Below are 42531 nucleotides of genomic sequence, written 5' to 3' on the forward strand. Positions count from 1 at the left end.
CGGGGGAATACCCCGCTTAACCGCTGAAGGCCGGGGAGTGCCGTAATGGCGAGAACCGGCTGAAGGCGGGAATAGCCGGGCCTTGAGCCCGGTCCACCCGACTCCCGGGGCCCATGAAAAGGGGGTGGGGAACGAGCCCCCACGACCGTACCGAGAACCGACACAGGTGTTCCTGGGTGAGAAGCCCAAGGCGGCTCGGGTGACCCCGGGCCAGGGAACTCGGCAAATTGGCCCCGTAACTTCGGGAGAAGGGGTGCCCGCGGCTCTGGTGGTTACCCACTGGAGCCGTGGGTCGCAGTGGCAAGGGGGACCTGACTGTTTAACAAAAACATAGGTCCCCGCTAGCCCGTAAGGGTGTGTACGGGGGCTGAATCCTGGCCACTGGCGGTACGTGAAACCCGGGTTCAACCGGGCGAAGCGCCGCTGAAGGCCGGGGGTAACTCTGACCCTCTTAAGGTAGCCAAATGCCTTGCCGGGTAAGTTCCGGCGTGCATGAATGGATCAACGAGGTCCCCACTGTCCCGGCCCGGGGCCCGGCGAACCCACCTCCGGGTGCAGAGTCCTGGGACCCCCGACGGGGCGAGAAGACCCTGTGGAGCTTTACTGCAGCCCGTCGTTGGGGTGCGGGAGGGGGTGCATAGTGTAGGTGGGAGCGATGAAGCGCGGTCTCCGGGCCGCGCGGATGCGCCAATGAAACACCACCCACTCCCTCCCGCACCCCTAACCCCGGGTAACACCCGGGGGACAGCGGCGGGTGGGCAGTTCGGCTGGGGCGGCACACCCCTGAAAGGATATCAGGGGTGCCCAAAGCTCGGCTCAGGCGGGTCAGAACTCCGCCGTAGAGGGTAAGGCCAAATGCCGGGCTGACTGCGCCTTGAACGCAAGGGGCGCAGGGGGGAAACCCGGGCCTAGCGAACGCTCGTGCCCCCACCAGTGGGGGCCGGGCATGACAGAAAAGTTACCCCAGGAGTAACCGGCTCGTCGCGGGTGAGAGTTCCCATCGACCCCGCGGTTTGGTACCCAGACGTCGTCTCTTCCCATCCTGGGGGTGCAGCAGCCCCCAAGGGTGGGGCTGCCCGCCCATTAAAGGGGAACGTGAGATGGGTTCAGACCGTCGTGAGACAGGTCGGACTCTACCTGTCGGGGGTGCTGGCCGCCTGAGGGGAAGGTGCCCTCAGTACGAGAGGAACGGGGCGCCGCGGCCTCTAGTCTACCGGTTGCCTACAGGGCAGAGCCGGGCAGCCACGCCGTAGGGGATAACCGCTGAAGGCATCTAAGCGGGAAGCCCTCCCCGAAAAGAGGCGGCCGCTCGGTGCCCGGTGGGGAAACCCGCCGGGTGCCGGGTGAGGGTCCCCGTAGAAGACGGGGTTGATGGGGTGGGGGTGTAACCCCCGAGGGTTTTCCCGAGGGGGGAGCCCGCCACTCCCAATCGCCCCAGGTGCGGGTGGTGGGGTCTAATGGGTGGGTGCCTGGGTGTGGTTGGGGTTGGGTTGTGTTTTGGTTGTTGTCGGTTCTTTATTGTGGAATCCTAGGTTACTTCCTTTATTATGGTGATTACGTGGTTGTCGCCCCGCCCTTTGCCTTATGCCGTGTCCTGCTTATTCGTGGATTGCCATGGGTAACGCTTTTATAGCTTGTTTTTCCAGGCTTTACCGTGGTTGAGGTTAGGAAGTTGACGGTTACTAGGGCGCCCGTTGACCCACGTGAGTTGGGTCTCGATGCCCTGCCCTACGTTGGTGTTATTGGTGGTAGTGGGCTTTATGAGGCTGGCTTCTTCAGTGATTACTTCGAGGTTCAGCTTCACACGCCCTATGGATTGCCAAGCGATAACGTCGTGATTGGTAGGGTTGGTAATGAGTGGGTTGCCTTCCTGCCTAGGCATGGCCGTGGCCATAGGTACCCACCGCATAGGATTCCGTATAGGGCCAATGCGTGGGCTTTGTGGGCCCTTGGTGTTAGGGCTGTGATTAGTGTTAGTGCCGTGGGTAGCCTTAGGCAGGACTTCGCGCCCGGCGACTTCGTGATTCCCGACCAGTTCTTCGATGCGACGAAGGGTAGGGAGTACACGTTCTTTGATGGGCCGAGAACCTGCCACATACAGATTGGTCTTGAGCCTTTAACCAAGTCATTAATCAATTGCTCTATGAGGAGGCTAGTAGGTTAATAGGACTCACCTCGGTGGTTGTTACGTGTGTATTGAGGGCCCGAGGTTTAGCACAAAGGCCGAGTCCAGGGTTTGGAGGGATGTCTATGGCTGCGACATTATCGGTATGACACTCGTGCCCGAGATAAACCTGGTCCGCGAGCTAGGCATGTGCTACTCACTGCTTGCCCTGGTCACGGACTACGACATCTGGGTCCCGCATCAACCCGTTACGGCGGAGCTCGTGGAGAGGGTCATGAGCGAGAAGCTTGAGCTCGCCCGCAAGGTCCTGCTCAACGTGATACCCAGGATACCCAGGGACGTACACCTCAAGTGCGAGGAGGCGTTGAAGAATGCCTGCGTCTGATGGCCATGGTGGTTAGGCAATTCGGCGGTAGGTTCCCCGCCACCTCCCTGGACGAGCTCGAGGCCCTATTTAGGGCCTCAAGCGTTGAGTTGGGTAGGAGGTTTGGGGCCCGTAGGGTCGGCGATAAGTACCTACTCCCAACCCATGCCGTTCCCTGGTTCACCCTGGTGGACCTAGGCCGTGAATACCCAATAAACGGGTTCATGATCAGGGGGGTCGGCGTTGAGGGACCCATTGACAGGCCCTGGTTCGACTTAGTCCTCGGCTTCCTAACCGGTGACTACGTGGTTGGGGTCTCCGTGGTTGGGCGCAGGACCATTGGCTGTAGGTCACGCCCCCTCAACCCACCACTCGATCTTTGGGACCTACCCAGGGGCCTTGACTTCCCGAGGCCCATTGCAGTCACGAGGGAGGTCAACGGCGGCGTGGTCGACGTCTCAGCCCCATGGACTGCCTCAGGGGGCTTGGGCTTAGCCTGGCTCCTCGACCCGCTACCTCCTCGTCTACGTGGGCTCATCAGTGTTGGTGATAGGGTCTTCATTGACCTCAGAAACTCCTCACTTTCCTCACCGTGACCGCGCCTTTCCTGGACGCAAAAGATATAAATACATGTGTTGTTTAGTTACTCGGTCCATGAGTGGGGAGGGTCAGGGAGACATAGTTGATGAGTTGCTATCGTCGGTGCTTGGCGGTGAGAGTAGTGCTGAGGCGGAGATTGCGAAGGAGCAGGCGTTGGTTAGGGTTAGGGTTGAGAGGAGGAAGAGGCACCTGGTCACTGTAATTGAGTTTGATAGCTCGGATGTTAAGGCAATAGACATTAATGGCATTGCTAAGGAGCTTAAGCGTAGGCTCGCGGCCGGCGGAACCGTTAGGGAGAACTCAATCGAGGTTCAGGGTGACCAGAGGCAGAGGGTTAAGAAGTTGCTCGTTGAGATGGGGTTTAGGGAGGAGAATATCCTGGTTGATGAGACCATAGTGGAGACCTAGCGATGATTAGGAGGGATGAGAGGTTAATCAAGTACCTAAGGGATGAACTACCCAGCCTAATTAACGAGGTGGTTAGTGGGGATGGCGACTCAGTACTGGGTGGGTTATCGAGCTCTGCATAGAGGCCCTAAACAGGTCCTGCGGCGCCTCGGCGTTGAGTGCGGTGGTGATGAGTTGGTCAATGCCTGGAGGGTCATGGAGAGGGTTATTGAGTTGAGTGGTGAGTTTGCCCTGGCCAGGTACATGGCGATTGTGGTTGGCTCTGGCTTCATATCATCGAGTGCGAGCCCCATTATTACCGACATGCTCAGTAGGGACCTACTAACCTGCATTGAGAAGGTTAGGGTCATAATACTGAGGATGGTTGAGGAGGGCAGGCCCTGGAGGGAGATTTACGGGGTTGGGTGATTAGTTTTTTTAAAGGGTTTATTAAAATCGAAACCGCATGTTTAGGGTTTTGACCCTCGAGGACTACATCAGGATACCACCCAGCAGGTTTGGGGAGCCCCTGGAGAGGGTTGCCTTCGAGGTCCTGTGGGGTGAGTACGTGGGTAGGGTTGAGAGGGACGTCGGCGTCTACGTGGCGATATTCGACGTTGAGGTCAGCAAGAGGGGCGTGATAATATTTGGTGATGGGGCCACCTACAACAGGGTTCGGTTCAAGGCCCTCGTCTACACGCCATTGATCAACGAGGTCGTCGAGGGCGAGGTTGTTAGGACTGAGGACTTCGGCGCCTTCGTGAGGGTTGGGCCAATCGACGCCCTAATCCACAGGACCCAGATGATGGAGGATAACGTGGTCCTCTACGACAAGCAGAGCGGTGCATTCGTCGGCGAACGCAGTAGGCGTAGGCTTGGTAGGGGCGACGTAGTTAGGGCTAGGGTCGTCGGCGTCAGCTACGTGACGGCGGGCAACAGGGACGTGGTCAGGGTAAGCCTAACCCTTAGGCAGCCAATGCTCGGTAAGCTCGAGTGGATTGAGGAGGAGTTGAGCGGCTCAAGGAAGGGCGCCCAGAAGGCCCAGCAGAAGCAGTGACGTGGTTAGTTAGGATTCCCGCAAGCCCTAAGTAACCCAATTAGGCTAGGGTTAGCACCGCTGTTTCCACGGCGCCAGTCATTAGTAGGGCCATTGTTGAGTAGGTAATGCTCATGGTCAGTACCTGGGCGGCCACGAAGGCTATGATGGGTATTGAGGCCGCGGTGATTATGAGCACCGTGTTCGCGAGGTTCAGTATTGCCAACGCCTGGGAACCACCCAGGTAATCCCTAACCTCCAGCTGAAACACTATGGCTGACATCACGGTGGAGGCGAGGGGGGACACGGCCAGGGCTAGGACGGGCGGTATGGCCGATGGGTGGTGAAGGACCGTGAGTATCGCCACAATGGGCACGGCTAGGGCGTAGTACGTAGTGAGCACCATGGGTATCTTCGCGAGCATCCTCCTAATCGGCGTTACAGGCATTGTGAGTATTATGGGTAGTGCCGAGTACTCTGCGTTGTACATCATGACCGGTAGGAATGAGGTTATGTAGGCGAGGGGCGCGGCGTAAGCCATAACCCCAATGGCGAGTTCGAACTGCGTTAGGTAGTTCATCGAGGTCGCCAGGGATACGTATAGGAACACGGCCATCAACGACCCACCAACGACCAAGCCCAGGGAGCCCCTGGCACTTATTAACTGCCTCATGTAGTACCTGACCAAGCCCGTGAATACGCCCCTAAACCTGAAACCCCTGAATGGCTTGTTGGCGGTGATTAGGGACTCGGGGCCGCCCGGTATCCTTGGTCTCAATAGCCTGGGCCCAGCGTTAATCAGTAGGTATGCATCTATTGCGAGGAGCATTATTGTGGTTATTACAGAGTTAATCAATGCTGTTTGGTGGTTTGTGATGAATGGGTCGCTGATCAACGGTACGTACTGAGCAATACCTGGGCTAATTATTGCGGGGTCCTCACTTAGCATTAGGAGCGTCAGTGCTATTACCCAGGGTATTGAGTTTGTGACGACGATCAAGGACCTGGTCAGGAACGCGCTCACCGAACCCCTTCTCCCAACCACGGTGTCCAGGGCCACTATACCCATTAATGGACCCACCAGGCCCAGGAGCAATGCCTGCGCCGTGATTAGTACCGGCGCTGGCGTGTGTATTATTGCCGATACAATGATGGCTGTGATTATTGAGGATGCCAATGCACATCCACAGCCCTTACAATGGCTACTGTTGAGATGAGCCTTATGAGGTCCTCATTAAGGCCCAGGGTCCTGAGTAGGTCGCCAATTGTTGGGTAGCCCATTACCGAGGTTACTATTGGCGATAGTAACATGTAGATTAGTAGTATCATGAAGTACATGGTTAAGTACTCATAGGGTGGGGATTGGTACATACCCACCGGTGTTCTCCAGTGCGTGATTAGGCCAATAATGAGTGGTGCGGCTAGGTAGGAGGCGATCATTAACGAGGCCACCGCCTTAATAATCCCATACCCACTGATGATCCTCTCAACCCTGAGGGGCCTAGCCCCAGTCCTCCTGACCTGGGTTATTGCCTGGGCAATCAACTCCCTATAGACAAGGCCGCCGAGCTCCCAGGGATTCATGGTCACAGACCCTCCAGTAAGCCCCTAATCTCATCCTCAGCCTAATGGCCCTTAGGAAGGCATCCTCAAGGCTACCCGCGTTGACCGCGTTCATGATCTCCGCGGGCGTTCCCTCCATGACGAGCCTACCGGCATTTATTATGCCAATCCTCGTGCAGACCCTCTCGGCAACCTCCATTATGTGGGTCGTAAAGAGTATGGAACCACCAGCTCGAGGTGCCTCTGCATCAACTCCTTAACAACCCTGACGGACCTGGCGTCCAGGTAGTTGAAGGTTCATCCATGAGCAGTAGCCTCGGCCTATGCATTAGGGCAGCCACTATGGCAACCTTCTGCCTATTACCGGCGGAGAGCGACATTATAGGCCTATCAATGAACTCCTCAAGGCCAAGGCCCTCACCAAGGCCTCCACGTACCTGGGTCCCTAACTCCCCTAACCGAGCCCACGAACTCCAGGAAGTCCCTGGGGCTGAGCGTCTCGAGGATGAGTGGTGTCTCCAGGACCGCGCCGACCATGTTCATGACCTCGGGCCTCGGCGGCCCCATGCCAAGTACGTCTATGGCCCCCTCATACCTCACGAGGCCGAGCACAGCCCTTATCGTCGTGGTCTTACCGGCGCCGTTAGGCCCGAGGAGGCAGTAGGTCTCCCCCGGCCTTACGCAGGCACTTAGTCCATCAACGGCGACCTTACTTCCATACCTTACGGTTAATTTTTCAATCCTCAAAGCGCAATCCATTCAATTAAGCGCCCAACAACCAAGTATTTATTGCTTTACTGCGTTATTACGCCCATTGGTTGTGGGTAATGACTAAAACCCTCAGCCAGTAATTAGTAATGGCCCATGCTTAGTTACAAGCTCTATGTGCGTAGTTACTACGAGGCATTGGGCACCAGGTACCTGGAGCTCTACCTTAGGGATAGCGTGCTTGGTTACGTAAGGGCTGTGGAGACACTGAGGGTGAGGGCTGCGAGGATCCTGGACATCGGCTGTGGGATTGGCGTTGGGGCCGGCCTGCTGTCTGGCTTGGCTAGGCAGTACGTGTGCCTCGACATTGCCTGCGGCGTGCTTAGGTACGCCAATCACCTGCCGAACGTTGACGTGGTCTGCGCAGACGCGGCGTTACTGCCCATTAGGCCCGGCTCCATTGATTATGCCTGGCGATAAACGTCGTTAATGCCGACACCGATGGGGAGCAGGTGCTTAGGGAGGCCCTGGGCCTAGGCGCCCGCATCTACGCCGAGTCGCCTAGGGCCGTGGATAATGAGTTAATTAGTCGCCTATTGCGTGGGTAGGTTTTTAACTCGGGCCTAACATTAATGCTGGTTAATGGGTTCTGGGGATGTTATTAAGGAGTTGAGGGATAGGGAGGAGGAGGCTAGGAGGATTAGGAGGGCTGAGGCTGATTGGGGGTACATAAACTCACTGCCCCCCAGGGTTAAGTTAGCGGTCATTCACTATATAGAGACTGGGGATATTTACGTGTCGGCTAGGATAGCCGGTATGAGTGTTGAGGAGTTTAATGAGGTTAGGATTAGGGCGAGGTCCCAAATGTCAACTGACGCCATTGCCGACACGTCATTCATAATAGACTGGGTCAGGTACTCAGGTAGGGACCTGCTATTTAGAATATTCAACACCGTGTGGATTCCCGAGCCCGTGCTTAATGAGGTTAGGTCTGAAAACTCCCTTTCCTGGATAACGAGTAGGTTGGCTGAGGGTAGGCTCGCGTTATTCCCTGAATTAAGCAATTATAGGGATGAGGCCCTTAGGCTCATGGAATTGAGCAGTAGGTACCCAGTTAGGAGGCTCGATTACCCGGAGGCCTACTGCATTGCTGTGGCCAGTGATAGGGGTTACGTAGTTCTTTCAGAGAATGGCGGTGCCTACGCGTCGCAGTTCCTATATGCTAGGGCGAGGGTTTGGAGGGCCTTTGAGGTTCTGGCGGAACTACTTAGGCTGGGTTTGATCGATAGGGGTGAGTTTTATAAGTATGAGCGTGAGACCCTGCATAGGTTCCCAAGGAGGGACATGGAGAGGCTTGGGCTATGAGCGACATCATAAGGGAGCTTGAGGAGCGTGAGAGGGAGTTGAGAGAAATGAGGAGGAGGGAGGCTGATTGGGATTTCATTAATTCACTACCGCCCAGGGTTAGGAGTGCCGTGGTACTATTCATAGAGACTGGTGACCTAAGCTCGCCCAGAGGCTGTCGGGCCTTGGCCTTGAGGACTTCGTGGACATCCTCAGGAGGGCCAGGGTTTGGATCACCTAAGGCTATTTAAGGCAACCCAGTGGGGTGTAGAACCGTGAAGAGGGTTAGGTTGAGGTTTGCTGGTGGCGTTGAGGTTGACTTCGTTGATAGGGATCTTGCCCTTAGGCGTGTTGAGGATTGGGCTGGGCGTGGGATGGGCGTGGTTCACGTGGTTTACGGCCCTGAGGGCTGTGGTAAGACTGCCTGGTTAAGGCAATCAGCGGAGTTGCTCAGAGAATTGGGCTTTGACGTTGTTTACGTTAATCCCATTGATAGGGAGGTCCTCGCCGAGTTTAGTGTTAAGGAGTTGAGGGAGGAGTTCATGAGGCTTGTTAGGGAGGCCATTAGCCAAAACGCCCTTGGTAGGTTGGCTTGGTTGGCCTTCGACATGGCTAAGGAGTTGATTAAGGCAACAAGAGGCAAAATAGCCGTAATAGTCGACGACGCCTTCCAAATACTCGGCGTAAAGGAATCAGCAATATACGTAAAAGCCTACTAAACCTAATCGAATACCCACCAGAAAGCTACGAAAGGATAGTCACCATAGCAGCCACGAGTGAGGGCGTTAGCCTGAGGGAGATCGGACGCCACAGGTGGGCCTATATAGACGTCATGTGGAATATGCCCAGGGGTGGTTTTGAACAATTGTACGGGCAAATACCTGGTGATAAGCCACTATTCGAGGATGTGTGGAAGATAACGGGTGGGAATCCAAAGGCGTTGGGTCAGTTATATGAGACTAATTGGAGCATTGACGATGTGGTTAACAGGATTACTAATGAGAGAGTAATCACTCCGCGCTTCATCAGTAGGTGGCGTGGGTGGCTTGAGGAGGCTGTGAGGGACCCGGACGCCCTATGGAGCCCGGACGCGCCGGAGGAGTTAATTAATGAGTTGGTTGAGAAGAACCTAATAATTTACTTCCTACCCGAGAGGAATCCGGAGTTTTGGATTGATGAACCGCCTGGGAGGGATCCTGAGCTTGGCATTGGCAGGTATGTGGCCTGGCAGACACCACTGCATAGGGAGGCCGTTAGGAGGGCCCTCCAGGACATTAAATAATCAACCACGCTCCACGCCAAGCCTCACATTAATAGTAACTCGGTGGGCCTTAGTGTTTTGTTCGCCGGATCGACCTCTAGGCCGAGCTCCTCAAGGGTTGTTGCGCCCAGGAGATATATTCCCTCATCACCAAACACCACAATCGTGCGGGCCCTTATTCCCTGAACCTCAATACCAACAACGCCAACACTCCTCTCAATGATTCCACCATCCGCAGGCTTAAACCTCCTCGAACCCATCGGCCTAACCCCCAATTCATTTAATTAATTTAACGGGCAGCACCGTATATACCGAGCCTGTGTCCACCAGGAGTTCTACCTCGCTTGGCTCGCTGAGCTTATCCACACTCCATACCCTAGCCCTAACCCTTATAAAGCCCATATCAAGATGCTCTTATAATCAATTCTTTAAAACTTTAGCGCCCCACTACGTGGTGTCTCAATTACTATTTTTCAGCATGTTCCTGAAACAATCCGCTGAGTTAAAAATTGAAAAGGCAACGCCTTACCTAAGTAATAAGGCTCAGTAACCCATCATTTACAAAAAGGATTGCTTGCCTGCCGTAATTACTGCGCAATAGCTATACCTGCTTATCCGTGCCTAGAGTGCCTCCTATTGATTCTCTGGGCTTTGAATACGGTGAACCTCCAGGTCGTCATTAGGTAGCTATTGCCGATGCAATGACCGCCTCGGGCAGTACTTGGTAGTTGTTTGTCATTTCGAGGAGCATCACCATGACAGCTAATGGCGCATTTGAGGCTGCGCCGAACATTGCCAGGGAGCTCACTACTACGAAGGGGGCGACGCTAGGTGCGAGCGTTGGGTATAGACCGTGAAGGAGTAGGCCCATGTCAAGCCCCGTGAAGGCGCCAATCACGAGGCCCGGCGCGAAGACTCCACCAACCTCCCCCGAGCCCAGGGTTATTGATGTGGAGATTATTTTGATGAGTGGAAGCAGGGCTAGGAGTGTTATGAGTGGTATTACCTGCGAGGAGAAGGCGCTTAACCTTGCGTAAATCGCCAAGTCCATCCAACCCTCACCAGCGCCAAGTACCTGGGGCGTTACGAGACCGATCAAGCCGACAACTAAGCCGCCAATAGCGGTCCTGGCCGCATCATTAACCCCCAATCTGCCGAACAGTCTGCGGGCATGGTCTAATGACTCAATGTATATTATGGCTACGGCACCATCGACAAACCCTAAAGCTACGTAGAACGGCATCGATAATATGGGCGCGCCCATCGCTACCTGGCCCAGGTATGGCTTGAAGCCAGTTACTAGGCAGAAGATTACGTAAGCCACCAGCGAGGCCACGAGGGCCGGGTATAGGGCCCTAACCTCCAGATCCCTCCTATAGGGTAGTTCAGCTGCGAGTAACGCACCCCCTATTGGCGCCTTGAATATTGCGCCTAGGGCCGCGCCCATACCAACAATCATTGCTAGGGCCCTATCCTCATCATTGAGCCCAAGCCTCTCGGCAATGAAGTATGACAAGCCACCTCCGAAGTTTCCAGTAGGTGCCTCGGGCCCCGCGGAGCCTCCTGAGCCTATTGTTATTGCCGAGAGTACCACATTAACAAGGCCGTGGAGAACGGGGTTGCTGAAGGGCCTCCTTCTACCGTGGTATGCCTCAATGACTGCGTCGAGGCCAGCCCTGGACTCGCGGAACTTCCCGGCGAGGTAGGCAACTATCACAGCGCCAATCACCGTGGACACGGGTATTAACCAAGGCCTCTCAATGCGTGTACGTACATTAGTGAGCCGCCGAGCCCCACTGGCTCGGGTTGCTCATAACCAACCAGTAGGTTTAGGAATACGTATGTGGTTAACCTAAGCATTAGGTAGAAGGTTAGTGCCGAGGTACCTGCGGCCAGCCCAATCAGTGCGCCAAGTATGAGCCACTTAACGGCGTAGGGCTGCTTGGCTACGTCCATAAACGTGCATGGAGATTACGAAAACCCTTAAAAGCTTTATCCATTAGAGCAAACCCATGGCGCAGTTTATGACTGCGTTGTTGGCAATCGCCTACCTAATTGCGTCCTCCATCGTTGCCTACATATTGCTCAATCGATTTACATGGCGTGGTAGGGCCTCGTGGGTCCTAATGGGTGTTGGCTTCATGATCCTCGCACTAACACTGCAGGTAATTTTTCAGGAGATGCCGCTTCTCATGATATCCTAACCCACATTAGGGAGATTGTGATTGGGGTGCGGCATCAATCACAGACTTAGTCCTGGGGCTCGTTAAGTCGAGTATTTACTCCATGGCAATATACATGGGCTTGATGGCGGGGATATTCCAGGAAACCTTTAGGTACTTGGCAATTAGGAATCGTGAACCCAAGTCAGCCCCATACATTAGCTATGCTTCGCCCTTATTGACGTGGCATTCGCAGTAATGGGCGTGGTATTGCCATTGTTAATACCCACACCAGTAAATCCCGCATTAATTACGCCGCATTAACACCCATCATAAGCCTGGTCTGCCTTGCCATCCAGCCCGTGGTCTCCTTCCTATTCCACCCAGGCTCGTCAATGCTCCTTAAGGCCTATCAAACCGTTAATAGGGGGTTGAGGGGCCTAATACTCATGATCCTAGCTCACGCATACATGGACTCATTTACCTGGTACATGGACAATGCCATCGCCCTCAGACTCATTAATCCGTCATTAATAATGCCCCTATCCACGGCCTACTTCACCTCCGTGGTCCTGCTATCGGCATTCATCTTCATCACCGGCTTTAAAGCGTTAAATAATGCCGAGTGCCATGATTAATGGGCCCTTGCTCATTACGTGAATTACATAACCCATCAATGCACCTTTATGGGTGGTTATTGTTTTCTGTTTTTCACTAAGGGGACCGCCGATATTGTTTATTAAGAGTGAAAAGTACTCACGCGGATGCCCACTGGGGAGGTTATTTTCCTCACGCTACTTGAGGTGAGCACCCTAGTGCTACTGGCCGACCTAGTGGGTGGTGTACTCGTTAGGTATGGCTTCCCAAGGGTTGTGGCTGAGCTCCTTATCGGGCTTACCCTAAGCCCATACGCCCTGGGCTCCTTACTAAACGCGGTACTCCACATGGAGTTGTTCACGATTAATGACTACCTACTATTCCTCACAAACCTCTCGGTGATACTGCTATTGTTCGCCTCAGGCCTTGAGCACGGCCTATCGACCCTCAGGGAGGGCGGTATATATGGCGCATTGGCCGCAGTATTCGGCGCCATAATCCCCTACGCCCTGGTATACTGGGTCTTGGTGAGTATGGGTTTGCCGTTTACGGAGTCCTCAATTATTGCCCTATCAACGGCACCCACGAGCCTAGCCGTCGTTGCCGGGATCATAGAGCGCGAGGGCTTGGCTGGGCTACCCAGCACTAAGGTTTTAATTACGGCCGCCTCCATAGACGATGTTGTCGCCCTAATACTCCTATCCATGGTGATCGCCACGGTAAGCACGGGTGGCTTTACCTACGGCTCGTTAATCACGGCCGTAAAGATCGTGACCCTCTGGGTCCTGGTATTCCTACTCTCCGTATTGTTCATACCGAGGATACTAAACAGTTGGTGAGGAGACCATCGTGTACGCATCCTTAGTGGTTCTCTTCGGCATTGTCCTCATAATGACCACCCTGGGCTTCTCCGAGGTCATTGCAGCCTTCATAGCCGGTGTAGCCGTTGCCGAAAGCAGGTTCTCGCAGAGGGTTAGGGAGACGGTGAATGTGCTACTGGCGATATTCGGCTCCATATTCTTCATAGCCATGGGCCTCCAGCTAAACTTCAAGTATATACTTAACATTGAGGTCTTGGTAATGGCCCTCGCGACCTCCGTTGCGGCCATCGTGGGTAAGGTCATTGGCATATACCATTCGCCTACCTGAGGCTTCGTAGTGGCCGTGAATCAATAATCGTTAGTTATGGCATGATACCGAGGGGTGAGATGGGGCTTGTGATTGCATCCATTGGATTAAGCAGTGGGTTGATTACCATGGGCGATTTCGGCGTTATAATACTCATGGTGTTGATAACCACGGTAATAGGCGCCGTAGTCTATAGGCGGGAGGCCTGCAGGTTTAGGTTATCAGCGAGGGCGCGCTAAACCCCTAATCACTGCATACTCATAGAGAGCCCTCAATGCATTTGCCGCGGTCTCCAGCCTATCATAGGTAGCACACCGCCCTCCTCAAGCCTCGCCTTAAAGGCTTGGCATCCTCATTAGCGCTAATCCCAAAGACAACTATTGGCTTATCAAACCTCCTCGCCTCTATTATGTAATCCGCGAGCTTAGGAGTCATGCCCGGCAACTGCATTTGGCTAGTACTAACGCCATGTCTACGTAGCTCGTTGGTAGTACCGTGTCCAGCACGAACTTGTACATGGCATCCGTGGCACTGCCAGTTAAGTCAATCGGGTTAGCCGTACTCGCGAAGGGCGGCAGCGACTTGGAGAGGGTGTCACGAATTTCCTGCGGAAGTTCAGGGACCACTAACCCAACGGACTCCACATTATCAACGGCCTGAACACCCGCCCCACCACTATCCGTGATTATCAATACCCTGTTGTCCCTGGGCAGCGGCTGTGTAGCCAGGGCCTTGGCGACCTCCAGCGCATCCATTAGGTTATTAACCTCTATGGCACCTGCCTGCCTTAGCATTGCGTGGTATATTTCGTAATTACCCGCCAGGCCGCCGTGTGGGACTTAACCGCCCTGCCGGAGGACTTGGACCTGCCCGCCTTATAAACAACCACCGGTTTAGTCCTGGTAACCCTCCTCATCACCTCAAGAAGTCTCCTTCCCTCTCCTGGGTATTTCAACCCCTCAATATACATAACGATAACCCTCACATTATCATTGCCCGCCAAGGCCTCGAGCAACTCCACCTCATTAATGTCGAGTTTGTTTCCGTAGTTTACGGCTAGTCCAACGCCAATATTCCTCCTGGCCGCCCAATCAAGTATTGCCGCAGCAACCGCGCCACTTTGGCTTATGAGGGCTATTGGTCCCGCCACAGGCCTCTCCATCCTTCCCTGCGGTATGAAGAATGTGTCAAGGCCATTAAACGCATTATAAACACCAATACAATTAGGCCCGAGTATCCTAACCCTACCCTGCGACGCATTCCTAACCTCACCCTCGAGTCTTGCCCCATCTTCACCAACCTCACTAAAACCACCACTAATTATTATGGCTACCTTGACGCCTTAGCCACGCACTCATTGATTATTTTGGGTACCGTGGACGCCGGCGTAACTATTACGGCTAGGTCGACCTCACCCGGTACCTCAAGCACGGACCTATAGACCCTGTGGCCCATCAATTCTGTGTAGCTTGGGTTAACTAGGTAGACCCTGCCTCGGAACTTGGTGAGTAGGTTCCTGGTTATTACACCGCCGACGCTACCCTCCCTAGCCGTGGCGCCTATTATGGCTATTGACCTGGGGTTGAATAGGTAATTAAGGCCCTCACTCACGGCCTTACTAATGAGGACTGGGCTTATTACGTATTACTCATTTGCATTGGCGCTATATATACGGGGAACCAGTCCTCCCTCCTAATCACTATGGTGTTGTAGGTGTAGACGTACCTCATGGCCATGCTTAGGTAGAGTAGTGATGGTAATGATGTGGTTGGTGTCGCATTGCAGTAGTACCAAACGCCCAGCGGCCTCAGTGTGCCGTTTATTGAGGATATGTTCATTGCGAAGTACGTGGGCCCGCTCGGCAATACCGGTATTGGCTCACTAACGTTGCACTTAACCTCACCAACCACCTGCCCAAGTGAGATGAGGTTGAAGCCCGTTATGTTTGTGCTTCCCATCGGGGCCATTTGGAATATGTAAACCCTGAGGATTGGCCTGGATAGGTTCGTTATCAGTGGCACTGCGTATATGACGCCTGAGTCCTGGGTCGTTAGTTGAAACACGCCCTTCTTAACCACGCCGTAGACCACCGCCGTGGCGTTTAGGCCATAGGCAAACCCGGACCTTGTCAGGTTGGCGAGGTTTCCAGGGTAGCCGGTTACGCTTAGCCCTGGGGCTATGATAACGGTATTATTCAGCCCCTGGTAAATCATTAGTATGAAGTATGAGCCGCTGGGTATCTCGCCGCTTATGGTTATGTTCGTCCCAGTCCTCGGTATGTAGATGCTTAGTTCCGTTATTGGGAAGTTGAAGTTATTCACGCCCATTACCACGAGTAGGTTACTCCCGAAGCCCAGGTAGGCGTTTGCTGTTAGGTTTAGGTAGCCGGTTACTGTGGTTAGTGGTGATGGTATTGAGAGTATTAGGGAGAGGGATGCTATGAATCCCACGAGTATTATCAAGCCACCAAGGGCGTAGGCCGGTATCCCCCTAGCCATAGCCTCGGGTTAATGGCTTAGTTCCAATATAAAATTGCTTCTTCATCATGAGTTTGCGAACATGGACTCACCCCTCTCATTAACAAAGCCAACCCTTATCACGTTGTCGGCTATCGTCTCCAGGGCATCAACATGGGACGTTATTATGACGGTCCTAACACCATTACTGAGGCTCCTAATCCAGTCACCAACCCTACGCCTATGCTCCTCATCGAGGTGCTCGGTTGGTTCATCAAGTATTAATATTGGTATTACGCCCATTACGACCCTGGCAATCGCATACCTAAGCATTAGGGAGACTAAGTTCCTCTCGCCGATCGACAGAGCCTCAATGGGTAGTGAGACCCCGTCATTCCTCCTCACCATCACCTCGTAATCCTCATTAACCTCCATGGATGCGTATGAGGCCTTATGCATCAATTCCTTCATCATCACATTCAACTCCTCATTAACAGAGTCAAGGAATATCCTCCTAACCACGGGCTTAACATCATCAAGGACCTGCTGAAGCCTACTGAGCATGTCAGAGGCGCCAACATACCTATTCAACTCACCCCTAACCCTACCCAACTCCGATTCCCTACCCGTTAACTCGCCCCTCAACTTCTCAATCCTATCCCTAAGTGCGTTAACCCTACCCCTCAACTCCCCAACCTCCCTCATCAACGAGTCCCTCCTCACACTCAACTCCTTAATCCTAGCCCTAACACCCTCAAGCTCCCTAATCCTCCCCTCCAACTCCCTAAGCCTACCCTCAATGCCCAACCTCTCACTACGTATACTCAACAACCTAGACTCATAATCCCTAACCCTCCTCTCAAGCTCATCAGCGCTTGCCAACTTACCCCTCAACTCGGCGACTCAACCTTAGCCCTACCCAACTCCTCAAGCTCCCTATTCAACCTACCTAACTCACCCTCAACACCCTCCAACTCCCTCCTCAGTGATTCCTCATCATAACTGCCAATTCTCGATAACTCCTCGACCAATGAATCCCTCCTGCTACGTAATTCCTCAAGAGACGCCCTAATAACGCCCTCCTTACCCAACTCACCCTCAATACCCCTCAACTCACCCTCCAACCTACTCAACTCCTCGGCTTCACCGCTAAGCTACCCAACCTACTCACTAACTCCTCCCTCCTCCTCATCAACTCCCTCAACCTAACCTCCCTACTGGCCACTAGCTCCTGCGCCAAGTCCCTACTCAATGGCCTACCACACAATGGGCACCTCTCCACAGAACCGCCCTTTAGAAGGCTCAGTTCCATCTCCACATGCTCAATCTCCGCGTTGATCCTAGCCAGCTCCTCCCTAGCATTGTTAATCTCTACGTCTATTGATGCCTTCCTAGCCAGTTCCCTCCTCAACTCCTCTGCCTTTGCCTTAAGTCCACTAATTCTATCCAGTTCATCATTCAACTCCTTAATACTCTCATCAATACTCTCCAACTCCCTCCTAATCTCCTCAACCCTCCTCCTATAGTTCTGGGCGAGCGCCAGCCTCGCCTTAACATCATCCCTCCTCCTCATCAATTCCTCAAGCCTGCTCCTCAACTCACCCTCCCTTGAGACCACGGACTCGAGCTCAACGACCCTAGCCCTCAATTGGCTCAGTTGGTTTAGGGATTCTTTCAATGTATTTAACTCATTCATGACCCTACCCTCCTCCTCACTAAGCATGGTCAGTCTCTGTCTCAACTCCGCATACTCACCCTCAAGCCCCTCCAACTCCTCCTCACTACTCATTAACCTACTCAACTCCTCCTCAACAGCCCTAAGCTCCCCCTCCCTCTCGCTCAAGACCCTCTCCGCGTTGGAAACCTCGCCCTCCAACCTACTTACTTCCTCCTTCCTACTCCTCAACTCCCGCTCAAGGACCTCGAGCCTACCCCTAAGCCCCTCGGTAATACTAGACACGGACCTAAGCCCCTCCCTAACCACGTCCTGCCTAGCCCTCTCAATGGCATCAAGCTAAGCAGGTATCCAGCTTAAACTCACCCCTCCTACCACTCCTTAGTATCTCCCTAATCTCCCCCTGCCTGACGTAGAGTAGTTCCGAGAATGTCTCAAGGTCTATGCCCGTCGTCCTAACCACGAACTGCGTGACCTCCCTATCCCTAGCCGCAACCCTCTTACCACCCTCATCAAGGACGTAGGTCTGCGACTCAAGGGTCTTCTCGGTGCTAAACGCCCTCTGTACCAGGTATCTGCGCCCATCGATACCTATGTACTCTAGGCGAATAATGGCGCTGGATGCGCCGCGCCTAACCAAGTCACTAAGCCTATACCTACCCCTAACCCATTCTGAGCCGTACAGCGCCATCGCTATTGCCTCCAGTATGCTCGTCTTCCCTGAGCCATTAGGCCCATGTATGAAGTTAATGCCCTCGGTGATTACGGCCCTACCCCTAATTATTGACCTGAAGTTCTCGATCTCGATCCTAGTTATCATTTCTGGGCACCTAGCCAATCAACTATCGACTTACTACCCTGAGTGGTACTCCGACCAGGTTCTCTAGGGTCTTTAGGGCACCCTCCTCATCATCGGCCCTAACCCTCTCGATTATGTCCATAACCACACTCACCAACTCATCATTACCCAGCTTCGACCTTAGGGCCTGCCTAATTATTTCATTAATACCACCAAAAACCCTAATAGACCTCTCACCCTCGCCAACCTGCCTCTCGAGACTGAGCCTGATGTCTACCCAGGCCCTCGTGAAGAGTTTCCTAAGTTCAATGGCGTTGAAGTCCCTGGTCGAGTAACCACTGGCTACCTTACCCTCGATCTCCAGGATAACCAACGAACCCCTCTGATCCATGTTACTGGCTATGTACGACACATCACTCCTAACGACGCTGGGCCTGGCCTCATCATACTTAACCCTCACCCTGACAAGCCTCCTGGAAACCCCAAGCCTAATATCGCTGACTTTAACGCCATTACCACCAACATCAAGTAGTAGGAAGCCCTTTGGTCCGTGTCCTTAACCTTCCTCAACTTCCCATCTACATACTCATAAATCTCGAACTCCCTGGCATCCCAAACCTCGAGCGAGCCTGGGTAAACCGCGTTAATCCTCGGGTGCTTAAGCCCATGCTCATGTATGTGACCAACCGCGAAGTACTCAATACCCAACTGGGCCAGTGGCTTTTCATTAACCATGAACACGTCGACATTGGGCATTGGGTATATGTACGGCGCGCCCTCAATGTATTGGTGAATAACCGCTATGTTAATGCCACCACCCCTCAGGCATTTAATGAGTTAATCAGCTTGCTCTGCATGTCCGTATACACCGTACCAACACCAATCAACCTAACGCCGCCTAAATCAACGTAGCCATTATCGAGGTACTGAATCAACCCCATCTGGTGAAGCACAGCCAATGGGTTCTCGACGGGGTTTATGACCGATGAGTCGTGATTACCCCTAATGGCTATGACCCTGATACCCGCCTCCCTAAGTCTCGTCAATCCCCTAATCGCCGTTATGTAAATGCTCGGTGACGGTCTCTGGGTGTCGAAGAAGTCCCCACTAATGATCACGGTATCCAACCCCCTCTCCTCCCTGAGCTGTATGAGCCTATCAACGGCGTTCAGGAATGCCCTGTTATAATCCTCGAGCCTCTCCTCTAACCCGTACTGACGGTGACCGAGGTGTATATCGGCTAATTGCGCAATTAGCATTCTAACCAACCCTCAGTAACCCATCCTTAATTGCTTTTGCTGTCAGGGCTATTACGTGTGGGCATGGCTCATAAGATGCACCACATACCTCACAACTCCAGGAGTTCTCGCCGAGCCTAACCTCAACGTGGGCATCACCGACCCTACCGCTGAGGATGCCTGTATCCATGCCCACACCATCCACTTCATTAATCAACGGGACCGCCTCAATCATTCTCCTCGCACTAACCCTGGTGCTAAGGACCCTCTCAACCTTCTTCCTCAACTCCTCAATGTTTAAGTCAACCTGTGCACCCCACGCCTTGCTTAGGTCTATGTCAGAGCCTCCGTAATCAAGTACCCTATCCCTGAGCCTAATCACGAGTGGCAATGGCGTTATTGGGCCGACCACTATACCCTCACCAACATCAAGCATTGGTATTAGGCGACCGAGCTCCTCATTAAGCACCTCGCTGGCGCTGAGTACGGCCATTACGTCCCTCTGATTAACGAGCCTTAGTATTATCTGACTATTACATTGGCTTAGCACGTCCGGGTCGATCTTTGACGGCCTCTGGGTTATTACGACTAGGTAAACGCCGAACTTACGCCCCTCACCGGCAATCCTCGAGATGACCCCCAGGCTAAGTGTTGACTTGACGGTCCTGGGCTGAGCAAACCTATGGGCCTCCTCAAGAATGACAACCACTGGGAATGGGTACTTAATACCTGGTAGGTTCCTCACGTGGTTAACCCTAGCCCTAAACACCCTACTCAGTATGTGGTAAACCACGTGGTCCTGAACCTCATCACTCAGCCCGGCCAGGTTGACAATGGTTACGGAGCCAGGCCTTAGGACCTTATTGAGTGGTAGTGACCAGTACGTGTAAAGCCCAAGCCTCTTAAGTCTCCTTAAGTAAACCCTGGTGCTCACGAGCAGTGCCTTCTTCGTCTTACTATCTATTAGGTCCTCAAGCTCCTTCAGCACCTTCTCCGCCTTCCTCCTACCCTCATCACTAAGCGTTACATTAAGCTTCCTCAGTACCCTGTCAATACCCGTGTTAGCGCCGTGATCCAGGACCTCATTAATAACCTTGATCATTGAGTCCAGGTACCCAACTGCTTGGCGCCGCCGTACTTAACGATTATCCTGACCAGGGTATGGACCAGGTAAATGACGTACCTAATCTTGGAGGCGCCCCTCGGTACACCGGCCACATCAGCCAAAATCTCCGGTTGAACCTTCATCGTGTTTATTTTATACCTCAAATCACCTGTACCTACCTCGGACGCCGTTATCACGGTGACCTTATCGAGGAATTGAGGGCCGAGTCTCGAGATGCTGTTCTTTATGTGTACGTACTCGCCGTGTGGGTCTATGACGAGTATCGTGGCGCCCTTCTTCAGTAATTCCTCAATGAGTATTACTGAGGACCAGGTCTTCCCAGAGCCCGTGGATGCTATTATGGCTAGGTGCTCCTGAGGCCGTTCATGTCTATGCAGTAGGGTACGTTGGACCTGAGGGAGAGCCTACCAATGCATAGGGCCCTCTTTGGGTCAACTCTCACGAACTCGCTCACCATGCTAGTATCAGCCAGGTAAACCGGCGTGCCCACGGCTGGGGTTGTCCTTGGCATGTATATCTTGTCGCCGTACTTATAGCCGAGCACCATAACCCTGGCCTGCACAACCTCGACAATGCTGTCCCTGGGCATGTCGTCTAGGACGTCGGCTACGTAACCATCAACCCCAACCCTATAGGCTCTCGTCTTATCCATAGTACCTGGCCGAGCACGTTCACGTTAACCTCCTTATCATCGACGTAGTCCCTCATGGGTATGTACACGTAGTCATAACGATTAACACCGCTGTTTCTCTTTATCGACACTATGTACACCAATGGGCTCTCCACATTGACAATGAAGCCAACCTCATTAGCCATGCCTGGCAGGAAACTCTCGAATCACTGGGTATTTAACATGATGCTGACAGGCGTTATGCAGAGCAGGACAAAACTTTTACCCTATTTAACTAATTAATTAAGTTGGGTAATGCCCGTTAATGTGAGGTTCAGGTGCCTTAGATGCGGTTACTCGGGACCCAGTGATGGCCCACTATGCCCCAGGTGCGGCTTCCCATTAATAACGGAGCCAAGGGGTGTTTTGAGGATTGATAGGGAGAAGCCGAGCATCCTTAGGTACGCGTCGGCGCTGAATTATGGCAATAGGGTTGTGACTCTCGGCGAGGGCTTCACGAGGATTAGGAGGGTTAATGGCATACTCATTAAGGATGAGTCCAGGAACCCCACTGGGTCATTCATGGATAGGGGCTCATCAGTACTAGTTAGTAATGCAGAGGATGAGGTCAGGGTTTTGTTCGAGGAGGACTTCACACTGTCGATAGCGACATACGCAAATGCGGCTGGTGTTAATGTTAGGGTTTACGTGAACCCAGACGAAGTTGGTGCCTATACCGAGCTCCTTAGGTTATCAACAATGGGTAATGTAATTATTGAATTTAGTGGCGGCAGTAGTATTACCACGGCATATGGCGAGCGCTATTCCTCGACGGCATTAAGACAATAGCCTACGAGCTCTATGAGCAGGTCGGTGAGGTTGAGGGTGTGGTACTGCCCATGGAGAGGGGTTACCTGGCCCTGGCGGTTTATGAGGGTTTCAGGGAATTACGTGAGTGGGGCTTTATTGGTGACCTACCGAGGCTCGTTCTCGTTAGGCATAGGGCTGGCCGAATGACCGACATCAGTAATTGGCTTATTGAGGTTGCCGGGGCTAGTGTCGTCAGTGTTGGTGATGAGGAGACCATAAGGTCGATGATTGAGTTGGCTAGGAGTGGCATGTATGTTAAGCCGTGTCCGCCATGGCCTATGCCGTGGCATCGACCTTGGGTAGGGATTATGTAGTCGTTATAACGGGTACGGGGATTAAGGAGTACAGGGTTGGTAGGGAGCTTGGTGGCTTGACTAAACTCCAGGAGGCCGTACTCGGGGTTTTGGAGGGCTCTAGGCCGTTGACGGCCTATGAGGTTTGGGAGAGACTGGGCGGCGCGGCAACGATTCAGGGCGTTTATAAGGCGTTGAATTCGCTCGTTAGGCGGGGCCTGGTGGTCTTTGGTTATGAGATTCGCGGTAATAGGAAGGTTAGGGTTTATCGTTCATTATCGAATTATAAATAATTAAGGATAATTATTAATAATGGATTAACAAGCCCGTGGATTCTACGGTGAATAAAAATTATAAATATATTTTATTAAATATAACCGGGGTGATTGGCATGATGATTGAGAAGTTGCCGTCGACGTATGCTTCAATACTCAATGCGCTTGTTGAGTTGTACATGATGTCTAAGAAGCCCGTTAAGTCTAGGGATATTGCTGAGAAGCTCGGTATTAATGAGGGTACTGTTAGGAATTCCATGGTCGCCCTGAGGGCCATGGGCTACATAGAGTCTAAGACCGGGCCCTACGGTGGTTATGTACCCACGCAGAAGGCCCTTGAGTATGTCAAGATGCCCGCGAACACGGTCTTCGCCCTGGACATAGCGCCAATATCAATTAATAAGTTGCCCACGAACCTATACGTGACGGGTATTGAACTCCTCGACGTCATTAACCCATTCAGTAACAGGGCTTGTTAGGGTTATTGGTGATATGAAGAACATCAGGATTGGCGATAATGTTAGGATTGGGCCTACGGCGAATAGTAGGGTTATAATTGAGGGCGTGATTACTGAGAAGAATGAGGGGTTGAGGGAATTGGTCGTTGCCATTAATAAGTTGATAGCCATACCAAAGGTTAAGGTTGAGACTTTAATGAGTAGGAACGTAATAACCATAAAGCATGACTCACCACTTAAGGAAGCTGCCAGGGTATTCGCCGAGAGGAAGATTAGGGCCCTCCCAGTCATTGATGGTGAGGGTAAGATAGTTGGTTTAATAACGACCAGCGAAATAGCCAGGGCTTACTACGAGGGCAACCTAAACGCCAGGGTTGAGGATTACGTGAGGAGGGATGTGCCTACGATTGATAAGGAGGCGGACATATACGACGCGATGAGGCTTATGACGGTTAACAAGATTGGTAGGTTGATAGTGGTTAGTGGTGGTAAGCCCGTGGGCATAATAACCAGGACCGACATCCTTCAATACCTCGCATCACTCGAGTGAGGACTTAAAAATGCGGTACCAACCGTTAAGCATTAAGCCAACACACCTCTGCGAAATTTGTGAGGAGAGGCCCGCGGTTATTAGGTGCCGTATCTGCGGTAGGTACGTGTGCATTGACGACTTCGATTACTCAATGAACGTGTGCAGGGCCTGCTCGGCAACCCTGTGCCAGGTATGCCACTCAAGGCTTGCAGTTGGGCATTGCGCCAGGTGTGGTAGGCTGGTTTGTAGGAGGGATAGTGTTAGGGTTGGGCTTAGTAGGTACTGCGTTGATTGCGCCAGGGAGTTGGGCTTGATTAATGAGGTTAAGAATAAATAAGAGGTTCACGCATTGGTTAGGTTGATGAGCGAGAATAAGCCGGGTGAGGGTAAGCCTGCGAGGAAGCTCTTGATACCAAGCTTCCTAACGCCAAGCGGAATTAAGCCGGAGGAGAAGAGGGAGAGGCGTGAGAGGAGGTTGAGGATTAGGCGTAGGACGGATGTTGATGAGGGTAAGGCCAAGATGAACCTGAGACCATGAAGGAGTTAGAGATTAGGGATAGGGTTGAGGTGGTGCTTGTTGGTGGTGGTTCCAGGGAAAGGAAGTACGTGTTCGCTGTAATACCCAGCGAGGACGTGCCTAGGAACGAGGTTTGGTGCAATGAGGAGGAGATGAGGAGGCTGGGCGTTGCGGATAATAGCATCGCAACCGTCAGAGCCCGAGGGAGTGAGAGGCAGCGATCATGTTTATGGGGTTTGGTTTTTAATAACTGTGGTGCATCCAATGGCGTGTTCAGGGGTTACCTAATAGGCGGTGCGGTGGTTGTTACGGACATTACCGAGGCCAGGAGACTTTATTCAATGGGCTTCTTCGGGAAGTTCGTTAATGAGGACAAGGTTAAACTCAGCGAGGTTAACAACGTCAACTCACCACTCCAGTTATCCATCATAGAGGCCCTATACCTGGTGGATAAGGGTATCCTGGAGGTCCTTGATAATGATGGTAATAGGCTAACGAGGGATGACCTAGTTAGGGTTGGGAGAAGTACCGTGAATAACTTCGACCAGGTATACACCATCTATAGGGAGTTGAGGGATGGAGCTTTGTTGTCAAGAGCGGGCTTAAGTTTGGCTCATTATTCGCGGTTTACGAGAGGGGGCCAGGCATTGACCACGCACCAGTCCTGCTACACTTTATCGAGCCTAGGAGGGCCGTGAGTGCCCTGGACATTACGAGGGCGGCGAGACTTAGCCACAGCGTGAATAAGAGGTTTGTCCTGGCAACGCAGAGTGAGGCTGATGGTAAGATTCACTACATAGCCTTTGAATGGTGGAGAGCCTAGTAATTTTCTTGTTTATTCCCCAGTGTTTATTGATTACTTTTGTATATTCAATGATATACTTATTAAGTCTTAATTAAGTAATGCGTTGATTAGCGAATTAATGGGCTCTCAGGAGGATGTTAGGTCCGCAGGTACTCTTGGCCTCGTCGGCTCGATACTCATGTTAATACCCTACGTGAGCATAATAGGCGACATACTAGTGCTAATAGCGCTGAATAAGTTGTCCAGGGCCTATGGGAATAACGCGATTTGGAATAACGCCCTCTACGCGTTAATAACTGCGATAGTCGGTGGTGTAGTACTGGCGTTCATACTGGCGGGTACTGCTTACCTATCGCTCATTTACATGGGTCCAGGCGCGCTGAGTAAGGCGGGTGTGGCCATGGCATTCTTCGTGGCCTTCTACATAATCATATTAATAAGTGGTTTCTTCCTGAGGAATGCCTATAATGAATTGAGTAGGTCAAGCGGCGTGAGTGATTTTGGGAGTGCGGCTAGGTGGTACTGGCTTGGTGCATTACTAACGATAATAATCGTCGGGTTAATACTCTACATAGTTGCCGATATATACGCAATACTCGGCTATAGTAAGTTGAGGGGTTAGCGCCGCCGTATTAACCGCATAACCGCCAATGCGGCAATTAGGATTATGGCGGTTACAAGCGCAATTCCGTAGTAACCAATTACGGGGGCCTCAATCATGCAACCCGTGCCAATTGGTATTAGTAATTCCTGGGTCACTCCATAGGCGTTCGTCACACCAATCAATTCCTGACCACCGCACTTAATAACGACTTGGGTGAAGGGCTCGGGCAGGCCCAGGGCGTCTCTAACGTTGAATTCCCTGTACTCGGCATTGAGCACTGCTGTGCCGTTCACACCGCTTATTATCAACGGGGTCCTCAACTCATAGGTGATTCCATTAATGCTCACGTTGGTTACCCCCTCACCATACCTAACCCACCCCAGGTATGTCGTGCCGACGTAAGCCCCATTAATGTGTATAGGGTTAACGAGGTGTTGTACTCCCTGATCCAATTAATGGTTACGGTCACGGGCATGTCCATGAGCAGTACCAGCGTATTACTCACAATAGTGTAGTGCGTCGCGTTTGTGGTGAAGCCGGCGAATACAAGCCTTGTCTCGTTGCCTAGGTAAACAATTGTTTAGGTACAGTAATATTGACTATACTATCCCATTATACCAGCCGCTCATGTTCGTGAGTTGGTTTGACGCGTCGACTATGCTTAACCTGTAATATTTAGTCCATAGGTAATTAACTACGTATGATTGATTCATCACCAGCATTAACTCCGTGAAATTGACGTACTCATTATTAATAAGTAGACCGGCTAACCTAAGTAGCGTGTTATTCCCTAGGTAAACATCCCGTGGGGTCGTTACGAACACCCTAGAATTAACGGGTAATGGCAACTCAATGGAGGTTATGCTTTGATTATTGAGTAGGTAGTCATTGAGTATTAGGAATGCCAGGTAATCAGCATTGGTTAAGGGGCCAACATACTCACTACCAATTGTTACACCCACGGTACCTGGTGATATGGCGTAGGCCCTGGCGTTAACCACGGTCTCACCCGTGTCACTACCCATGCTCCAGGCACTCGGCACTGGCAATAAACCACCACCGGGCCCCCTATAGTAAAGTGATAGGACAGCATTTAGTTCATTAGCCCTCACCATCGCGCCACACCCCGGGCCTCCAATCACGAACTCAGCATCAATTAGGTAACCCAGTGGTGAGTATTCGGAGCCATTCACGACTAGGTATGGGCCCATGATGGGGTCATTAGGAACGTAACATTATCAACAAGCGCATTAATGCCACCCATAGAGTAGCCAATGAGTACCTGGGGGTAGCCATTAACGGTCCTATTCGTAGTAATCGTTAGGTTAACCGCCAGGGGCATTTCGTAGGGCGTCCAGTTACCCATGAATGCGTAGACCTCGTTATTCACCACCGAGCCATGCCCAATAATGAGCAGTGGATTCATAGTCAAGTTCGTACTACTCATATTCCATACATTCACTAACGGGGCCATCAAATCGTAGGTGGGGTTGATAATTAGGACGTTTTGAACCCAGTAATACTGGGTTTGGTTGTTAATTGTCATCTCGAGCACGGCATTTAACTGCAGGGAGAACGAGCCAGGCGGTAGTGAGGAGCAGTTGGTTAGCGGCTGGAAACTGGCGCTCAATATCCTGGCCTCACCAAGGAATTCACTTGTTGTGTATGAGTACGGTATATAACCGACCTGCGAAGGCATTAATCCATAATCAACAACGCCAATTGGCGCATTCACAATTGGTGTTGGGTAGCCGTGCGTCGTCACGAGCATTACCTGGGCTATTAATGAACCATTATTAATAACGACGATGTAGTACTCACCACCGGGTAACTCGATTGTTGCATTGAGTGCCTGCCCATAGTACGCAAATAATGGTTTAACAGTGGCCCCGGTTTTTAATTCGCTGAGCCCCTGGCTACTCAGTACCAGTGTTAATACGTTCGTATTAGACGCTAGATAAAGCCCCAATGGACCAGGGCCATAGATGCTGACCGAGTAATACGTGCCTGGGGCTATGGTCATTATGTAGGTTCCGGAGCCGATCACGTGGTTGTAGATAACTGCGTAATTGATAGGGTATGTATAGACCCCGTAATTATTGATTAATGGGTTGACCTGCTGATACGCGGTACTATTGGGCATTGCCACGAGTATTGCCAGTAATATCAATGGGTTAAACACAGTGTGGCTAATCAATTTAGTGCCTTAAAAGGATGATTAATCAAGCGAAATAATTTATTAGGGCAAGTAAAATGGCATGCCCAAATGGAATTAAGCAATAAACTTGCATTGATAGGCGCCATACGAGCGCTGGGCGGTTCGTTATTGTGGTCGTTCACGGGATTCGCCCTATACCAATACTACAAACTACCCCTCACCCTGGTCTCGCTATTCTACATAGCCCAAGCCGTGGTTAGTTCCATAGCATTCATGGTGGGTGGTTACCTGGCAGACTTTATAGGAAGAGTACGGACTATGGCCGTGTCGTCCGTAGTATCGTCAATTGCCCTAATAATTGCTTACATAATCAATAAACCCCTTATCGTGGTCGTCATGGTGCTCATACAATCCTTCTTTAACAACGCCTACGGAGTGGCTAACACATCAATCGTTGGGGACTACGCAAGAGAATTCACGTCGTTAGTGAAGTACTTCAGTAGGCTTAGGGTGGGAATTAACGCTGGTTGGGCCGTTGGACCCGCCATCGGCGGCTTACTATATGAGGTCTACGGCTTCAGACTCCTAATGCTTCTGGGATCATTAATTCCATTGGCTGCACTACCGTTATTAATGACTCTGCCCGAGCCCGGTTATACCATTGAGGCTGGATTGACGTTCCACGTAAATAGGGCGTTCGCACTATTTTTAATACCGTCCTTCCTAACATTCCTCGTAATGGGGCAATTAGGCTTCCCATTGCTCACTTATTATAATGCACATGATGACCTAACTACATTTCAGGTTGGCCTTTTATACATGGAGAATGGTTTGCTGGTTGTCTTCCTTCAGGACCTAATTGGTAGGTACTTGAGGAGGCCAGGCTTAATCTCGATGGGTATGCTTCTTTACGGCATTAGTTACTTGGCTGTGGCCTTTGTACCAAGCTTTCCATGGGCTGTTGTGGACATGTTCTTCATAACTATGGCCGAGATGGTCGTGTCACCACTGTCGCAGAGTATAGCCAATGCCTTGGCCGACCCAAAGACCAGGGGTAGGTACATGGGTCTCTACAGTCTCGTGACTGGCCTTGGCAGGACGATGGCCTCATCAATCTCAAGCATACTAATGCCACTAGCCCTAGAGCAGCCCCTAATACTTTGGGGTTTCGTTTTTGCGATTGCCTTATCTTCGTCGGCCCTGTACACGGCATTTGTCAGGGATGTGGCCATAGTATCCAGGAGAGCGTAATACTCATTAATTGCCCTAGGTCATGCACCGTGTGGGTGGGCGGTTGAGGTTATGGCCTGGCGCTTACATAATTGGTGCCGCCGCACTGTGGTCAACAATAGGTGTCGCTGGCGTGTACAGTGCCAACCCAATAATGCTGGCCCTGTTTAGGTCCGTGGTCGCAACAATAGCGGCGCTACCGGTGAGTAGGTCGTTAAGTAGGTCATCAATAATAGCGGGCATAGCGCTGGGTGGGTTATTCGCAGCCTACCCAATAGCTGCCGTACTGGCTGGTGTGGGATTAGCGGCCTTCCTACTCTACACGGCTCCGCTGTGGACGACACTCATAGCGTTAGTCCTCGGTGAGAGGCCGAGCCTAGGGGCGTGTTTGGCGTTTCGCTGGTCATACTTGCGATAGTGCTCATCGGCATTCAGACGGTTAGGGGTTTTGTGAATCCCTGGCGTTGCCCTGGGCATAATTTCCGGTATTTCTTACGGCTCATACATAGCGGTGGCTAGGTACTACGCGAAGGGTGGTAGTGAGGTTGAGGTTTCCTGGGGCGCAATACCCTACACATTGATAGTCACGGCGCCCACAGCTATCGTATACTCGGTCATTACGAATTCCTGGAGACCAATAATTAGGCCGGCCCTATGGGGTGTCTACCTGGGCGTAGTGGCCACTGTAATACCCTATAGGCTCTTTGCAATGGGTGTGTCTAGGATAAGGGCTTCGACGGCCTCGGTCATAGCCACCGTGGAGCCTGTGCTGGCCGCCATATGGGGCTTCCTACTCTTTAGGCAGGTGCCCACGGCATTAACGCTGGTGGCCTACGCCCTAATAATAGTGGCATCGATAATAGTGTCCTTTGAGGAAAGCCAATAAGTCTCATTGTGAGGATGGGCAAAGTAGTTTGAGCAGTTGCATGTTGGCGTGTAGGTGCATTATCGATGGTAGCACGAATATCGCGAGCATCAGGTTCATGAAGACCACGGTGGTTATGAATACGTAAAGCCAATCCCTCTCCATGGCGAAGGAGGCGATGCCGAGGGCGACCCTGAGCACTGGCGTTGCTATTAATACCATGAGCCGAGTATTATGAACGAGAGTGGGTCCAGGTTAGGTAGTCTTGACAGGGCGTATGCCGGCGGTATTACCGTGGTGTTTATTGGAGATGTTGGCTCATGACAAGGGCCTCACTACACCCAAGGGCCTCGCCCTTAACATGGAATAAGGCGATACCAATTAGTATTAGGGCTATGCTTATTATCACGCCGTACCTAAGGGTTAAACCGATCACGTAGTCCATGTCCCACTTAGGCATTCCCATCACCCCTGACCGCGGTCCTCCTCTCATTCCTAGCCATCAACACGCCATAGCGGTAGTAGAGTATCGTCATTACTATTGCGGTGAAGATAATACTCAATATGTACTGGGTCGCCACGGCTATCGTTATTATGTGATCCAGGTAGAGACCCTTCAATAGCATCTCCATGCCGAGGAAGGCAAGTATTGCGAGGAAGACCCACCTAACCTGCTTATTCGTTATCCTCACCAGTATCTTCGTACCGGACATAGCCCCTATCAAGACGCCTATCGCGGTCACGGCAGCCAGCATGGGTTGTATATAGCCGAAGTACCAGTACAGGGCACTGCCCGTGGCGGCGGTTACCCCTATCATGAAGTTGCTTGTTGTTGTGCTCACCTTCATGGGTAGTTCATGGCCCAGTCCATCCCAAGAACCTTCAGTGCTCCACTACCAATACCCAACAAACCACTAATGAAGCCGGCAAAGAACATTATTAACTCGCCGAGCCACCAACGAACACCCCAGTACCTAACCTCCATTTTTAGGGCATCGTCATAGTAACTACCGTAGAGCTTAAAGACCCTGGTGGTCCAGTCGGGCTTCCTTGGGTCGGGTATTTCGTACTTACCCCTCTGGGCCGTTGGTATTATTGAGGTCAATATGACTATGCCGAACACCACGTAGACGATCCACGCCAAGTTGTGGGCATATATGTAGGCCGCGGTTAGTGAGCCAACTATCGAGCCTGTGGTCGTGGCTATCTCGAGGCCCATACCAATCCTGACATTGGTTATTTTATCCCTAATGTATGCGCTGGCGGCGCCGCTCGATGTGGCTATTGTGGATATTAGCGATGCCCCGGCGGCATAGGCTATTGGTATTCCGAGGAATAGCGTTAGTAGTGGTACCAGTACCGTACCGCCGCCCAGCCCTGTCAGTGAGCCGAGCAGCCCGGCTACTATGCTAAATATGAGCAGCTCTATATAATGCTCTATTATTTTGAGCAGTACCATGGCTATCTGTGCTGGTTAAAATGACCCTTAAAAAAAACTAACTAGTTCCGTGGGACTTATTGTGCATTCTACGTACGTTATTAGGGAATTTTCAAATTTAAGACATTAATTAAGCTCATTCTTTATAAACCTCTATATTCGTATTATTTTACCTAAGTAAAATGAGATTCACCGAACAATATTATTCAATTTTTCATGAATCTCGGGAATTACGTCGTACAACTTCTCAATCAATTCCCCCTCATCAACACCAATCAACTTGCCATCCCTAACCACAAACCCACCACCGACCAGGACATCATTAATGCTATGCCCATTTAATATTGATATTACGGATTCCACAGGGTCGTATATGGGCAGTGCCCTAACATCATCGAGCCTAAGCGTTATTAAGTCGGCTTTAAAGCCTCGTTAATACGCCCACGCTATCCCCAACTAAAAGCCCACCCCAACCGGTGAGTGCCCTGAGCATTGTGATGGAGTTGAAGGAGGACTTATCATAGGTCATGCTGACGGTTAACGCCTTGCCCACGGCCCTGGCAACCTTAACCTCGTGCAAAAGGTCTAGGCCTGTGAATGCACCACCATCACTGCCAAAACCAAATAGCGTGTCATTAAACATTGGTAGCCAATGCTGACCCATTATTAGGGAGTCGACCGTTGGGCACCAGGCAATGCCCAAACCCCTATCCCTAACGATGGCCCTCTCCCTACTCGACAGGTAAACCGCGTGTGCAATGACCGTGGGCCTAATCAACGTTAAGCCCAGCCTATCAAAGACCTCAAGGGGTCTGGCGCCGTACTTAGCGAGTGTGTGGTCAACCTCACCCTGGTACTCACCCAAGTGGTAGGTTATGCCCAAGCCCCTACCTAGCAAAGGTCCTTAAGCCTAAGGAGTAAGTCCTCGGTAACCATCATTATCTGCCTAATTGAACACCAAACCCTAACCCTATCACTAACCTCAGGCAGTAACTCCTCAACCTACGCACAACCTCCCCAGCATCAACCACCTCATTCCCACGTACATTAAAGGTCGAAGGCGTAACCACACCCCTAATCCCAACCTCATTAATAGCCCTAATTAACTCCCTGGCTTTGGCGCGCCCGCCTCTATGAAGTATGTGACTCCGTTCTTGGCCATGGCGACGACACTCACCAGGGATGATAGGTATGCCAGGTCGTCAGTTAGTAAATCCTCAAAGGGTACTAGGAGCTTAGTCCATATCGGAGGTAACGCGAGTTTCTCATCATTAATGAACGACCTAAGCAACACCTGCTGGGTATGGGTGTGGGCATCAATGAGGCCCGGCATTAATACATGCCTATCCCTGTTAATGACCTCCTCACCCCTGTACCGACTGAGTACCTCGCTCGCCCTACCCACGGCCTTTATTAAGCCGTTATCTATGGCTACGGCACCATCCTCGATAATCATTGGATTTGACATTGTTATTACGTACCTAGCCCTAATGACTAGGTCGACAGGCTCCATTAATAATCACTCGGGCGGTATCTCGACGTATGCCACGGAAATGTCCATGCCATACCTCCTCAGGTATATGGACCTAGCCACCAGGTAGGCTATGACCCCCAGTATGAAGGCGCCGATTATTACGCCGTAGGCGAGCCAGTTGCCGCCCCAAATCTGTGGGTAGCTAGGAACTCATAGTCCAGGTAAATGAACACTAGGAATTGAAGAATACCCGCGGCAATAAGTGCCGCCTTAACTCCGCCGCTTAGTTCATGGTTTTTCCTGAGCGCTATTATTACCGCCGCAATACCTACAAATGCCAGGTACGTTAATGGCCCGACCTCGGTGCCGTAGAGTGCCGTGAATGTTCCGTAAAATAACCCAGTGACTGTGATGAGGGCTGAGGTAACGACTAGGTCGAATAGGTGTGCGTATATTGGTGTTCCGAACCTCGGGCTTAGGTAGGCGAAGAGGCTTGGCCAGACCCTGTCGAAGGCGAGGGCAAACCAGTACCTGACTATGACTATGGCGCCATAGGCCAGTATTGCCAGGTACCAAGCCACCGACGACACACCAATGAACCACTTAAGCGCATAGTTGTTGGACAACGCCATTGCAATGGTCCAGAAGTTAACGTTGCCACTAACCAACCCATTAACATTGGGGTTGGATAATGCCGCGGTCACGAAGTTAAAGCCTAGCGAGTAGTACATGGCCTCAAACCCTATGGTTGCCATTACCATGGTTATGAGGGCTGCGACAGGTACGTTGTACTTAATCGCATTTCTACCCCTTATCTCAGAGGCTATTGCTGGCCCGGCCATTAGCCATGGGTATACGTAGAGGGCGAAGAAGGGTATTACCATGAATATACCACTTAATGTGGCTTCAGGCCCCTTATAGCTACTGGTCAGTGATGAGTATGTGTAGCCACTCGGTAGTAAATTATTAATCGCAGCTATTGCCGTTGACCTAGGTGTTAGGAACATTATGGCTATTGCGATTATTAACCCAATCATCGATATCGTGGTTAGTGCAGTCATCAGCCTAAAGCCATACTTAGTGCCCAGTATGTTTGCCAGGACTATGACTGCGAAGAAGGCTATGGCCGTGGCTATCATGTCCCAGGTACTGAAGGACGCAGCTACACCCAGTATGGGTAGTATCGACTCAAGCTGGAAAACACCGGCTATTGCAATGAGTGCGTAGTACGCCAATGCTTGTATAACGAATGCCATGACCAATCCATTAATGAGCCAGGCAGCCCTGGGCCCAAATGCCCTGGTTAGCCATACATAGTCACCACCGGTACGCGGTATTAACGTGGTTAATAATGAATAGACAATTACCTGGGGTATCGAGAGTAGGAATGCAATTAATGATGCATATACGAAGTTGACACCAACCACCGTTGGTAAGGCAGCAAGTGTGAAGCCTGCCGTACCGAGAGCCGCGCCTATTGACATGTTGGCTATGTTTATTGAAACGGCATCCCAAAAACCAGCCTCCTTAACCAGGCCCGTGGACTCCCTAAGGAATACGCCCTGTTTAGCCCCCATTGTTCCATCGAGAATTGGAATATTTAAAAATCTTTCGCGTAAGAATTTACGATTTTTTATTTAAATAATTGATTAAATTGTTTAATTAATTCATTAAAAATAAATCGAGAATGAGTCCGTGTTAATCACGTAGACCTGGCTTATTGTTGATGAAAAGTATTTAAATAGTTATGAAGAAGTACCTATTCCGTGGTTGTTGGGGTTCTTGATTTCGGTGGCCAATACAACCACCTAATACTTAGGCGTGTGACTGAGTTGGGCTTTAGGGGTGAGTTCCTGAGCCCAGATGAACCGCTTAATAGGGTTAGGCAGTTGTTTGATTGCCTAATCATTAGTGGTGGTCCCTGGAACATACCTGAGGACCTGCCGAGGACGGGTAATGCCGTTAATTACATACTTGAGTTTCCAGGGCCTGTGCTCGGCATATGCCTTGGGCATCAATTAATGGCTTACGCGTATGGCGGTGAGTTGGTGAGGGATCGCCCTGAATTCGGTGGTGTTAGGATCTACGTTGATAGGGAGGACACAATACTTAGGGGCGTTCCCAGGGAATTCATTGCCTGGGAGAGCCATAACATAAGCGTTGCTAGGCAACCCAGGGGTTTTGATGCGATCGCGCATAGCGATACCGTGCCGATTGAGGCAATGGTTAATGAGAGGATTAGTAGGTTTGGCGTTCAGTTCCACCCTGAGGTGAGGCATACGGAGTACGGTATCGTGATCATGAGGAACTTCCTCGAGCTATGTCGGCGTAAGTAATGCGGTATTATTTATATATTTAATTAAATAATTAATTGAGTAATACAGGGAGTTCATAGACTAAGATATTTAAACAGTCCATTGAATACGCACTGGCATGGAGGTGGCGGTAATTGATAGGGTGATTGAGAATATTAGGTCGTTACCGATCAAGTGCGCACTCGCGGCCATATCAGGTGGGGTTGATAGTACGACTGCGGCGGTCCTCGTGAGGAGGGCCATTGGTGATAGGCTTAGGGCTGTATTCATAGATACGGGCTTCATGAGAATGAACGAGCCAATGCACGTTAGGGAATCGCTCAAAGACATCCTTACGATAGAGGTGATTGATGCGCGTGATAGGTTTTACCGTGAATTGCTTGGGCTTAGTGACGCTGAGGAGAAGAGGGTTAGGTTTAGGGAGACGTTTTATACGGTGCTTTCGGAGGTTGCCAGGGAATACGGTTGTGACTGGCTTGTCCAGGGCACAATAGCCCCCGACTGGATCGAGACCAGGGGTGGAATTAAGACGCAGCACAACGTGCTTGAGCAGATAGGCATAGACACTGCCTCGAAATACGGCTTCAAACTCCTCGAGCCACTTAAGGAGTTTTATAAGGACCAGGTCAGGGAGTTGGCGAGGGCGCTCGGTATACCGATTGGGATAGTCAATAGGCAGCCGTTCCCAGGGCCCGGGCTCAGTATTAGGGCTGTGGGTGAGTTAACGCTTGAGAAGCTTGACGTGGTCAGGAGGGCCACGCAAATCGTCGAGAGGAGGTTGGAGGGCCTAGGCCTGAGTCAGTGGTTCGCCGCTGCATGGGAGTATGACGTGGTTTATAGCGAGGATTTGTCAAGGATGGTTAGTGGGCTTGGCGGTCTCAATGCATACCTATTTAGGGTTAGGGCTACGGGTGTTAAGGGTGATTCCAGGTCCTACGGAAACGTGGTGCTGGTTAGGGGGGACCCAGGTAATTGGGGCCTGGTCTATGACCTATATAGGTACCTGGGCGCATCACCGGACGTCACTCACGTGGTTTATGAATTAATGGGGAGGGGTTCCGGTAGGTACTTCGTCTCGATAAGGGCTGTGCTCACTGAGGACTTCATGACCGCTGACGTAGCCAGGATACCGCGTGGCATGCTCATGGAGATTGCCCAGGAGGTGCTGATTAATGATGATAGGGTTGCCGCAGTTGGTTATGACGTGACGCCGAAGCCCCCAGCTACGATTGAGTATGAGTGATGTTAACGGAGTAACCTCATTAATTTAGCAACGAAGTCCTCACCAAAGTAATCACTCAATCTCAACCTCCTTATCACGGACTCGGAGTCTAAGCCCTGGGCCTGGTTTCTAATGACCTCACCAACCTCCCATGGAAACAAAACCCACCTATCAGTGACACCGACGTAGAAGTCGGGCTTAACCCTTGACCAGGCTTAACATAGAGCGTCGCCACCCTAACCTCCCTGGCGCCGTAGAACTTAAGTAAATCTTTGGCGGTAGCAGCGTCTTACCCGTATCGGCCACGTCATCCACCACCAAGACACTCCTACCCCTCAAATCACGTATTATTGGGTAAGTAATGACGGGCTCCTCGCCCTGGCCAACCCTCGTACCATAACTCACAAGTCCGAGAACCACCAAGTCATCAACACCGAGGAAGTCGGAGACCAGCTTACCCACTATGTATCCACCCCTGAGTATTGCAATTATTGAGTCAGGCCTATAGCCTGATTCCTTAATCATTAATGATAGGTCCAGCGTTAAATTAACGAGCTCCTGCCAATTAAGGATTAGGAATTCCATTAATCAACTCAATTAAACAATATGTTAAAAGGCTTTCCTCGCGCAGGTAATAATCCTCACCATAAGCAATTAAATGAATTAATTAAATAATCTTAAGGCAAGGGAGGGTTTGCCCCCTGCATGCACCCACACCATTGGGTCCCAGCGGCCCGGTTTTGCCGGGTCGTTGGGTGGCCCAATGGTGTGAATGCAAGGCAGGTATGGGCTCTCTATGTCTTACTTTTTCTCTGTATTTATATTAATTATCATTCTCGATGTTGTCTATAATATTTAAAGGATATTCCTAAAATTCTCCATGAGATACATGTGTAATGTACTTTATTGCCTCTTTTTTATTTTACTTTTCATTTGGGATAGAAAATAATTTAAGCTTATCTGGAATAGAAACAGTGTGAAGAAGACCCTTAAGTGCCCTGGTATGGAGTTGGATAGATTCCTCGACTGCGCATTTAGGGCTATTGTTAAGGCTAAGTTGGGCCTCGTGGATAAGGACGAGGCACTTGATGCACTTTGGGAGTATCTCGTGAACATAGACTATGAAGTAAAGATTCTCGAAAGGAGGATCAGTATGGGTGATATCACGGAAAAGGAAGCCAATGACGACTAGGTAGTTTTTCCTTTAGAGTTAGCTTAGCTATGTATACCTCTAATTCCCAATTTTTATGGGAGGTGTAAGGGAGTTACTAAGTTTAGTATCAGGCTAAGACTTCGAACTCAATACCTTAGTCATACTAGGCACTGCCCTGTTTAGGCAATGCACGGTTAAGAAACCACAGTCATCGCCTAATCATTACATTTATTTCCTCATATTAGTAACATCAATCATGCACAAACCCACCTGATGAATACAGTCATAACTAGAGAAGCACTTGCCACAGTCATGCCCCCATTGAATTCGTAATGCACCGATTTAACGCATGACTCTTAAATTAATGCCCTCTATTAAATACTACGCCTGAGGAACGCCTTAATGGGCGAGTGCTCATAAACAGTAAAGCCACTTAACCCCGCTCGGCTCACTTTCTCTGAACACCCGAAGTAAAAAAAGTTCTGTGAAATAGATGGTTTTGATGAGTATGGGTTCCAAGTCAAGGCTTTTGCTTGCTGCCGCCGTGGTCATAGTCGCAGTTGCTGCCGTCTCATTCGTGGTTAGGTACTTCCTCATACCCAGGCCCTTCTACTCATCGTACATAATACCTAAGGCTATTGATTACGGCTTTCTCTATTGCAACAATCATCTCATAGTTATTCCTGGAAATTCAATGGTTATTCTCCGTTATCATGTTCATGGTGATGTAACCGTCAATGGCGTGGTCATTTACATGGCTTTCCCAGCTGACCTAATTAATGAGACCTTAAGCGCCTTCTCGAGACTGCCGAACGAGTGATGCCATGATGCTCAGTGTCTATGTTAATGGCAAGTTAATTGCGTGAATAATGACTCATCGCCGATCTTTGGTTTAAAGGCTTCTGTGAGTATACCATATCATTACAGTAACGAGACCGTGACCTTCTGGCAACTACTGAGATTGAGAAATGAGACGCACACCCTAGTTGAGTACACGAGCTATGGGGTCGCCCTCCCAACGATTATCCTCACGCCAAGTGATACCCTGACAGTCATCATCTACTCGGCGGTACCCTACGCATTACCTTCGTGCGCCGTGACCAACGAGAGTTCCGAGGTTGGGTTAATGATTGAGGAGCATTGGATTGGTTGATCGGCGTTTATGGCGTAGCCAATGCCACACCAACGGCTGAGCAACTATACGAGGAGGCAGGTACATAACCGAGGAACCAATCATATACGTAATCAACGTTGCAAGTCCAATAGGCCAACTACCGCAGGAATTAACGCCTGGACTTACCGTTAGTGCAAGGCCGTTTATTACTGGGTACGCCCCATCATTCGCGATTGGGCAAGCACTACCACCAACAAGCAGTGGGTGATAGATATGGTGGGCAAGCATAAGGTTATCTCGGTAATCGTGGTATTACTCCTTATAGTACTAACCGTGTTAATGGCGCTACCGAGACAGGCCGCCGCGCAAAGCAATTCCTGCACGCAGGCCATTGGCAACTGCAATTATGAAATCACGACAAATGGGATAACACTAAGCTTCGTTAGTGCTCAGGCGTATATAACGAACACGATGACCGTGCAGTCCTACACCTGGGGAGACAGTACTTGCATTACTATATAATCCGGACATAAATATGGTGTGCGGTCCACTTGCCTGGTACTACGGAAGCACCGGGTATTGGGACCAGGGGGTTATAGCATACGGTGTGGTGGAGAACCCACCAGGGCAACCGGGCACCATAGGTAATTTATACCTCATGGTACAGGCATATAATTGTTCAGGATATTTAGTATGGAGTAATCTACCTCCTGACCTCAGCCAACCCACGGCTACGGACGTCCCATGGCCGCTTACCTCAGGCTCTGAGTGGGGCATCACATATTATGTTGGTAGTAATGGCTTAATTAGCCAGGTTTATGAGTATCTGTACATACCAGTTAATGGAGGGGAGTATTATCAACAATACTTAGCAAACATAACCATCCCATCCCAATACACTAATCGTTGGTACAGGTCCAACGTGATTTGGGCCGGTAGCCCTTGGCGGTGGTTCAGTGAGCTTTTACCCAGGTGGTTCCGGCCAGTTCCTCTATAACTCCAACCCATCCCATGTAAACCTATATCAAGGCCCATTAACCGCCAATGCTGCGGAGAGCTCCAACGTAAACTATACACAAATGTATACTCCACCACCAAACACATGCACCCTATACGAATTATACCAGGACTTCCAGACAACGTAGTTTAGCCACAGCATAGGGCCTTAACTCAAAACCAACCCCCTTCTATCCCATGCCCTTCCCAACTTCCTGGCAATCAGTTAGTGCCTCTCCCCTGAGGTTTATGTACGAAACCCAGCCACTAAAGATGCAGTTGCGACTATGGTATTCCATTAACGGGAACCTTAACAAAAACCTGCTTAATCACCACATAATCCACGACGTTCAACCCCACTCGAATCACTTTTTATGAATAGGCGGAGTAAAAAAAAGTCCGGTGGATTAGGTAAAGCTGATTGTTATGGGGTTAAGATCGAGGTGGCTACTGTTGATGGCTTTTGTATTTTCAGTAGCATCTGTATTGCTGGTCTCGTTCATAGTGCTCGGCCAGCAGTCTAGGGCTGGCTTGAGGCCGTTCATGGTGATTAATAGGACTGATTACCAGGTGGATTACTATGAGTTGTCGGTTGGTGAGCCGACGTTGATTATTAGGGGTATGTATGATGGCTCGCCGGTGCCGATAACCGTGAGCCTATTCGCCTTCACACCAGGCAAGCTGTACGTAGTTGGTTATTACTACGGCGATGGTGCCGTGTCAATAAACCTCACGGGCAACCTAATTACGCACGTAGCCAATAGGTGGCTTGGTAGGTATGGCGAGGCCCTATGGCCATCACTAATAGCCTTCATAACGTACACCTCAGGCAATAGATCGTGGACTGCGATCACGGTAATTCCCTACGATCCATCCTGGATAGCCGCAAGGAAGCCCATATCGATTGCAGCCACGGTGGAGTTTAGTAGGGTTAAACCCATACTCATAAAACCCCTGGGTACAGGTGAAGATCCTAACGTAAATCCCACCACGATCACAAGCCCAGGGGGTGGTGAGGAGTACTTTGGCTACATGTATATGGGCAGTTGCCTGGGTAATAGCGTTGTTGAGAGTGCCGCAAACCAATTGACTGAGAATTACGGGAGTAATGTAGCCATTTGGGAGCCTGTGGAGTGTGAGGAGCTTGAGGGTCCAATACCGCTGATATTCGTTGGCTGGAGCCAGAACGCAATACAAAACAGCATACAGTTTATATCTATTACCGATTTCTCAGGAACTGCGCAAAAGGGCTCCGGGCTTTATGGTGTCGTCAACATAACGTATCCCGAGGCATCACCCCCAACATCGCAATTATCACTCGTAGGCCCAACAATAACGTTTAATAGTAATTATAATTTGCAGGTTGAATATGCATCGTTTGTTGGCGGCTATGTGAACAATGAGGGAGGGGTTGGAGATGTTGTTATTGAGTATGGTTCATCAACAAGTTCAACACTGTCGGGAACGGCCTTGACGTACACGGTCCCTAGTCAGGGATTCGTATACCTTGGTCTATATGGGAATATTTCCTACGTATCCTTTGAGGAGTACGTGTATGGTCAACCAATAAATGCCTGGGCTAATGGCACAATGCCGCTATCGATCTCTCCAAGCGAGATCTCCGGTGATGCTCTCTTTATATATCCTGGCCTTGACACCGGTAATGGTCCCATCACGGGGATGTTCACGGCAATACTCTATGACTACCAGACGACGGGCCAACTACCAATAAGCCTATTGGACGGATACTCATACCCAGTAAACCAGCAATGCAGCAACGCACCGCCAGCGACGCAGACTGGTTCGAACCAAATATCCTACACCCTGAGCGCCGTGACGAATACCTACTCGCCTAACCCCATTGGGTGGGCTTACTTGGCGGGTTCCCTAGTGGCCGGAATATTCCTCACCTATTTACCTTTGTGGCTACAAATCACCGCTGGTTCGGCAATCACAATCCTAGGCGTCTTTATACCCACTAACCTATTCTACAATAATCAATTTGCGCTGCAGGCCACTGTATATATTAATTATTACGCTTCCTCCACCAAATCGTTCTATGTCACGCTCTTAGGCACGCAACAAGCCTCAAACGCCCAGGGGCTCTACCAATGGGTATGATAATAAACGAGACTAAGTACTACCTAGGTATTCAAAGCTGTCAAAGCTAACCACCGGCAGGCTAATCGCCAAGGCCATGAGGTGTTCAGGGAAAATGCTTAATGAGATAATGAGCGAGGGCAGGACAAGGAGAGCATAGTTGATGAAAACTAAACCACTACATAAGGAATTCCCTTTCAAGTGATTGCATGGTTACGTTCGCGAATTAATCAATTCCTCATGATGATGTAGCTAATAATCATTATTAGATTATAAATGCGTGAGTCATGGGATCATTAGTTCTGATCCACACATTCAAAATTAGCGCCACCTGAATGTGTGACCCAACTCGTAGTAACCAGTGTAGAAACACGGCTTAAAACTTGGTTCTTTAATACTTAAACTAGTTAATAGCTTGTTATGATGTGCGGGGTGGGGCTAGACCCGCGTGAGTGAAAGGGTGCAGAGCTGACCCGTGATGACTGGCCACTAGGCCGATGGGGGCCAGCCCACCCCGCTGTTTAGGTTATGCCTATTGGGGCTTATAGGCTTTTCTCTTAGGGAAAAGCGGGTAAGCCAATCACTGGTAAAGCAAGCACGGTGTACGCCTCAGATACCATTGCCTCGGTTTTTCGCGCCTTGGTGACCAGTAGTGCTCTATGAGTACCCTGTGCTCTAAAGGTGGTGCCCTTCCCTGCAGGGTGTTGATAATGGACTCGGGCACTCCCTGGCTGATCACACATGTTGCGAAGAGTTTATGGGGTCCATGGGGTTTGGCTTTGTTGGTTGTGGCTACGTGTTAATTCCGTAACAGCTCGACCATGTACTTCATGGTCCTGCTTAGTGTTACTTCCCTCTCATTGGTTTCGTCTCCACAGACGTACCTTACCTTGACTGTTTTCGGCTCATTGCTCGTTATTACGTAGGTTGCTC

At 50.8% G+C, this 42531-nt stretch carries 60 protein-coding genes, 1 rRNA gene and 8 pseudogenes (1 of these 69 only partly in view); 34 read left to right on the plus strand and 35 right to left on the minus strand.

From position 1 onward, the window contains the following. The 6 genes and pseudogenes from JCM16161_RS05215 to JCM16161_RS05240 form a co-directional block, all read left to right on the plus strand. Nucleotides 1-1449, plus strand: a 23S ribosomal RNA gene (locus JCM16161_RS05215); it begins 1615 nt to the left of the window's first position. A gap of 205 nt (nt 1450-1654) precedes the next feature. Then, nucleotides 1655-2510 (plus strand): annotated as a pseudogene (locus JCM16161_RS05220) (S-methyl-5'-thioadenosine phosphorylase). A gap of 5 nt (nt 2511-2515) precedes the next feature. Further along, nucleotides 2516-3085: a hypothetical protein gene (locus tag JCM16161_RS05225; RefSeq protein WP_243669495.1), complete on the plus strand. Its 570-nt coding sequence runs from the start codon at nt 2516-2518 to the stop codon at nt 3083-3085. A gap of 58 nt (nt 3086-3143) precedes the next feature. Next, the gene (locus tag JCM16161_RS05230; RefSeq protein WP_054855204.1) at nt 3144-3497 is read left to right on the plus strand and encodes a translation initiation factor; all 354 of its coding nucleotides are present in this window, start codon (nt 3144-3146) and stop codon (nt 3495-3497) included. Between the two features lie 99 nt (nt 3498-3596). Then, entirely contained in the window at nt 3597-3905 is a 309-nt protein-coding gene (locus tag JCM16161_RS05235; protein ID WP_243669497.1) for a hypothetical protein, read from the plus strand. A gap of 37 nt (nt 3906-3942) precedes the next feature. Next, nucleotides 3943-4533: a DNA-directed RNA polymerase gene (locus JCM16161_RS05240; protein WP_054855206.1), complete on the plus strand. Its 591-nt coding sequence runs from the start codon at nt 3943-3945 to the stop codon at nt 4531-4533. A 40-nt stretch (nt 4534-4573) separates the two neighbouring features. Here the strand turns inward: JCM16161_RS05240 and JCM16161_RS05245 are convergent, their stop codons facing one another. From JCM16161_RS05245 to JCM16161_RS15690, 5 genes are read right to left on the minus strand one after another with little or no spacing between them, the layout of a single operon-like run. Continuing rightward, nucleotides 4574-5689 (minus strand): hypothetical protein, encoded by a 1116-nt coding sequence (locus JCM16161_RS05245; RefSeq protein WP_243669499.1) that lies wholly within the window; start codon nt 5687-5689, stop codon nt 4574-4576. After that, the gene (locus JCM16161_RS15675) at nt 5674-6096 is read right to left on the minus strand and encodes a hypothetical protein (protein WP_243669501.1); all 423 of its coding nucleotides are present in this window, start codon (nt 6094-6096) and stop codon (nt 5674-5676) included. Before JCM16161_RS15675 ends, JCM16161_RS05245 begins: the two co-directional genes overlap by 16 nt. Next, entirely contained in the window at nt 6062-6274 is a 213-nt protein-coding gene (locus JCM16161_RS15680) for a hypothetical protein (protein WP_243669503.1), read from the minus strand. The genes JCM16161_RS15675 and JCM16161_RS15680 overlap by 35 nt, the downstream gene beginning before the upstream one ends. 49 nt (nt 6275-6323) lie before the next feature. After that, nucleotides 6324-6455, minus strand: a complete 132-nt coding sequence (locus JCM16161_RS15685; protein ID WP_243669505.1) for an ATP-binding cassette domain-containing protein — start codon at nt 6453-6455, stop codon at nt 6324-6326. Between the two features lie 37 nt (nt 6456-6492). Then, entirely contained in the window at nt 6493-6834 is a 342-nt protein-coding gene (locus tag JCM16161_RS15690) for an ATP-binding cassette domain-containing protein (protein WP_243669507.1), read from the minus strand. 105 nt (nt 6835-6939) lie between these two features. On the opposite strand from JCM16161_RS15690, the gene JCM16161_RS05255 reads away from it, so the two are divergent. The 5 genes and pseudogenes from JCM16161_RS05255 to JCM16161_RS05270 all read left to right on the plus strand — a co-directional run bounded on the left by JCM16161_RS05255 (nt 6940) and on the right by JCM16161_RS05270 (nt 9409). Next, nucleotides 6940-7263 (plus strand): class I SAM-dependent methyltransferase, encoded by a 324-nt coding sequence (locus JCM16161_RS05255; RefSeq protein ID WP_243669510.1) that lies wholly within the window; start codon nt 6940-6942, stop codon nt 7261-7263. A gap of 180 nt (nt 7264-7443) precedes the next feature. After that, nucleotides 7444-7641: pseudogene (locus JCM16161_RS15695) on the plus strand (hypothetical protein); the annotation flags it as partial. Between the two features lie 6 nt (nt 7642-7647). Further along, a complete protein-coding gene (locus JCM16161_RS05260) occupies nt 7648-8148 on the plus strand; it encodes a hypothetical protein (protein ID WP_054855233.1) in 501 nt (166 codons plus the stop codon). Beyond that, nucleotides 8145-8368: pseudogene (locus tag JCM16161_RS05265) on the plus strand (hypothetical protein). Before JCM16161_RS05260 ends, JCM16161_RS05265 begins: the two are co-directional and overlap by 4 nt. A 34-nt stretch (nt 8369-8402) precedes the next feature. After that, nucleotides 8403-9409, plus strand: a pseudogene (locus tag JCM16161_RS05270) (ATP-binding protein). 23 nt (nt 9410-9432) lie between these two features. Here JCM16161_RS05270 and JCM16161_RS15700 read toward each other — a convergent pair. From JCM16161_RS15700 to JCM16161_RS15705, 3 genes are all read right to left on the minus strand, one after another. Beyond that, a complete protein-coding gene (locus tag JCM16161_RS15700; RefSeq protein WP_243669511.1) occupies nt 9433-9648 on the minus strand; it encodes a hypothetical protein in 216 nt (71 codons plus the stop codon). Nucleotides 9649-10067: 419 nt separating this feature from the next. Then, the gene (locus JCM16161_RS05280) at nt 10068-11126 is read right to left on the minus strand and encodes a chloride channel protein (protein ID WP_243669513.1); all 1059 of its coding nucleotides are present in this window, start codon (nt 11124-11126) and stop codon (nt 10068-10070) included. Nucleotides 11127-11131: 5 nt separating this feature from the next. Further along, nucleotides 11132-11344: a hypothetical protein gene (locus tag JCM16161_RS15705; RefSeq protein WP_243669515.1), complete on the minus strand. Its 213-nt coding sequence runs from the start codon at nt 11342-11344 to the stop codon at nt 11132-11134. Between the two features lie 56 nt (nt 11345-11400). On the opposite strand from JCM16161_RS15705, the gene JCM16161_RS05285 reads away from it, so the two are divergent. The 3 genes and pseudogenes from JCM16161_RS05285 to JCM16161_RS05295 all read left to right on the plus strand — a co-directional run bounded on the left by JCM16161_RS05285 (nt 11401) and on the right by JCM16161_RS05295 (nt 13514). Beyond that, nucleotides 11401-11592 carry a hypothetical protein gene (locus JCM16161_RS05285; protein WP_054855207.1) on the plus strand — a complete coding sequence of 64 codons (192 nt, stop codon included), beginning with the start codon at nt 11401-11403 and terminating at the stop codon, nt 11590-11592. A 320-nt stretch (nt 11593-11912) separates the two neighbouring features. Then, nucleotides 11913-12188 carry a hypothetical protein gene (locus JCM16161_RS05290; protein ID WP_054855208.1) on the plus strand — a complete coding sequence of 92 codons (276 nt, stop codon included), beginning with the start codon at nt 11913-11915 and terminating at the stop codon, nt 12186-12188. Nucleotides 12189-12314: 126 nt separating this feature from the next. After that, a pseudogene (locus JCM16161_RS05295) lies at nt 12315-13514 on the plus strand (cation:proton antiporter). Here the strand turns inward: JCM16161_RS05295 and JCM16161_RS05300 are convergent. From JCM16161_RS05300 to JCM16161_RS15760, 13 genes and pseudogenes are all read right to left on the minus strand, one after another. Continuing rightward, nucleotides 13497-14886: pseudogene (locus JCM16161_RS05300) on the minus strand (CoA-binding protein). The pseudogenes JCM16161_RS05295 and JCM16161_RS05300 overlap by 18 nt on opposite strands. 26 nt (nt 14887-14912) lie before the next feature. Further along, nucleotides 14913-15773 (minus strand): hypothetical protein, encoded by an 861-nt coding sequence (locus JCM16161_RS05305; RefSeq protein WP_054855209.1) that lies wholly within the window; start codon nt 15771-15773, stop codon nt 14913-14915. 45 nt (nt 15774-15818) lie between these two features. Then, nucleotides 15819-16625, minus strand: a complete 807-nt coding sequence (locus tag JCM16161_RS15710; RefSeq protein ID WP_243669517.1) for an AAA family ATPase — start codon at nt 16623-16625, stop codon at nt 15819-15821. Next, nucleotides 16622-16864: a hypothetical protein gene (locus JCM16161_RS15715; RefSeq protein ID WP_243669519.1), complete on the minus strand. Its 243-nt coding sequence runs from the start codon at nt 16862-16864 to the stop codon at nt 16622-16624. Before JCM16161_RS15715 ends, JCM16161_RS15710 begins: the two co-directional genes overlap by 4 nt. Then, the gene (locus JCM16161_RS15720) at nt 16861-17715 is read right to left on the minus strand and encodes a hypothetical protein (RefSeq protein ID WP_243669521.1); all 855 of its coding nucleotides are present in this window, start codon (nt 17713-17715) and stop codon (nt 16861-16863) included. Before JCM16161_RS15720 ends, JCM16161_RS15715 begins: the two co-directional genes overlap by 4 nt. Before the next feature lie 25 nt (nt 17716-17740). After that, a complete protein-coding gene (locus JCM16161_RS15725; protein ID WP_243669523.1) occupies nt 17741-18244 on the minus strand; it encodes an SMC family ATPase in 504 nt (167 codons plus the stop codon). A 4-nt stretch (nt 18245-18248) separates the two neighbouring features. After that, on the minus strand, nt 18249-18665 hold the full coding sequence (locus JCM16161_RS15730) for a hypothetical protein (protein ID WP_243669525.1): 417 nt from the start codon (nt 18663-18665) through the stop codon (nt 18249-18251). Beyond that, entirely contained in the window at nt 18662-18961 is a 300-nt protein-coding gene (locus tag JCM16161_RS15735) for a hypothetical protein (protein WP_243669527.1), read from the minus strand. The genes JCM16161_RS15730 and JCM16161_RS15735 overlap by 4 nt, the downstream gene beginning before the upstream one ends. A gap of 65 nt (nt 18962-19026) precedes the next feature. Continuing rightward, nucleotides 19027-19464: a DNA repair exonuclease gene (locus JCM16161_RS15740; RefSeq protein WP_243669529.1), complete on the minus strand. Its 438-nt coding sequence runs from the start codon at nt 19462-19464 to the stop codon at nt 19027-19029. Nucleotide 19465: 1 nt separating this feature from the next. Continuing rightward, nucleotides 19466-20545 carry a hypothetical protein gene (locus JCM16161_RS15745; protein WP_243669530.1) on the minus strand — a complete coding sequence of 360 codons (1080 nt, stop codon included), beginning with the start codon at nt 20543-20545 and terminating at the stop codon, nt 19466-19468. Next, complete coding sequence (locus JCM16161_RS15750) at nt 20542-20907, minus strand: ATP-binding protein (RefSeq protein WP_243669596.1); 366 nt, start codon at nt 20905-20907, stop codon at nt 20542-20544. Before JCM16161_RS15750 ends, JCM16161_RS15745 begins: the two co-directional genes overlap by 4 nt. Before the next feature lie 5 nt (nt 20908-20912). Then, a complete protein-coding gene (locus JCM16161_RS15755; RefSeq protein WP_243669532.1) occupies nt 20913-21221 on the minus strand; it encodes a hypothetical protein in 309 nt (102 codons plus the stop codon). Beyond that, on the minus strand, nt 21176-21385 hold the full coding sequence (locus JCM16161_RS15760; RefSeq protein WP_243669534.1) for a hypothetical protein: 210 nt from the start codon (nt 21383-21385) through the stop codon (nt 21176-21178). Before JCM16161_RS15760 ends, JCM16161_RS15755 begins: the two co-directional genes overlap by 46 nt. Nucleotides 21386-21494: 109 nt before the next feature. On the opposite strand from JCM16161_RS15760, the gene JCM16161_RS15765 reads away from it, so the two are divergent. From JCM16161_RS15765 to JCM16161_RS05350, 9 genes and pseudogenes are all read left to right on the plus strand, one after another. Next, complete coding sequence (locus tag JCM16161_RS15765; RefSeq protein WP_243669536.1) at nt 21495-22028, plus strand: pyridoxal-phosphate dependent enzyme; 534 nt, start codon at nt 21495-21497, stop codon at nt 22026-22028. A 38-nt stretch (nt 22029-22066) separates the two neighbouring features. Then, complete coding sequence (locus JCM16161_RS15770) at nt 22067-22363, plus strand: hypothetical protein (protein ID WP_243669538.1); 297 nt, start codon at nt 22067-22069, stop codon at nt 22361-22363. Then, the gene (locus JCM16161_RS15775; RefSeq protein WP_243669540.1) at nt 22333-22635 is read left to right on the plus strand and encodes a hypothetical protein; all 303 of its coding nucleotides are present in this window, start codon (nt 22333-22335) and stop codon (nt 22633-22635) included. Before JCM16161_RS15770 ends, JCM16161_RS15775 begins: the two co-directional genes overlap by 31 nt. 98 nt (nt 22636-22733) lie before the next feature. Beyond that, on the plus strand, nt 22734-23096 hold the full coding sequence (locus JCM16161_RS15780) for an Rrf2 family transcriptional regulator (RefSeq protein ID WP_243669542.1): 363 nt from the start codon (nt 22734-22736) through the stop codon (nt 23094-23096). Further along, nucleotides 23050-23625 (plus strand): CBS domain-containing protein, encoded by a 576-nt coding sequence (locus tag JCM16161_RS15785; protein WP_243669544.1) that lies wholly within the window; start codon nt 23050-23052, stop codon nt 23623-23625. The genes JCM16161_RS15780 and JCM16161_RS15785 overlap by 47 nt, the downstream gene beginning before the upstream one ends. A gap of 10 nt (nt 23626-23635) precedes the next feature. Next, nucleotides 23636-23944: a hypothetical protein gene (locus JCM16161_RS05335; RefSeq protein WP_054855210.1), complete on the plus strand. Its 309-nt coding sequence runs from the start codon at nt 23636-23638 to the stop codon at nt 23942-23944. 12 nt (nt 23945-23956) lie between these two features. Next, nucleotides 23957-24145 (plus strand): hypothetical protein, encoded by a 189-nt coding sequence (locus JCM16161_RS15790; protein ID WP_243669546.1) that lies wholly within the window; start codon nt 23957-23959, stop codon nt 24143-24145. A 248-nt stretch (nt 24146-24393) separates the two neighbouring features. Continuing rightward, a pseudogene (gene endA, locus JCM16161_RS05345) lies at nt 24394-24947 on the plus strand (tRNA-intron lyase). Nucleotides 24948-25047: 100 nt separating this feature from the next. Next, on the plus strand, nt 25048-25551 hold the full coding sequence (locus JCM16161_RS05350; protein ID WP_054855211.1) for a DUF996 domain-containing protein: 504 nt from the start codon (nt 25048-25050) through the stop codon (nt 25549-25551). On the opposite strand, the gene JCM16161_RS15795 is transcribed toward JCM16161_RS05350, so the two are convergent. The 3 genes and pseudogenes from JCM16161_RS15795 to JCM16161_RS15805 all read right to left on the minus strand — a co-directional run bounded on the left by JCM16161_RS15795 (nt 25548) and on the right by JCM16161_RS15805 (nt 27232). After that, complete coding sequence (locus tag JCM16161_RS15795) at nt 25548-25880, minus strand: hypothetical protein (RefSeq protein ID WP_243669548.1); 333 nt, start codon at nt 25878-25880, stop codon at nt 25548-25550. The two genes, JCM16161_RS05350 and JCM16161_RS15795, sit on opposite strands and share 4 nt — an antisense overlap. A 5-nt stretch (nt 25881-25885) precedes the next feature. Next, nucleotides 25886-26038: a hypothetical protein gene (locus JCM16161_RS15800; RefSeq protein ID WP_243669550.1), complete on the minus strand. Its 153-nt coding sequence runs from the start codon at nt 26036-26038 to the stop codon at nt 25886-25888. 94 nt (nt 26039-26132) lie between these two features. Then, nucleotides 26133-27232: pseudogene (locus JCM16161_RS15805) on the minus strand (thermopsin). 567 nt (nt 27233-27799) lie between these two features. On the opposite strand from JCM16161_RS15805, the gene JCM16161_RS05360 reads away from it, so the two are divergent. The 3 genes from JCM16161_RS05360 to JCM16161_RS15815 all read left to right on the plus strand — a co-directional run bounded on the left by JCM16161_RS05360 (nt 27800) and on the right by JCM16161_RS15815 (nt 29807). Next, entirely contained in the window at nt 27800-28942 is a 1143-nt protein-coding gene (locus JCM16161_RS05360) for an MFS transporter (RefSeq protein WP_054855212.1), read from the plus strand. A gap of 31 nt (nt 28943-28973) precedes the next feature. Then, a complete protein-coding gene (locus tag JCM16161_RS15810; RefSeq protein WP_243669552.1) occupies nt 28974-29339 on the plus strand; it encodes a hypothetical protein in 366 nt (121 codons plus the stop codon). 93 nt (nt 29340-29432) lie between these two features. Further along, nucleotides 29433-29807: a DMT family transporter gene (locus JCM16161_RS15815; protein WP_243669554.1), complete on the plus strand. Its 375-nt coding sequence runs from the start codon at nt 29433-29435 to the stop codon at nt 29805-29807. Nucleotides 29808-29810: 3 nt separating this feature from the next. Here the strand turns inward: JCM16161_RS15815 and JCM16161_RS15820 are convergent, their stop codons facing one another. The 8 genes from JCM16161_RS15820 to JCM16161_RS05390 form a co-directional block, all read right to left on the minus strand. Next, nucleotides 29811-30008: a DUF1634 domain-containing protein gene (locus JCM16161_RS15820; RefSeq protein WP_243669556.1), complete on the minus strand. Its 198-nt coding sequence runs from the start codon at nt 30006-30008 to the stop codon at nt 29811-29813. 79 nt (nt 30009-30087) lie between these two features. Continuing rightward, nucleotides 30088-30246, minus strand: a complete 159-nt coding sequence (locus JCM16161_RS15825; RefSeq protein WP_243669558.1) for a DUF1634 domain-containing protein — start codon at nt 30244-30246, stop codon at nt 30088-30090. Then, nucleotides 30239-30628: a sulfite exporter TauE/SafE family protein gene (locus JCM16161_RS15830; protein WP_243669560.1), complete on the minus strand. Its 390-nt coding sequence runs from the start codon at nt 30626-30628 to the stop codon at nt 30239-30241. Before JCM16161_RS15830 ends, JCM16161_RS15825 begins: the two co-directional genes overlap by 8 nt. A 2-nt stretch (nt 30629-30630) precedes the next feature. Next, nucleotides 30631-31245 (minus strand): sulfite exporter TauE/SafE family protein, encoded by a 615-nt coding sequence (locus JCM16161_RS15835; RefSeq protein WP_243669562.1) that lies wholly within the window; start codon nt 31243-31245, stop codon nt 30631-30633. Nucleotides 31246-31413: 168 nt separating this feature from the next. Continuing rightward, nucleotides 31414-31587: a hypothetical protein gene (locus tag JCM16161_RS15840; protein ID WP_243669564.1), complete on the minus strand. Its 174-nt coding sequence runs from the start codon at nt 31585-31587 to the stop codon at nt 31414-31416. Between the two features lie 58 nt (nt 31588-31645). Beyond that, entirely contained in the window at nt 31646-32122 is a 477-nt protein-coding gene (locus JCM16161_RS05380; protein WP_054855213.1) for an amidohydrolase family protein, read from the minus strand. A 204-nt stretch (nt 32123-32326) separates the two neighbouring features. Next, a complete protein-coding gene (locus JCM16161_RS05385) occupies nt 32327-32737 on the minus strand; it encodes an amidohydrolase family protein (RefSeq protein ID WP_054855214.1) in 411 nt (136 codons plus the stop codon). Nucleotides 32738-32856: 119 nt separating this feature from the next. Further along, a complete protein-coding gene (locus tag JCM16161_RS05390) occupies nt 32857-34275 on the minus strand; it encodes an APC family permease (protein WP_243669566.1) in 1419 nt (472 codons plus the stop codon). 189 nt (nt 34276-34464) lie between these two features. Here JCM16161_RS05390 and JCM16161_RS05395 point away from each other — a divergent pair, with 189 nt between their 5' ends. Together JCM16161_RS05395 and JCM16161_RS05400 are read left to right on the plus strand one after the other, a co-directional pair. Further along, the gene (locus tag JCM16161_RS05395; RefSeq protein ID WP_054855215.1) at nt 34465-35034 is read left to right on the plus strand and encodes a gamma-glutamyl-gamma-aminobutyrate hydrolase family protein; all 570 of its coding nucleotides are present in this window, start codon (nt 34465-34467) and stop codon (nt 35032-35034) included. A gap of 97 nt (nt 35035-35131) precedes the next feature. Beyond that, nucleotides 35132-36256 (plus strand): GMP synthase, encoded by a 1125-nt coding sequence (locus JCM16161_RS05400; RefSeq protein WP_054855216.1) that lies wholly within the window; start codon nt 35132-35134, stop codon nt 36254-36256. Nucleotides 36257-36258: 2 nt separating this feature from the next. Here JCM16161_RS05400 and JCM16161_RS15845 read toward each other — a convergent pair whose 3' ends face one another. Further along, nucleotides 36259-36396: a hypothetical protein gene (locus JCM16161_RS15845; RefSeq protein ID WP_243669568.1), complete on the minus strand. Its 138-nt coding sequence runs from the start codon at nt 36394-36396 to the stop codon at nt 36259-36261. 37 nt (nt 36397-36433) lie between these two features. Then, complete coding sequence (locus tag JCM16161_RS05405) at nt 36434-36820, minus strand: hypothetical protein (RefSeq protein WP_243669570.1); 387 nt, start codon at nt 36818-36820, stop codon at nt 36434-36436. Nucleotides 36821-37211: 391 nt separating this feature from the next. Here JCM16161_RS05405 and JCM16161_RS05410 point away from each other — a divergent pair, with 391 nt between their 5' ends. The 3 genes from JCM16161_RS05410 (at nt 37212) to JCM16161_RS05420 (ending at nt 38541) form a co-directional block, all read left to right on the plus strand. Continuing rightward, complete coding sequence (locus JCM16161_RS05410) at nt 37212-37427, plus strand: hypothetical protein (RefSeq protein ID WP_054855217.1); 216 nt, start codon at nt 37212-37214, stop codon at nt 37425-37427. Between the two features lie 469 nt (nt 37428-37896). Further along, nucleotides 37897-38208 carry a hypothetical protein gene (locus tag JCM16161_RS05415; protein ID WP_054855218.1) on the plus strand — a complete coding sequence of 104 codons (312 nt, stop codon included), beginning with the start codon at nt 37897-37899 and terminating at the stop codon, nt 38206-38208. Nucleotides 38209-38250: 42 nt separating this feature from the next. After that, nucleotides 38251-38541 (plus strand): hypothetical protein, encoded by a 291-nt coding sequence (locus tag JCM16161_RS05420; protein ID WP_054855219.1) that lies wholly within the window; start codon nt 38251-38253, stop codon nt 38539-38541. On the opposite strand, the gene JCM16161_RS15850 is transcribed toward JCM16161_RS05420, so the two are convergent. Continuing rightward, nucleotides 38512-38790, minus strand: coding sequence for a hypothetical protein (locus tag JCM16161_RS15850; RefSeq protein ID WP_243669572.1), 279 nt, complete (start codon nt 38788-38790; stop codon nt 38512-38514). The two genes, JCM16161_RS05420 and JCM16161_RS15850, sit on opposite strands and share 30 nt — an antisense overlap. An 18-nt stretch (nt 38791-38808) precedes the next feature. On the opposite strand from JCM16161_RS15850, the gene JCM16161_RS15855 reads away from it, so the two are divergent. The 3 genes from JCM16161_RS15855 (at nt 38809) to JCM16161_RS05430 (ending at nt 41619) form a co-directional block, all read left to right on the plus strand. Then, complete coding sequence (locus tag JCM16161_RS15855; protein ID WP_243669574.1) at nt 38809-39024, plus strand: hypothetical protein; 216 nt, start codon at nt 38809-38811, stop codon at nt 39022-39024. Nucleotides 39025-39458: 434 nt separating this feature from the next. Continuing rightward, a complete protein-coding gene (locus JCM16161_RS15860) occupies nt 39459-39647 on the plus strand; it encodes a hypothetical protein (protein ID WP_243669576.1) in 189 nt (62 codons plus the stop codon). A 307-nt stretch (nt 39648-39954) separates the two neighbouring features. After that, the gene (locus JCM16161_RS05430; RefSeq protein ID WP_243669578.1) at nt 39955-41619 is read left to right on the plus strand and encodes a hypothetical protein; all 1665 of its coding nucleotides are present in this window, start codon (nt 39955-39957) and stop codon (nt 41617-41619) included. Nucleotides 41620-42531: the final 912 nt, after the last annotated feature.

Source organism: Vulcanisaeta sp. JCM 16161 (genome assembly GCF_001316285.1).

What these genes read in the sequence shown, in the direction of transcription:
- JCM16161_RS05240 (WP_054855206.1), top strand. Translation starts at nt 3,943, where the DNA reads ATGTTTAGGGTTTTGACCCTCGAGGACTACATCAGGATACCACCCAGC.
- JCM16161_RS05230 (WP_054855204.1), top strand. Translation starts at nt 3,144, where the DNA reads ATGAGTGGGGAGGGTCAGGGAGACATAGTTGATGAGTTGCTATCGTCG.
- JCM16161_RS05350 (WP_054855211.1), top strand. Translation starts at nt 25,048, where the DNA reads ATGGGCTCTCAGGAGGATGTTAGGTCCGCAGGTACTCTTGGCCTCGTC.
- JCM16161_RS15850 (WP_243669572.1), bottom strand. Translation starts at nt 38,790, where the DNA reads ATGCTTGCCCACCATATCTATCACCCACTGCTTGTTGGTGGTAGTGCT.
- JCM16161_RS05260 (WP_054855233.1), top strand. Translation starts at nt 7,648, where the DNA reads ATGTCAACTGACGCCATTGCCGACACGTCATTCATAATAGACTGGGTC.
- JCM16161_RS05360 (WP_054855212.1), top strand. Translation starts at nt 27,800, where the DNA reads ATGGAATTAAGCAATAAACTTGCATTGATAGGCGCCATACGAGCGCTG.
- JCM16161_RS15755 (WP_243669532.1), bottom strand. Translation starts at nt 21,221, where the DNA reads ATGGATAAGACGAGAGCCTATAGGGTTGGGGTTGATGGTTACGTAGCC.
- JCM16161_RS15765 (WP_243669536.1), top strand. Translation starts at nt 21,495, where the DNA reads ATGCCCGTTAATGTGAGGTTCAGGTGCCTTAGATGCGGTTACTCGGGA.
- JCM16161_RS05415 (WP_054855218.1), top strand. Translation starts at nt 37,897, where the DNA reads ATGGGTTCCAAGTCAAGGCTTTTGCTTGCTGCCGCCGTGGTCATAGTC.
- JCM16161_RS15705 (WP_243669515.1), bottom strand. Translation starts at nt 11,344, where the DNA reads ATGGACGTAGCCAAGCAGCCCTACGCCGTTAAGTGGCTCATACTTGGC.
- JCM16161_RS15685 (WP_243669505.1), bottom strand. Translation starts at nt 6,455, where the DNA reads ATGTCGCTCTCCGCCGGTAATAGGCAGAAGGTTGCCATAGTGGCTGCC.
- JCM16161_RS15745 (WP_243669530.1), bottom strand. Translation starts at nt 20,545, where the DNA reads ATGATCAAGGTTATTAATGAGGTCCTGGATCACGGCGCTAACACGGGT.
- JCM16161_RS15820 (WP_243669556.1), bottom strand. Translation starts at nt 30,008, where the DNA reads ATGGTATTAATAGCAACGCCAGTGCTCAGGGTCGCCCTCGGCATCGCC.
- JCM16161_RS05255 (WP_243669510.1), top strand. Translation starts at nt 6,940, where the DNA reads ATGCTTAGTTACAAGCTCTATGTGCGTAGTTACTACGAGGCATTGGGC.
- JCM16161_RS05430 (WP_243669578.1), top strand. Translation starts at nt 39,955, where the DNA reads ATGGCTTTTGTATTTTCAGTAGCATCTGTATTGCTGGTCTCGTTCATA.
- JCM16161_RS15780 (WP_243669542.1), top strand. Translation starts at nt 22,734, where the DNA reads ATGATGATTGAGAAGTTGCCGTCGACGTATGCTTCAATACTCAATGCG.
- JCM16161_RS05405 (WP_243669570.1), bottom strand. Translation starts at nt 36,820, where the DNA reads ATGGAATTCCTAATCCTTAATTGGCAGGAGCTCGTTAATTTAACGCTG.
- JCM16161_RS15825 (WP_243669558.1), bottom strand. Translation starts at nt 30,246, where the DNA reads ATGCCTAAGTGGGACATGGACTACGTGATCGGTTTAACCCTTAGGTAC.
- JCM16161_RS15835 (WP_243669562.1), bottom strand. Translation starts at nt 31,245, where the DNA reads ATGGTACTGCTCAAAATAATAGAGCATTATATAGAGCTGCTCATATTT.
- JCM16161_RS15675 (WP_243669501.1), bottom strand. Translation starts at nt 6,096, where the DNA reads ATGAATCCCTGGGAGCTCGGCGGCCTTGTCTATAGGGAGTTGATTGCC.
- JCM16161_RS15680 (WP_243669503.1), bottom strand. Translation starts at nt 6,274, where the DNA reads ATGGAGGTTGCCGAGAGGGTCTGCACGAGGATTGGCATAATAAATGCC.
- JCM16161_RS15740 (WP_243669529.1), bottom strand. Translation starts at nt 19,464, where the DNA reads ATGCTAATTGCGCAATTAGCCGATATACACCTCGGTCACCGTCAGTAC.
- JCM16161_RS05385 (WP_054855214.1), bottom strand. Translation starts at nt 32,737, where the DNA reads ATGGAGCCTGTCGACCTAGTCATTAGGGCTAGGTACGTAATAACAATG.
- JCM16161_RS05305 (WP_054855209.1), bottom strand. Translation starts at nt 15,773, where the DNA reads ATGGCTAGGGGGATACCGGCCTACGCCCTTGGTGGCTTGATAATACTC.
- JCM16161_RS15735 (WP_243669527.1), bottom strand. Translation starts at nt 18,961, where the DNA reads ATGCCCAATGTCGACGTGTTCATGGTTAATGAAAAGCCACTGGCCCAG.
- JCM16161_RS15760 (WP_243669534.1), bottom strand. Translation starts at nt 21,385, where the DNA reads ATGGCTAATGAGGTTGGCTTCATTGTCAATGTGGAGAGCCCATTGGTG.
- JCM16161_RS15690 (WP_243669507.1), bottom strand. Translation starts at nt 6,834, where the DNA reads ATGGATTGCGCTTTGAGGATTGAAAAATTAACCGTAAGGTATGGAAGT.
- JCM16161_RS05335 (WP_054855210.1), top strand. Translation starts at nt 23,636, where the DNA reads ATGCGGTACCAACCGTTAAGCATTAAGCCAACACACCTCTGCGAAATT.
- JCM16161_RS05285 (WP_054855207.1), top strand. Translation starts at nt 11,401, where the DNA reads ATGGCGCAGTTTATGACTGCGTTGTTGGCAATCGCCTACCTAATTGCG.
- JCM16161_RS05400 (WP_054855216.1), top strand. Translation starts at nt 35,132, where the DNA reads ATGGAGGTGGCGGTAATTGATAGGGTGATTGAGAATATTAGGTCGTTA.
- JCM16161_RS15700 (WP_243669511.1), bottom strand. Translation starts at nt 9,648, where the DNA reads ATGGGTTCGAGGAGGTTTAAGCCTGCGGATGGTGGAATCATTGAGAGG.
- JCM16161_RS05390 (WP_243669566.1), bottom strand. Translation starts at nt 34,275, where the DNA reads ATGGGGGCTAAACAGGGCGTATTCCTTAGGGAGTCCACGGGCCTGGTT.
- JCM16161_RS05225 (WP_243669495.1), top strand. Translation starts at nt 2,516, where the DNA reads ATGGTGGTTAGGCAATTCGGCGGTAGGTTCCCCGCCACCTCCCTGGAC.